The 57,671-nt window shown below is 61.0% G+C and carries 44 protein-coding genes (2 of these 44 running past the window's edge); 18 read left to right on the top strand and 26 right to left on the bottom strand.

Annotation, left to right across the window (positions count from 1 at the left end):
• Positions 1–695: the 3' portion of a DUF979 domain-containing protein gene (locus BLS41_RS24305; RefSeq protein WP_074771161.1), read on the top strand. It extends 256 nt beyond the left edge of the window; 695 of the gene's 951 nt are visible here — the last part of the coding sequence; its start codon lies off the left edge, out of view; its stop codon occupies positions 693–695.
• A gap of 16 nt (positions 696–711) precedes the next feature.
• Positions 712–1,722, top strand: coding sequence for a DUF2891 domain-containing protein (locus BLS41_RS24310; RefSeq protein ID WP_074769444.1), 1,011 nt, complete (start codon positions 712–714; stop codon positions 1,720–1,722).
• 89 nt (positions 1,723–1,811) lie between these two features.
• Here the strand turns inward: BLS41_RS24310 and BLS41_RS24315 are convergent, their stop codons facing one another.
• Positions 1,812–2,237 (bottom strand): PRC-barrel domain-containing protein, encoded by a 426-nt coding sequence (locus BLS41_RS24315; RefSeq protein WP_074769446.1) that lies wholly within the window; start codon positions 2,235–2,237, stop codon positions 1,812–1,814.
• A 224-nt stretch (positions 2,238–2,461) separates the two neighbouring features.
• Here BLS41_RS24315 and BLS41_RS24320 point away from each other — a divergent pair, with 224 nt between their 5' ends.
• Positions 2,462–4,828, top strand: coding sequence for a DNA polymerase II (locus BLS41_RS24320; RefSeq protein ID WP_074769448.1), 2,367 nt, complete (start codon positions 2,462–2,464; stop codon positions 4,826–4,828).
• Positions 4,829–4,862: 34 nt separating this feature from the next.
• Here BLS41_RS24320 and BLS41_RS24325 read toward each other — a convergent pair whose 3' ends face one another.
• The 5 genes from BLS41_RS24325 to BLS41_RS24345 all read right to left on the bottom strand — a co-directional run bounded on the left by BLS41_RS24325 (position 4,863) and on the right by BLS41_RS24345 (position 11,783).
• Positions 4,863–6,116, bottom strand: a complete 1,254-nt coding sequence (locus tag BLS41_RS24325; protein ID WP_074769450.1) for an MFS transporter — start codon at positions 6,114–6,116, stop codon at positions 4,863–4,865.
• A gap of 75 nt (positions 6,117–6,191) precedes the next feature.
• Complete coding sequence (locus BLS41_RS24330; RefSeq protein WP_074769452.1) at positions 6,192–7,976, bottom strand: gamma-glutamyltransferase family protein; 1,785 nt, start codon at positions 7,974–7,976, stop codon at positions 6,192–6,194.
• A gap of 76 nt (positions 7,977–8,052) precedes the next feature.
• Complete coding sequence (locus BLS41_RS24335; RefSeq protein ID WP_074769454.1) at positions 8,053–9,144, bottom strand: M14 family metallopeptidase; 1,092 nt, start codon at positions 9,142–9,144, stop codon at positions 8,053–8,055.
• 42 nt (positions 9,145–9,186) lie between these two features.
• Positions 9,187–10,380, bottom strand: a complete 1,194-nt coding sequence (locus tag BLS41_RS24340) for a M20 aminoacylase family protein (protein ID WP_074769456.1) — start codon at positions 10,378–10,380, stop codon at positions 9,187–9,189.
• Between the two features lie 80 nt (positions 10,381–10,460).
• Positions 10,461–11,783, bottom strand: coding sequence for an MFS transporter (locus tag BLS41_RS24345; protein WP_074769458.1), 1,323 nt, complete (start codon positions 11,781–11,783; stop codon positions 10,461–10,463).
• A gap of 250 nt (positions 11,784–12,033) precedes the next feature.
• On the opposite strand from BLS41_RS24345, the gene BLS41_RS24350 reads away from it, so the two are divergent.
• The gene (locus BLS41_RS24350; protein WP_074769460.1) at positions 12,034–12,906 is read left to right on the top strand and encodes a LysR family transcriptional regulator; all 873 of its coding nucleotides are present in this window, start codon (positions 12,034–12,036) and stop codon (positions 12,904–12,906) included.
• A gap of 75 nt (positions 12,907–12,981) precedes the next feature.
• On the opposite strand, the gene BLS41_RS24355 is transcribed toward BLS41_RS24350, so the two are convergent.
• The 7 genes from BLS41_RS24355 to catA all read right to left on the bottom strand — a co-directional run bounded on the left by BLS41_RS24355 (position 12,982) and on the right by catA (position 20,628).
• A complete protein-coding gene (locus tag BLS41_RS24355) occupies positions 12,982–14,562 on the bottom strand; it encodes a GTPase (protein WP_074769462.1) in 1,581 nt (526 codons plus the stop codon).
• Complete coding sequence (locus BLS41_RS24360) at positions 14,559–15,815, bottom strand: GTPase (protein ID WP_074769464.1); 1,257 nt, start codon at positions 15,813–15,815, stop codon at positions 14,559–14,561. The genes BLS41_RS24355 and BLS41_RS24360 overlap by 4 nt, the downstream gene beginning before the upstream one ends.
• Before the next feature lie 79 nt (positions 15,816–15,894).
• The gene (benD, locus tag BLS41_RS24365; RefSeq protein ID WP_074769466.1) at positions 15,895–16,671 is read right to left on the bottom strand and encodes a benzoate diol dehydrogenase BenD; all 777 of its coding nucleotides are present in this window, start codon (positions 16,669–16,671) and stop codon (positions 15,895–15,897) included.
• The gene (gene benC / locus BLS41_RS24370) at positions 16,668–17,690 is read right to left on the bottom strand and encodes a benzoate 1,2-dioxygenase electron transfer component BenC (RefSeq protein WP_074769468.1); all 1,023 of its coding nucleotides are present in this window, start codon (positions 17,688–17,690) and stop codon (positions 16,668–16,670) included. The genes benD and benC overlap by 4 nt, the downstream gene beginning before the upstream one ends.
• Positions 17,691–17,730: 40 nt before the next feature.
• Positions 17,731–18,219: a benzoate 1,2-dioxygenase small subunit gene (gene benB / locus BLS41_RS24375; RefSeq protein ID WP_074769470.1), complete on the bottom strand. Its 489-nt coding sequence runs from the start codon at positions 18,217–18,219 to the stop codon at positions 17,731–17,733.
• Positions 18,216–19,574 (bottom strand): Rieske 2Fe-2S domain-containing protein, encoded by a 1,359-nt coding sequence (locus tag BLS41_RS24380; RefSeq protein ID WP_074769472.1) that lies wholly within the window; start codon positions 19,572–19,574, stop codon positions 18,216–18,218. Before BLS41_RS24380 ends, benB begins: the two co-directional genes overlap by 4 nt.
• A gap of 118 nt (positions 19,575–19,692) precedes the next feature.
• The gene (gene catA / locus BLS41_RS24385; protein WP_074769474.1) at positions 19,693–20,628 is read right to left on the bottom strand and encodes a catechol 1,2-dioxygenase; all 936 of its coding nucleotides are present in this window, start codon (positions 20,626–20,628) and stop codon (positions 19,693–19,695) included.
• Between the two features lie 175 nt (positions 20,629–20,803).
• On the opposite strand from catA, the gene BLS41_RS24390 reads away from it, so the two are divergent.
• The 3 genes from BLS41_RS24390 (at position 20,804) to catC (ending at position 23,335) form a co-directional block, all read left to right on the top strand.
• Positions 20,804–21,727 (top strand): LysR family transcriptional regulator, encoded by a 924-nt coding sequence (locus BLS41_RS24390; RefSeq protein WP_074769476.1) that lies wholly within the window; start codon positions 20,804–20,806, stop codon positions 21,725–21,727.
• Between the two features lie 105 nt (positions 21,728–21,832).
• Complete coding sequence (locus tag BLS41_RS24395) at positions 21,833–22,960, top strand: muconate/chloromuconate family cycloisomerase (RefSeq protein ID WP_074769478.1); 1,128 nt, start codon at positions 21,833–21,835, stop codon at positions 22,958–22,960.
• A 96-nt stretch (positions 22,961–23,056) separates the two neighbouring features.
• Positions 23,057–23,335: a muconolactone Delta-isomerase gene (gene catC, locus BLS41_RS24400; RefSeq protein WP_074769480.1), complete on the top strand. Its 279-nt coding sequence runs from the start codon at positions 23,057–23,059 to the stop codon at positions 23,333–23,335.
• Between the two features lie 76 nt (positions 23,336–23,411).
• Here the strand turns inward: catC and BLS41_RS24405 are convergent, their stop codons facing one another.
• From BLS41_RS24405 to BLS41_RS24420, 4 genes are all read right to left on the bottom strand, one after another.
• Positions 23,412–24,881: an MFS transporter gene (locus tag BLS41_RS24405; protein ID WP_074769482.1), complete on the bottom strand. Its 1,470-nt coding sequence runs from the start codon at positions 24,879–24,881 to the stop codon at positions 23,412–23,414.
• 124 nt (positions 24,882–25,005) lie between these two features.
• The gene (locus BLS41_RS24410) at positions 25,006–26,946 is read right to left on the bottom strand and encodes an aconitase family protein (protein ID WP_074769484.1); all 1,941 of its coding nucleotides are present in this window, start codon (positions 26,944–26,946) and stop codon (positions 25,006–25,008) included.
• 127 nt (positions 26,947–27,073) lie between these two features.
• On the bottom strand, positions 27,074–27,976 hold the full coding sequence (locus tag BLS41_RS24415; protein WP_074769486.1) for a LysR family transcriptional regulator: 903 nt from the start codon (positions 27,974–27,976) through the stop codon (positions 27,074–27,076).
• A 175-nt stretch (positions 27,977–28,151) separates the two neighbouring features.
• A complete protein-coding gene (locus BLS41_RS24420) occupies positions 28,152–30,365 on the bottom strand; it encodes a beta-glucosidase (protein ID WP_074769488.1) in 2,214 nt (737 codons plus the stop codon).
• A gap of 566 nt (positions 30,366–30,931) precedes the next feature.
• On the opposite strand from BLS41_RS24420, the gene BLS41_RS24425 reads away from it, so the two are divergent.
• Positions 30,932–31,504, top strand: a complete 573-nt coding sequence (locus BLS41_RS24425) for a GNAT family N-acetyltransferase (protein WP_366486686.1) — start codon at positions 30,932–30,934, stop codon at positions 31,502–31,504.
• A 36-nt stretch (positions 31,505–31,540) separates the two neighbouring features.
• On the opposite strand, the gene BLS41_RS24430 is transcribed toward BLS41_RS24425, so the two are convergent.
• Positions 31,541–32,839 (bottom strand): TAXI family TRAP transporter solute-binding subunit, encoded by a 1,299-nt coding sequence (locus BLS41_RS24430; RefSeq protein WP_074769492.1) that lies wholly within the window; start codon positions 32,837–32,839, stop codon positions 31,541–31,543.
• Between the two features lie 233 nt (positions 32,840–33,072).
• Between BLS41_RS24430 and BLS41_RS24435 the strand changes: the two genes are divergently transcribed.
• Complete coding sequence (locus tag BLS41_RS24435) at positions 33,073–33,387, top strand: helicase (RefSeq protein ID WP_074769494.1); 315 nt, start codon at positions 33,073–33,075, stop codon at positions 33,385–33,387.
• A gap of 74 nt (positions 33,388–33,461) precedes the next feature.
• On the opposite strand, the gene BLS41_RS24440 is transcribed toward BLS41_RS24435, so the two are convergent.
• From BLS41_RS24440 to BLS41_RS24450, 3 genes are all read right to left on the bottom strand, one after another.
• A complete protein-coding gene (locus BLS41_RS24440; RefSeq protein WP_074769496.1) occupies positions 33,462–35,267 on the bottom strand; it encodes an NAD(P)/FAD-dependent oxidoreductase in 1,806 nt (601 codons plus the stop codon).
• An 83-nt stretch (positions 35,268–35,350) separates the two neighbouring features.
• Positions 35,351–36,514: a sigma-54-dependent Fis family transcriptional regulator gene (locus BLS41_RS24445; protein WP_074769498.1), complete on the bottom strand. Its 1,164-nt coding sequence runs from the start codon at positions 36,512–36,514 to the stop codon at positions 35,351–35,353.
• 216 nt (positions 36,515–36,730) lie between these two features.
• Complete coding sequence (locus tag BLS41_RS24450) at positions 36,731–37,528, bottom strand: AraC family transcriptional regulator (protein WP_074769500.1); 798 nt, start codon at positions 37,526–37,528, stop codon at positions 36,731–36,733.
• A 98-nt stretch (positions 37,529–37,626) separates the two neighbouring features.
• Here BLS41_RS24450 and BLS41_RS24455 point away from each other — a divergent pair, with 98 nt between their 5' ends.
• Entirely contained in the window at positions 37,627–37,878 is a 252-nt protein-coding gene (locus BLS41_RS24455; protein WP_074769502.1) for a hypothetical protein, read from the top strand.
• Between the two features lie 49 nt (positions 37,879–37,927).
• Entirely contained in the window at positions 37,928–38,881 is a 954-nt protein-coding gene (locus BLS41_RS24460) for a quinone oxidoreductase family protein (RefSeq protein WP_074769504.1), read from the top strand.
• 20 nt (positions 38,882–38,901) lie between these two features.
• Here BLS41_RS24460 and BLS41_RS24465 read toward each other — a convergent pair whose 3' ends face one another.
• Both BLS41_RS24465 and BLS41_RS24470 read right to left on the bottom strand, forming a co-directional pair.
• Entirely contained in the window at positions 38,902–39,708 is an 807-nt protein-coding gene (locus tag BLS41_RS24465) for a hypothetical protein (RefSeq protein WP_074769506.1), read from the bottom strand.
• 52 nt (positions 39,709–39,760) lie between these two features.
• Positions 39,761–42,031, bottom strand: a complete 2,271-nt coding sequence (locus tag BLS41_RS24470) for an alpha/beta hydrolase domain-containing protein (RefSeq protein WP_074769508.1) — start codon at positions 42,029–42,031, stop codon at positions 39,761–39,763.
• 243 nt (positions 42,032–42,274) lie between these two features.
• Here BLS41_RS24470 and BLS41_RS24475 point away from each other — a divergent pair, with 243 nt between their 5' ends.
• Both BLS41_RS24475 and BLS41_RS24480 read left to right on the top strand, forming a co-directional pair.
• On the top strand, positions 42,275–42,940 hold the full coding sequence (locus BLS41_RS24475; RefSeq protein ID WP_074769510.1) for a GntR family transcriptional regulator: 666 nt from the start codon (positions 42,275–42,277) through the stop codon (positions 42,938–42,940).
• Positions 42,941–43,263: 323 nt separating this feature from the next.
• A complete protein-coding gene (locus tag BLS41_RS24480) occupies positions 43,264–44,721 on the top strand; it encodes an amino acid permease (RefSeq protein WP_074769512.1) in 1,458 nt (485 codons plus the stop codon).
• A gap of 82 nt (positions 44,722–44,803) precedes the next feature.
• On the opposite strand, the gene BLS41_RS24485 is transcribed toward BLS41_RS24480, so the two are convergent.
• Positions 44,804–45,319, bottom strand: a complete 516-nt coding sequence (locus tag BLS41_RS24485) for a DUF1697 domain-containing protein (RefSeq protein ID WP_074769514.1) — start codon at positions 45,317–45,319, stop codon at positions 44,804–44,806.
• 750 nt (positions 45,320–46,069) lie between these two features.
• On the opposite strand from BLS41_RS24485, the gene BLS41_RS24490 reads away from it, so the two are divergent.
• The 4 genes from BLS41_RS24490 to BLS41_RS24505 are packed head-to-tail and all read left to right on the top strand — an operon-like array spanning position 46,070 to position 55,427.
• The gene (locus BLS41_RS24490; protein ID WP_074769516.1) at positions 46,070–47,332 is read left to right on the top strand and encodes an efflux RND transporter periplasmic adaptor subunit; all 1,263 of its coding nucleotides are present in this window, start codon (positions 46,070–46,072) and stop codon (positions 47,330–47,332) included.
• Positions 47,333–47,347: 15 nt separating this feature from the next.
• Positions 47,348–50,500: an efflux RND transporter permease subunit gene (locus BLS41_RS24495; protein WP_074769518.1), complete on the top strand. Its 3,153-nt coding sequence runs from the start codon at positions 47,348–47,350 to the stop codon at positions 50,498–50,500.
• Positions 50,497–53,820 (top strand): efflux RND transporter permease subunit, encoded by a 3,324-nt coding sequence (locus tag BLS41_RS24500; RefSeq protein ID WP_074769521.1) that lies wholly within the window; start codon positions 50,497–50,499, stop codon positions 53,818–53,820. Before BLS41_RS24495 ends, BLS41_RS24500 begins: the two co-directional genes overlap by 4 nt.
• Positions 53,817–55,427 carry an efflux transporter outer membrane subunit gene (locus BLS41_RS24505; protein ID WP_436972024.1) on the top strand — a complete coding sequence of 537 codons (1,611 nt, stop codon included), beginning with the start codon at positions 53,817–53,819 and terminating at the stop codon, positions 55,425–55,427. Before BLS41_RS24500 ends, BLS41_RS24505 begins: the two co-directional genes overlap by 4 nt.
• A 149-nt stretch (positions 55,428–55,576) precedes the next feature.
• On the opposite strand, the gene BLS41_RS39125 is transcribed toward BLS41_RS24505, so the two are convergent.
• Positions 55,577–55,747 carry a hypothetical protein gene (locus BLS41_RS39125; protein ID WP_171910300.1) on the bottom strand — a complete coding sequence of 57 codons (171 nt, stop codon included), beginning with the start codon at positions 55,745–55,747 and terminating at the stop codon, positions 55,577–55,579.
• A gap of 453 nt (positions 55,748–56,200) precedes the next feature.
• Between BLS41_RS39125 and BLS41_RS24510 the strand changes: the two genes are divergently transcribed.
• On the top strand, positions 56,201–56,992 hold the full coding sequence (locus BLS41_RS24510; RefSeq protein WP_074769523.1) for an MHYT domain-containing protein: 792 nt from the start codon (positions 56,201–56,203) through the stop codon (positions 56,990–56,992).
• Positions 56,993–57,080: 88 nt separating this feature from the next.
• Here BLS41_RS24510 and BLS41_RS24515 read toward each other — a convergent pair whose 3' ends face one another.
• A protein-coding gene (locus BLS41_RS24515; RefSeq protein ID WP_253189754.1) for a hypothetical protein crosses the window boundary here: on the bottom strand, positions 57,081–57,671 show its 3' portion. It continues 114 nt past the right edge of the window; 591 of the gene's 705 nt are visible here — the last part of the coding sequence; its start codon lies off the right edge, out of view; it ends in the stop codon at positions 57,081–57,083.

Consider the following 57,671-nt stretch of genomic DNA (forward strand, 5'->3'; position numbering starts at 1 on the left):
CGCGCCGCGAAGCAAAAGCTCAACGCTTCGGCAACAAGCTGTTCATTCCCGCGCTGCTGATTCCGGTCATCACGTTGCTCGGCACGTTGACGCTGAAATATGCGCCTTTTGTCGAAGCGAAGAACGTCACGCTGATTTCGCTGGTATTGGGCACACTGGTCGCGTTCGGCACCGCGCTGTTCATGTTGCGCGATTCGCCGGTGCACGCGTTGAAAGACGCACGACATACGATGGACACCGTCGGCTGGGCCGCGATTCTTCCGCAGATGCTGGCCGCGCTCGGCGCGTTATTCGCGGTGGCCGGCGTGGGCCATGTCGTTTCCGACCTCGTAAAAGCCTGGATTCCCGTCGACTCCGCCTTTGCCGTGGTCGCCGCCTACACGTTCGGCATGGCGATCTTCACGATGATCATGGGCAACGCGTTCGCCGCGTTTCCGGTCATGACTGCGGGCATCGGCCTGCCGCTGATCGTGCATCAGTTCAACGGCAACCCCGCCATTCTCGGCGCTATCGGCATGCTGTGCGGCTTCTGCGGCACTTTGATGACTCCAATGGCCGCGAACTTCAATATCGTGCCCGCAGCGCTGCTGGAACTGAAAGATCAGAATGGCGTGATCAAGGCGCAATGGCCGACCGCTTTGCTATTGCTGATCGTCAATACCATACTGTTGTACGCGCTTGTATTCCGCTTTTGATTCCGAGGAGCCGCCGATGACCCTTCAACTCACTCCCGAACTCGCGTCGCGATTCGCCAATCTCGCGCTCTCTCATCTGACGCGCGAATATCCGAACAAGCTGACGCATTCGCTCGCGGGGCCGCAAGACGTGCAGGGTCCGCGAGCGCTGCATCCGATTTTTTACGGCAGTTACGACTGGCATTCGTGCGTGCACGGCTACTGGCTGATCCTGCATCTGCTCGACCGTTTTCCGGATCTGCCCGAGGCGGCACGCATCGTCGCCGTGGTCGACGAGCATTTCACCGAGGCCAATGTTGCGGGCGAACTGGCGTATCTCGACCTGCCGCACAATCGCGGCTTCGAGCGGCCGTATGGCTGGGCCTGGCTGCTTGCACTCAGCGCGCAACTCAATTCGCTAAAACTCGCGGATGCCGCGCGCTGGTCGAAGATTTTTGCGCCGCTTACCGAAGCCTTTGTCGAACGCTTCGAGGAGTTCCTGCCGAAAGCGACCTACCCGTTGCGTGTCGGCACGCACTTCAATATGGCGTTTGCGTTGTCGCTCACGCTGGATTTCGCGCGTCAAACTTCGCGTGAATCGCTCGAAGCGTTGATCGTGAATACCGCCGAGCGCTGGTTTATCGACGACGTCGCGTGTCAGGCGTGGGAACCGGCCGGTGACGAATTCCTGTCGCCGTCGCTGATGGAAGCGGAGTTGATGCGCCGCGTGCTGCCGCCTGCGCAATTCATCGAATGGTTCGGACGCTTTCTGCCGGACCTCGGTGCGCAAAAGCCCGCAACCTTGTTCGAGCCGGTGACGGTCACGGACCGTACCGATGGCAAGATCGCGCATCTGGACGGGTTGAATCTGAGCCGTGCATGGTGCCAACGTTCGCTGGCGCGCGCGCTGCCCGCTGGCGATATCCGCAGGACGGTGCTATTCGATACCGCCGAACGTCATCTGCAAAGCGCTTTGGCGCATGTGGCCGGCGACTATATGGGCGAACACTGGCTGGGCACTTTTGCAACGCTGGCTCTCGAAGCGTGATCGAAACGTAATTCAGATGCTCAAAAAAACGAGGCCTCGCATGGAGGCCTCGCCATCGCTAATCGCCGTTCGGGCGATTACTTCGACTATTACTGGTCCGCGACCTTCTTCGGCTTCGGCGGCGCCTGAACCTTGTTGTACTGGAACTGCGGCGTGGCCTTCAGCGCGTCTTTGGTTGCGCCGGCCAGATAGAAATTGCCGCCGCGAATGTCCAGCGCGGCGATCGGCACCGCAACGTCATGCGACGCCACGCCGAGGAAGCCGCCCGCCGACACGATCGCTGCCGACAGCGAGCCGTCCGGTGCAACCACCAGATCGCGCACCGTACCGATCTTCTCGTTCTGGTCGTTGTACACGGTCTTGCCGAGGATGCTCTTCTTCACGCTCCAGCCGTTCAACAGCGCGGTGGACTGCTCGACCGTGACGCTCAGCGGCTGCGTGCCCGCGACTTGCGCGTGAGCACCCAGGCTGGTTGCTGCTACCGCGACGACAACAAATAATTTGCCCAACGTCATTTCGTTCACTCCGTTCCTGAGGGGTTTGACCGGCGCGCGTTCCGCGCCAAAGAAATCGTTGCAGCACGATCATACAGACTGCACGCTGCGGCTGCAGTAAGGGGGGCATACCAACGACCACGCCCCAGCGACACGGCCCGCCTGATGCCGCGAACACGCTCACCGCCCGGCACGCATGGCGGTAAAATCGCACCAGGCGATGATGCCTGTTTAGAGGTGGCGGTTTGACAGAGCTTGAGCAGGGTTTCATTCTGACCCGACACTGGCGGGACACACCCGCCGGCACCGAAGTGGATTTCTGGCTGGCAACGGACGGCGGGCCTCGTCACATCCGTCTGCGTCCTCAGCCTTCGGTGGCCTTCATTCCTGTCGAACATCGCGAGCGCGCCGAAACGATCCTGCGCCGCGAAGCGCCACTCGATCTGCGTCCGCTCGAACTGTGCGACTTCCAGCACCGGCCGGTCATGGGACTCTACTGCCCGCAGTACCGGCAACTGACAGGCTTCGACAAGCGCCTGAAAAGCGGCGGCGTCGATGTCTACGAAGCCGACGTCTTCCCGCCCGAACGCTACATGATGGAGCGATTCATCACCGCGCCCGTGTGGTTCAGCGGTGAATCGCAGAAGCACGGCCCGTTGCTCAACAGCGAACTGAAACCGGCCAGCGGTTACCGTCCGCCGTTGAAACTGGTGTCGCTCGACATCGAAACCAGCGCGCACGCCGAGCTTTATTCGATTGCACTCGAAGGGTGCGGGCAGCGTCAGGTGTACATGCTCGGGCCGCCGAACGGCGACGCAGGCGCAATCGACTTCGCGCTCGAATACTGCGAAACCCGTGCACAGTTGCTCGAAAAACTGAATACGTGGATGGAGCGGCACGACCCCGATGCGATCATCGGCTGGAATCTGGTGCAGTTCGATTTGCGCGTGCTGCAGCAGCATTCCGAACAATATCGCGTACCGTTGCGGCTCGGACGCGGCGGCGCGGTGATGGAATGGCGCGAGCATGGTCTGACGCAGAATCATTTTTTTGCGGGCGCAGCGGGACGTTTGATTATCGACGGCATTGAAGCGCTGCGTTCCGCGACGTGGAGTTTTCCTTCGTTCAGCCTCGAATATGTCTCGCGCTCGGTGCTCGGCGAAGGCAAGTCGATCGACAATCCGTATCAGCGCATGGATGAAATCCAGCGCCGTTTCGACGAAGACAAACCGGCGCTCGCGCAGTACAACCTGAAAGATTGCGAACTCGTCACGCGCATCTTCGCGAAGACGGAGTTGCTGTCGTTTCTTCTGGAACGCGCCAGCGTGACCGGTTTGCCCGCGGATCGCAGCGGCGGATCGGTTGCCGCATTCACGCACCTGTACATGCCGCGTATGCATCGGCTCGGTTACGTCGCGCCCAATCTCGGCGATGTAGCCGGTGCGGCGAGCCCCGGCGGTTTCGTGATGGATTCGCGGCCAGGTCTCTACGATTCGGTGCTGGTGCTCGACTACAAGAGCCTGTATCCGTCGATTATCCGCACGTTTCTGATCGATCCGGTCGGCCTCGTGCAAGGCATGTTGAAACCGGATGACGACCACTCGGTACCAGGATTTCTCGGCGCACGCTTTTCGCGTCTCAACCACTGTCTGCCATCGATCGTCGGACAGGTCTGGCAAGGCCGGGAAACGGCCAAACGCGAGAACAACAAGCCTTTATCGCAGGCGCTGAAGATCATCATGAACGCCTTCTATGGCGTATTGGGCTCTACCGGCTGCCGCTTTTTCGACCCGCGTCTCGCGTCGTCGATCACGATGCGCGGCCACGAGATCATGCACAAGACGCGCGAATTGATTACCGCTGCGGGTTATGAAGTGATCTATGGCGACACCGATTCGACTTTCGTCTGGCTGAAACACGCACATAACGACGAAGACGCAAGCCTTATCGGCCGCGCGCTGGTCGAACATATCAATGCATGGTGGAAGCAGAATCTGCGCGAAAGGTTCGGGCTCGACAGTGCGCTGGAATTGCAGTTCGAGCGGCATTATCAGCGCTTTTTCATGCCCACGATTCGCGGCGCGGAGGAAGGCAGCAAGAAGCGCTACGCGGGTCTCACCGTTTTGCCGGACGGCACGGAAGAGATCGTCTACAAAGGACTCGAAACGGTACGCACCGACTGGACGCCGCTCGCGCAGCAGTTTCAGCAGGAACTGTACAAGCGCATTTTCAAACAGCAGCCGTATCAGGACTATGTTCGCGACTATGTGCGCGACACGCTGGACGGCAAGCTCGATGATCAGTTGGTGTATCGCAAACGTCTACGCCGATCGCTAGGCGATTACGAGCGCAATGTTCCGCCTCATGTTCGCGCGGCCCGTGTCGCCGACGAATTCAACCAGCGGCAGGGGCGACCTTTGCAATACCAGAACGGCGGCTGGATCAGCTACGTGATGACAGTCGCGGGGCCGGAGCCATTGGAAACACTGCGCTCCGCAATCGACTACGAACACTATTTGACGCGGCAGTTGCAACCCGTCGCCGATGCAATCCTGCCACTACTGCGCGATGACTTCACGACGCTGATGTCGGGGCAACGGCAGTTGTTCTAGCCGCCTTCTCCCTTTTTGGAAGGCGCCGTTTGGACTACTGCTGCGTGTCATACAGCCGATCGGGAATAAAAATCGCGGTGACGCCGCTCAGAAAGAAAACCGCGCCGACCACCAGAAAGCCGATCCCAATTGAGAACTGCGTCGCAAGAAATCCGATCACGATAGGCGCGGCCCCCGAACAGAAACGCCCGAAGTTATACGAGCCGCCCACTGCTGTCCCGCGAATGGACGTGGCGAAGCTCTCGCTCATGAATGTGCCGACTGTACCCAGCGGCACGCCATACATAAAGCCGAATACGAGCATCAGATAAATGATGTTCTCGCGCGTATGGCAGAAGATGATCACCGGCAGAAACAGCGCCGCGCCCGCGCAGCCCAGCACGTAAACGCCGCGGCGGCTCCAGCGGTCGCCCAGCCATCCAGCGATGATCTTGCCGATAAAGGCCACCACGTAGGTGCCGATCATGTAACCGGCCATCGTGCTGAACTTCATATGCAGTTCTTTCTCCAGATAGGTCGGCAGCCAGTTGTTCAGGCCATAGAACCCGGAGAGAAAGAAAACCGATGCGACGGTCCACAGAATGAATAACGTGCGCGATTGCCGCTGACTGAATATCTGGAAGTAGCGCGTGCCCGCGAATCCGCGCACTCTCTCACGCGACGCGACAAGACTTGCCTGCCAGCTTGCCGGTTCGGGCACGGCGAATTTGATGACCAGCGCCAGCAGCACCGGCAGCGCAGAAAGGTAATACAGCGTGCGCCAGCCGTAATGCGGCAAGATCCAGTTGCTCAGCGCAATCACGACGATGTAGCCCGCCGAAATGCCGGTCTGCAATACGCCGAGAATCAGCGAGCGACGTTCGGTCGGCACATATTCGGCGACGAGCGTGGTCACCAGCACCATGCAGCCAATGCCCAGCGAACTGACAAAGCGCACCGCCGCGAATTCGACGAAGTTGTGCGTGAACCCCAGCATCCCCGCGCCGAGCGAAAAGAGCGCGAGCGCCCACGCGACCACCCGCACGCGACCCAGGCGATCGCTCGCCCAGCCGCCCGCTATCCCGCCGATCGCCATGCCGATCAACGTCAAACTGCCCAACGCACCGGATTCGACATTGGTCAGCCCGAATTCTTCCTTGATGCGCGTGAGCGTCAGCCCGTACAACATCACGTCCGCGCCATCGGCGATCAGCGCGAGATAGCCGAGTATGAAAACCAGCAACCAGCGGCTTTGCGATGCCGCTGTCTGGGTCGCCTGGGGTGTCGTGATCGTGTTAGTCGTGGTCATATCAGGCAAGCGTGGAGATCGGCGGAGAGTGCAGGGCTGCGTCCGTCGGCAATCGAAGAAAAAGCGCGGCGATGCTCACCGGCCCACCGCATAAGCCTGCATCTGACGAGGCGTCGCCGCGCCACGCATCAGCCCGTTTCTGATTCCGACCGCGCAGACGCGGCCCAGCGACCACGGCTCGGCGACGCTCAGGTCGTGGCCGCGCGCGCGCAGTTCCGCCAGCGTGCCCGCCGGAAAGCTGGCTTCGGCGGACATCTTGCCCAGTTGCATCGCACGCGGATAAAACGAGCCTGGAAAATGCGCGGTCTGGAACGAAGGCGATTCCGCTGCCGCCTGGAAATTCATGCCTGCATGCACGTGTCGCAGGAAAAGCTGCATCGACCACTGATCCTGCTGGTCGCCGCCGGGTGTGCCAAAAGCGGCGTAAGGCGTGCCGCCACGCGTGACGAGCGTCGGCGACAAAGTAGTGCGAGGCCGGCGGCCAGGCCCGAGCGACGACGGCAGGCCTTCCTCCATCCAGAACATCTGCGCGCGCGTGGTGATGTTAAAACCAAGACCCGGCACAGCGGGCGACGCCTGCAGCCAGCCGCCCGATGGCGTCGCCGACACCATATTGCCCCAGCGGTCGACAACGTCGAGATGAACCGTATCGCCGCGCAATTCCGGCAACGGCGCGTAAGTCGGCTCGCCTTGCCCGAAACCGCCCGATTGCTGTTTGCCCGCGTTGGCGATGATTTTCGCCGCACGCTGTTCACTGTCGCCAAGCATGCCCGCACGGAATTCGAACGACGCGCGCGCCGGGTCGATCAGGCGGCGGCGTTCGTCGTTGTACGCTTCGCTTAGCAGTGTCTGCATCGGCACGTCGGCAAACAGCGGATCGCCGTAAAACACCTCACGGTCGGCAAACGCAAGCTTCGAGCATTCGATGACCGTATGCACGAAGTCCGGCCCCGTGGGGTCCATCGCCGCGAGGTCGAAGCCCTTCAATAGCGCAAGCTGTTGCAGGAACATCGGTCCCTGCCCCCACGGTCCTGTCTTGTGGACCTGGAACCCTTCGTAGTCGTATGACACCGGTTCTTCATACGACGGCGCCCAGCGCGCCAGATCGTCCGCCGTGAGCAGACCGTGATTGCGCTGGCCCGAGGTATCGAGAACCGGCGTCGAACGAAAGTACTGGTCGATTGCATCGGCCACGAAGCCGCGATAAAAGCTTTCGCGGGCGCGTTCGCATTGCTCGGCGCGGTCGCTTCGCGTTTTCGCTTCTTGCAGAATGCGCTTATACGTCTGCGCGATGGCAGGATTGGCGAACAGCTGGTTGGGCATCGGCGCATCGCCGTTGCGCAGCCATTGTTCGGCGGACGTGGTCCATTCGGTCTTGAAGAAATCCTGGATGGCGAGGATCGACGACGTCATGCGCGGCAACACCGGATAGCCGTTTTCCGCGTAGCCGATTGCGTAGCTCAACACGTCTTCGAGCGGCAGTTGTCCATAGTCGCGCAGCATCGCCATCCAGCCACCGAATGCGCCGGGCACCACGGCAGGCAGCAAGCCGGTGCCGGGCACGACGTCGAGGCCCAGCTCGCGCATGCGCGCGATGGTCATCGCGGCGGGGGTGACACCTTGTCCGCACAGCACGCGCACGCGCTTTTCGCGCGCGCTGTAGAACACCACCGGCAACTCTCCGCCCGGACCGTTCAGATGCGGCTCCACAATCTGCAGAACAAAGCCCGCTGCGGCGGCTGCGTCGAATGCGTTGCCGCCTTTTTCCAGCACCGCCATAGCCGATGCACTCGCCAGCCAGTGCGTGGACGCGACCATGCCGAATGTGCCGATCAGTTCGGGACGGGTGGTGAATGACATGCACGACTCCTGTTACGACAACCGGTCTAAATTCATATGAAACATATTTAAGGCCTACAGTACGCCTCTTTCTACATCAGGCTTCGCGCGACAGTCCGATGATCGCCTGCAGAATCGCCACGCGTGCCTGTCCGAGAATCAGCCCTCGCCAGATGAAGTCATTGCAATAGAAAGCTGCGCGCACCGCCTCGTGAATCGCGTCGACATGCGATTTTTCGGCTTGCGGATGCTGACGCAGCCACGCATCCGCGCGCAGCATGTGCAGCATGTCGACGAGGGGAATCGTGCCGTATTCGATGGCGATTGCCGTGGTGTCGGCGTGCGTACAGGTCCGTCGCAAAGTATCGAGCACCGGACCCGCCACGTTCGCCGCCACCGACGTGCCGTCGAGCGGACTCGTCACATCAGCGCCCCACCACGCGCGGGCACGCTGCAGCTCACTCCCGCCCACCTGCCCGACGCAGATTTTTTCGCCGTGTCCGTACGGACCCAGTCCCGTATGAAAATCGATCCAGCCGATGCTGTCGCACGCCGCGCCATGCTGCTCGAACAGCATTTGCAATACCTGCGTACTCCACACGCGACGATGACCGCCGAAGAACATTCCATCGGCGTGACGATACTGGCCGACGGTCAACGCCTGCTGATAGGCGCGCTCGCCCTGCTGCGAAATGTAGTCCGCAATCGCGCTCGCATTTTCATCCGATGGCGGCCAGTTCGACGGCACCAGCAACGCATGCAGATCGTCATACGCGGGATTGACCGGCAGCGGCTGCGAGAAGTCGATGCTGTTGCGGTTCAGATCGACGTTATCTTCATTCGTGCGGCTCAGATGCGAGAAGCCGTACGGATTGATCGCATGAATCACGAGGATCGCGACATTCAGCCGATCGAGCACCGCGTGCAGCGACCGGTCGTGCAGCAACGCAATCTGCGCGGCAGATCCGCAAAAACCCTCCACGCCGTGCGTGCCCGAGGTCAAAACCAGCAGACGTTGCGCGCTGGCGGGGCCGAGCCGCACGACATCGGTAGAAAGCGCTTCGCCTTCCAGGCCACGATAACCAGGTATCACATGCCGTTCAACCGGCGCGTGAATCGCGGCGGCGGCCTGCCAGTACCGCTCGCGGGCATCCGCATAAGACGATGAGAAGAAGTGCGCTTCGTTCATGAGACATTCCCGTGAGACAGGTATCTGCAAATAGCCGGATGTTTATGCGGGTGTCAGGAACGATTCCGTCAGACGCACCCAGTAGGTCGAGCCGAGCGACAGCACGTCGTCGTTGAAGTCGTAGCTCGTGTTGTGCAGCATGCACGGACCGAGGCCATGGCCGTGGTCGCGGTGATCGCCGTGACCGTTGCCGATATACGCGTAACAGCCCGGTTTTTCGAGCAGCATGAACGAGAAATCTTCCGCGCCCATGGTCGGATCGATGTTCGTTTCGACATGATCGTTGCCGACAATGCCCTGCATCACGCCGAGAGCAAAATGGGTTTCTTTTTCCGTGTTGACGGTCGGCGGATAGTTGCGGCGGAACGAGAATTCGACACTGCATCCGTACGCGAGAGCCGTTGCTTCGGCAAGCTGCTTCATGCGGTTTTCGATCAGATCCAGCACCTCCACCGAGAAAGTACGCACCGTGCCGGCCAGCGTCGCCGTATCGGGAATCACGTTGACGGCCGCGCCCGCATTGATCTGCGTGATCGACAGTACAGCGGCGTCGATCGGACGCTTGTTGCGCGTCATGATGCTTTGCAGACCCGTGCCGATCTGCATCGCGGTGAAGACCGGATCGATACCGTTGTGCGGAATCGCCGCGTGCGCGCCGACGCCCTTCACCTCGATACGGAATTCGTTGCTCGACGCCTGCGTCGCACCGACTCGCGCACCGAATTCACCCGCGGGCATGCCGGGCCAGTTATGCAGCGCGAACACGGCGTCGACCGGAAAGCGCTCGAACAATCCGTCTTTGATCATTGCCTTCGCGCCACCGCCTCCCTCCTCGGCCGGCTGGAAAATAAACACGACCGTACCGTCGAAATTGCGATGCTGCGACAGATATTGCGCCGCGCCGAGCAGCATTGCCGTATGTCCGTCGTGGCCGCATGCGTGCATCTTGCCGTCATGTCGCGATGCATGTTCGAACGTGTTGAGTTCCTGAATCGGCAGTGCGTCCATGTCCGCGCGCAAACCGATCGACTTGCGGCTGGAGCCGTTGCGCAACACGCCGACCACGCCGGTCTTGCCGAGTCCGCGCGTGACTTCGATTCCCCAGGATTCGAGCTTCTGTGCAACGACGTCGGCGGTACGGTTCTCTTCGTAGCAAAGTTCGGGGTGCGCGTGAATATCGCGGCGAATCGCCTGAATTTCGGCTTTGGCTTGACTGATCTCGGGAATGATTTTCATGAATACTCCTTGTTTACCGGCGTTTTCTTAAAGACGCGCGATGCGCGACGCTACAGCGAATAGTGACGAAGTTCGTTCGATTACATGAGAGGCTGCTTCGACCGGTCCTTCAGCAGCGCAATCGTGACCAGTCCGATCACGCAGCCGAACAGACCGTAATAGACGACCGCGAGCTTGTCTTCGGTGACCTTGATCAACAGCGTCGCAATCGCGCCCGCGAAGCCGCCGAAGATCATCACCGCAAAGTTGTAGCCCATGGCCATGCCGGTCGAGCGCACATGCGACGGAAACAGTTCGCAGACGAAGGCGCAGTACGAGCCCTGAAAAAGACCCAGCGAGGCCATCAGGCAGCACTGAACCAGAATCAGCACCGGCAGCGTCGGATGACTGGTTAGCAGCGCGAAAAGCGGCCACGAGATCAGCAGGCTCACGATCGTGGAGACCATCATCGGCTTCTTGCGGCCGACCGCGTCGGAGATCAGTCCAGATGCGAACGTCGCGGCGATATACGCGAGCGCTGCGCAGCACGAAGCGATCACGCTGTCCGCGAACGGGATGGCCAGCGTCTTTGTCGCGTAACTCGGCATGTAGTAATAGAAGATGTACGTGCCGATCGTGCCGTACACCGTCAGACCGAAACCGGCAAGAATCGCGCGCCAGTGACGGATCGACTCGACAAACGGCGATTTCGCCGTCGGCAGGCGTTGCTTGTGGTTCCTGAAAACCGGCGATTCGTCGAGCTTCGAGCGCACGTAGAGTCCGACCGGCACGATCAGCAAGCCGAGCATGAAGGGAATGCGCCAGCCGAACTCGTCGAGTTGGTCAGCGCTCAGAAAGCGCGTCAGCGCGACGCCGGTCAGCGCACCGAGCAACATGCTGCACGCCTGGCTGATCATCTGGAAACTGCCGTAGACGCCGCGTCGTTCCACCGGTGCATGTTCGACCAGAAACGCGGTGGCGCTGCCCACTTCGCCGCCTGCGGAAAAGCCTTGCAGGAAGCGCCCGATCAACATCAGCACGGGCGCGTAGATACCGATCTGCGCGTAAGTCGGCGCAAATGCGATGATCCCGACACCGATTGCCATCAACGTAATCGTGACCATCAGCGCGGATTTGCGGCCGTGGCGGTCCGCGTAATTGCCGAGCACGATCCCGCCGAGGGGTCTCGTCAGAAAGCCCACACCGAAGGTAGTCCAGGCCGCGAGCAGCGACGCGGTGGCGTTGTCGCTCGGGAAAAACTGCTTCGCGATGATTGCGGCGAAAAACGAAAAGACCGTGAAATCGAACCACTCCAGCGCATTGCCGATCGTGGCCACCACGATTACGCGCGCGTTGAACGGTGCCGTGGTGGTGGTGTCGAGGGATAACGCATCGGCATTTCGTCGTCGAACGGATGCATCCATTTCTGTCTCCTTGAGCACGGCAAATCATTGTTTTTAGGGGAATTCAGGCTCGCCGCCGCCACCAGAAACCGGGTGGGCCGCCTCCATGCCTTCGTGCCTGATGTGGATTCGTCTTTTGTCTGTCCATTGTCCATAGCCGCAATCATCAAAGAAAGCTAAAATTTCTTGTGCTTCGCTTCAAATTTTTTGATGATTCAAGCGTGTCCGGGCCAGTACGGGCGCCTTCATTTCCGATGTTGTCGAGGTCGACTTGAGCACGATCCGTTTTCTCCGAACCTTCGTCGCGGTGGCGCGTCACGGCTCGTTCGCCTTGGCCGCCGAACAGATGGCGCTGACGCAATCGGCGGTCAGCATGCAGATGCGTGCACTCGAAACCGAGTTCAGACACGAACTTTTCGACCGTTGCGGGCGCTCTATCATGCTCAACGCAATGGGCAAAAGCCTGCTCCCGCACGCGCAACAATTGTTGTCGCTATACGAGGCGATGAAGCTGACCGCAGGCGGTCTCGAAGAGCATGTCGGGCCGGTTTCGATCGGCGCGATCGAGTCGGTAGTGGGTGCGCTCGCGGAGGCGGCGGCGCATCTGAAGATTGCACGGCCGAATCTCGACGTGCGAATCATGGCGGCAAAATCCGTCGATCTGGCCGCGCGTGTCGACGCTGGCGAGATCGACGCGGCGGTGATCATCGACACGCCGGGGCGCAGACCTGCGAGCGTGCAATGGACGCCTGTCTATTCGGAACCGGTCGTGCTGCTCGCCAACGCGAACATGGTCCCTGCGTCCGTTCCTGAGTTGCTGAAAACACAGCGATTCCTGCGATTCGACCGGACTCAGCGAACCGGCGTCGTGATAGATCGCGCGATTCGCAAGCAGCGTTTCAAGGTCAACGAATTTCTCGAACTCAACTCGCTCGAAGGGATTGCCGAACTGGTGCGCCAGGGCATTGGCGTCGCGGTCGTGCCGCTGCTAAGGCGTTCTTCGTGGACGCGTGACGACGCGTTGCGTGTGCTACCGCTGCCCCAGTCCGATGTGAGGCGCGAAGTGGGCATGCTGGAGCGCGCGCAGCACGGCAAGATGGCCGTGACAGCGGCAATCGTGCGGCATTTGACCGAGGCAATCTGAGCGGATTGAGCCAGGTTGAAAATTGGCCGCTTGACGATGAGCAGAATCGATCGTACTGCGGCAATTTGCTTCGGCTCAGGCAAAGTCGGACCGGAGTGTCGCCTTCAGGCTGAGCAAATCTCTTTCGTGCATTTGCAGGGAATCTTGCAGAGAGCTCGCGCGTTGCATCAATTGTTTGATCGACGCATTACACTGCCCCACAGCATGACTGGACAGTTGCACGATGTGCTGTTGAATCGCTTTGCCGAGCGCAGCATGAAGGCGCTGATAGTCGACACCGACCACTTTGCGTATCGGGCCCGACGTCGTATCGGATTCGATCACGATATCCTCGAATTGCGCATCTTCACCTAGCTCGATTCCGGCCGCGCTGGCCTCCGGCTCAATGACATAATCGCCCAACCGCTGATTCACTTCGCGCGAAAACGAAGCAGTGACGGTTTGCGACAGGCTATTGCAGATTGCCTTGACATCGCGCGTCGCCGAATGTTGTTCCAGCAAATCGGGCAGCGTCGGTACCACACTGCGCCACACCGATCGAATGATGTGTTCCTGCTGTCGTTCGAGATCATCTAGCGCCGCCGCCGACAACGACTGCAATTGCGCAAGCATCGACATTGCGTCGACACATAACGTCCCCAACACGTTCTCTTCCAGATGATGCAGAAACATCTCGGCCAGCTTGCGCCGCTTATACGCGAGCGTCGCCTCGGCGACATCGAGAAGCGCGTCGTAAAGCCTTTCGAATCCCGACTCGATCATTGCTGCCGGTGTTTGATTTTGCGCACGCGCGAGGTATGCAGAGATCGACACAGGGGGTTTCAGTAGACTGGTCGACACGCCCATTGCTACGAGTTTTTCCTCCGCGCGGGCCTTGACGTCGTTCTCCTGGTCGGCGCGATTCTGCGCGCTCTTACCGCGCAGACACTTTCGAATTTCACCGTCGATCTCGTCCTCTTCGTACACGTCGCTTCGCGTGACGACCGGCAAAAGCGGCTTGTTCCGATGCAGTTCACGGCCGAGTTCGTCCAGTTCCTGCACCTGCCCCGGTGACGTGGAACTGGTCAGCCACAACACACCGTCGGCGCTGTCTGTGAAGCGTTGAGTCAAAGCCGCGTTGTCGGGTGTCGCGGAATGCAGACCCGGTGTATCCACGAGCACGAGTTTTCCGCCGAGACACACGCCTTGCATTCGTGCCGTGGTTTCCGTGACGCCTTCACTGAAACGCTCCGGGGTCGCGACGATACGACCGCCATCCAGATAGAAATATTCGACCGTCTTACTGTATGCCGCAAAGCGATCGGCGAGAAAATTGCAGAATGAACTCTTCCCCGCGTTGAACTTGCCGAAGACCAGCAGCAGTGCTTTGTCGTCGAAAGATTCGGCCAGCGCCTGGGCCGGTTTCAGATTGGCCCATTGCTGCGCCCACGCAGGCACACTGTTTCGCAGCAACGTGTTGGTGGCTTCGGCCAGCGTCGCCAATGAGTTGTGCTGCGCCAATCCGGCACTCGTGAGGTGCTGCAATTGCAGAGTGGTAGTGAGTCGCGCGAGCCAGTCTTCGAGCAGATGCAGGATGGTTTCGAGTTCGCTGTCGATGAACTCGAATGCATCGACATCGGCGATGAAGCGTTGCTCGCTGGTCACGTCCGCCTTCATGCGAATGCCTCCAGCGAGTGCAATGCGGACAACGCATTACCGCAAGCGACGACCGTCGATTCGACATCCGCGATTTGCGCCGCCAGCGCTTTTCTATCAGCAGACAACTCGTAGTAGCGAGTGAAATCACGCTGTATCCGCTCCCTGCCAGCAGGCTCGCAGAACATCCTGCGCAGGTCTTTGCGAAACTTGACCGACACGCCCATCACCGCAACCATCACGGAGTTGAGTGCGCGCGCGACGGTTTCCTGCTCGACGGGCAATCCAATGACGCCGTGCCCGGCCAGAAAGCTGTCGATTGCGATGCACGCGCGCGAGTAAGCGATCTGGATGTGCGCGCGTTCCAGCTTCCCGGCGGTGATCGCGTACGCATCATTCGCGGAGTCCGGGATGATCGCGTGGTCAGTTCCGAGCGCATCCAGCATGGCCTCGATATCGACGCTCACTTTGCCGATCACGCCTTTCAGCCCTTCCGAGAATTCCAGTTGCTGGCGACTCTGTAACTCGCTCAACGCATCGCGCGTCTGGTTCTGCACGGCGAGAAGCGCTTCGAGTTCTGCACGGATTTCGCCGAACAGCAGCGCGGCTTCATGCACTCGCGCTTGCGGCACACAAGCAAGTGCCGCGTCGAGCAGGATGCGCAGAGACGGCATGCCGCTTTTCTCCAGCATCAGCTTTTTGCCCTCGTGCGCCCCTTTACGATGGCGCACCGCCGACACGGCGTGCAGCGTCATGCCCGGCAATTGCGCGGCAATCGTGTTGCCGACTTTCTGCAACTCTGCGTCGTCGGCCAACTGGTCGATCTGCGAAAGCACGAACAGGGTCGCCCGTTGCGTCCGGTCACCGTCGGCGTGCAGTTCGTCGAGCAATGCCAATTCGCGGGCGTCGAGTTCGCCCTCTTTGGCAGCATGCACGAACAGGCGAATATCCGCCTTCAACCACGCGGCGTGAAAAGCGTGGCGGTCGTCTTCGGTGCCGACGTCCGCATCGAGACCCGGAGCGTCGAGCCAGCGCACGCTGTTATGAACGTTGTCGGCGAGTCTCACCGTTTCCCGCCTGTCCGCCACCGCAAAAATGTCGCGGCCGATCAGTTCGTTCAGCAGGCGGCTCTTACCGTGGTTGTACTTTCCGATGACGGTGACGATGGGTTCACCGTTCTCGATCAACGTGACGAGACGCGTGATGTCGTCAGCCCGGCCGGGCAAAACAGATATCACATCGCGAGTTGCCTGCTTGCGAATTTCGTCAGACAAAGCGCACTCCTTCGCTTATCGCCACCTGCCGTCTCCGGCTTATTGTTCAATCTCGACGCTTCACTTATGTCAGCCTGGTTCAGCCCGTATCGCCACCGGCCACCGGCAATACCGTACCCGTGATATACCCCGCTTCGTCCGACGCGAGAAACAGAATCGGCGCGACCTGTTCGTCGATACTGCCATAGCGCTTCAAAAAGGTGGAATCGGTCACCTGTTTTACCGCTTCGCCCATCCACCTTTTTTCCTGCTGACTATCGCCGGCGCTGTTGCGCGGCACGCGTCGCGGCGGCGCATCGGTCCCGCCTGGCGCCGTGGCGACCACGCGAATATTGCGCTCCGCGTATTCCATCGCGAGCGACTGGGTCATCGCATTGACCCCGCCCTTGGCTGCCGAATACGGAACGCGTCGAATACCGCGCGTCGCATTCGACGACACATTGACAATCGTTCCACCACCCCGCTTCAGCAGATGCGGCAACACCGCATGGCACGCATACAGCGTCGGCATCAACGAGCGGCGAATTTCCGCGTCGATCTGCGCGGGCTCGAATTCGGCAAACGGGCGCATGCGAATCGCGCCGCCCACGCCGTTGATCAGAATATCGATTCCGCCAAACCGGCTCGCCGCAAACGCCATCGCCGATGCCGCGCCTTCGTAGGTTTCCAGGTCGGCGACGATACCCGCCGTGTCGGCCGTATTTGCTTCAGCAGCCACTTCGCCGACGAAATCCGCGCGATCGACGAACAGCACCTTCGCGCCCTCGGCAGCCGCACGCAACGCCACACCGCGGCCGATGCCCTGCGCCGCCCCGGTCACGACCATCACCTTGCCCGCGAATCGTTGCGCGCTCATACGGCCGCCGTCGCTGCATTGGGGGTGAACTTCTCGTAGTGGAAGCTGTTCGGCTTCACGCCGGTGTCGTCGAAATGCTTGCGCACGGCATCGACCATCGGCGGCGGCCCGCACAGATAAACATCGACGTCACCGTCGTTCAACGCTTCGGCCGGCATGTGCTGCGTGACCCAACCTTTGCGCGGGTGTGACGATTGCGCATCGGCGACGACCGTGCTGAAACTGAAATTCGGCAGCCTCTCTGCGTAAGCTTCAATGGCGTCGACCTGCACCAGATCGAGATCGCGCGTCACGCCGTAAATGAGATGAACCTTCTGCTGTGCATGAGTGCGTGCGAGTACTTCCAGCATCGACAGAAACGGTGCAAGGCCCGTGCCGCCCGCAAGAAACAGCAATGGCCGCTCCACCGTACGCAAATAGAAACTGCCGAGCGGCCCGGTCAACTCGACCTGGCTGCCCGGCTGCGCCGATTCGAGCCAGGTGCTCATCACGCCGCCACTGATTCGCTTGATCAGAAAGCTGATTTTCGACTCGCCCGGCGCCGACGAAAACGAATACGAGCGATGCTGCCCGCTGCCGGGCACGTCGATATTCACGTACTGCCCCGGCAGGAATACTGGCGCTGCTGTGTCCACGTCAAGTTCGAGTACGACCGCCGCGTCGTTGTGCTGCTCCACCTTCGAAACTGTCGCGGCGAATTTGCTCTGCGCGGTTTTGCAAGCCGTTGAAGATGCCGGCACCGCGATCACACAATCGCTTTGCGGCACCATCTGACACGTGAGGACGAGCCCGCTGTCTTTCTCGTCTTCGCTCAGCGCGTCTTCGATATAGTCATCGCCGAGATCGTAGCGCCCGCTTTCGGCGCGGCATTTGCAGGTGCCGCACACGCCGTCGGAGCAATCCATCGGCAGGTTGATCTTCGCGCGAAAGGCGGCGTCGAGTACTTTTTCACCCACTTTGCAGGTGACGAAGCGGGTCACGCCATCTTCGAAATTCAGTGCAATGTTGTAGCTGGACATCTTGCCTCCTGTACTTCCTGTTTCCTTCAGATACCCGTTATCAAACGTGATAAACGTCGAGCACCTGGCGGATATAGTCGTTCTTCAATACGATTCGCTTGTACGAAATCAGCAGGGCATCGTCGACCTTTCGCAGCGTGACGAACATCGTGCCGAAGAACTGATCGGTGCTTTTGTAGCGATGGCTGAGCGTGTTGAAGTTGTAGCGCACGTCCACTTCGTTATCGCGCGCAGCCAGCACCTCCACATTGGTGACGTTGTGGCTGGTGCGCGGCTCGGGCATCGAAGCACCGCTTCGTTCGGTCTTGATGCGAAACACGCGGTCTTCCAGGCCGCCGCGATCCGGGTAGTACATCAGCGAAATCTGGCTCTCGTGGTCGTCGGTGAGCCGATCGTCGTCGTCCCACGCCGGCATCCAGTAGGTGACGTCTTCGGTGTAGCAGGCGAGCCAGTCGTCCCATTGACGGTCGTCGAGCAGACGCGCTTCGCGATAAAGCATCGCGCAGATTTTCTGGTAGTCGAAGCTCATGCCGGCACCTCCGCGTGTTCTTTTTTCAGCGCGTCGCGCATGACATGTACCCAGTATTCGTGCTGGCAGACGAACAAGCCTTCGTCTTCGCTGCGCTCGCCGGAAATGCGCGGCTTCAGACCCATCGTCTTCGCATTCGCGTCCGCGCCTTCGACCCACAACGGCGCGCCGCGCGACAGATCGTTCCACAGCGCAGTAGTGCCCGCGTAACCGGCCTGGCAGGCGCGAAATTCTTCGAGATCGTCGGCGGTGCCCATACCCGAGACGTTGAAGAAATCTTCGTATTGACGGATGCGGGTCGCCCGGTCGGCTGCGCTCTCGCCCTTCGGCGCAAAGCAGAAAATACTGACTTCCGTCTTGTCGACGCTGATGGGACGCACCACGCGAATCTGCGTGCTGAACTGGTCCATCAAAAACACATTCGGATACAGACACAGGTTGCGCGTCTGGTTGACGATGAAATCCGCCTGCACCTCGCCCACGCGCGCCTTGATCTCGTCGCGGTATTGATAGACCGGCCGCACTTCCGGGTTCATCGTTTTTGTCCACAGCAGAATGTGGCCGTGGTCGAAGCCGTACACACCGGCCACCGATTTGCTCCAGCTATTCGCATCCACGGCCTTCGTGCCGTCGACCTTGCGACGGTCCATCGTCGCGGCATAGTTCCAGTGCACGGTGCTGACGTGGTAGCCGTCGCAGCCGTTTTCCATCTGCATTTTCCAGTTGCCGTCGTAGATATACGACGAATTGCCGCGCAATACTTCGAGTCCGTTGGCGGCCTGATCGACGATCTGATCGATGATCACTTTAGTCTCGCCGAGGTAGTCCTCCAGCGGCATCGCGTCTGCATTCAGGCTGCCGAACAGGAAGCCGCGATAGCTCTGGAAGCGCGCGACTTTCTTCAGATCGTGTGAACCGTTGGTATTGAATTGCACCGGATATTCGGTGGTTTTCACATCTTTCACTTTCAGCAGCTTGCCGGTATTGGCAAAACTCCAGCCGTGAAACGGACACGTGAAAGTGCCTTTATTGCCGTGCTTCTTGCGGCACAGCATCGCGCCCTTATGCGCGCATGCGTTGATCACCGCGTGCAGTTCGCCGGTCTTGTCACGCGTGACGACGATTGGCTGGCGGCCGATCCATGTCGTGTAGTAATCGTTGTTCTCGGGAATCTGGCTCTCATGCGCGAGATAAACCCAATTGCTCTCGAAGATATGTTTCATCTCGAGTTCGAACAGATCGGCGTTGGTAAAGATGTCGCGGCGGCAACGGAATACGCCGTTTTCCCTGTCATCCTGAACGGCGGTATTCAGCAGTTCATCCAGCTGCTGGGCTTTGTCGATAGTGGCAGACATAAGTGTTCTCCCTACGCGTACTCCTCACGGAGCACGCGCATCGGTGTAGAAAAAAATGGGCGGAGAATTGAGCGGCAGCAGGGGTACGACGGTGCAGCCGCGTGAGCGCGTCGGACGCTCAGGCTGTCGCGGACGCGCGCAGACGATTGACGAGCTGGTTGTCCTTGCCCTGCACCAGCGGCGTCAACCCGATGTTGAACTCGATTTCCTTATACGCGTCGGCCTTCATGCCGAGCGCCAGGCCGCCGGTCTTTTCAACGACGTGCGGAATCAGATCTTCACGGGTGGCGTACGCGAAGTCGTCCCAGATCAGCGGATCGCCTTCGATGTTGATCTGCGTGGTCAGCTTGCGGTATTTGTCGCTCGTGGCGAAGAAGTGAACGTGCGCGGGACGGTTGCCATGACGCGCGAGCACGTTCAGCAACTGCTGCGTCGCGCCGTGCGGCGGGCAGCCGTAGCCGACCGGCATCAGCGTGCGGAATTCGTACTTGCCGTCGGCACCCGTGCTCACCGCGCCACGCAGATTGAACTCGCTCTGCGCGCCCGTCGGGTCGAAATGCGAATAGAAGCCCTTCGAGTTGGCGTGCCAGCATTCGACTACCGCGCCCGCGACGGGCTTGCCGTCAGGACCCGTCACCGTGCCGCGAATGACCAGCGGTCCTGCATCCTCGTCCGGGTTGACGTCGAGCTTCGCGACGCCGTCACGCACCGGTGCGCCAGCGACGTACAACGGACCTTCAATCGTGCGGGCCGTGCCGCCAGTGATGTCGGCGGCCTTGTCTTCGGCGTCCATCCGGATGTCGAGGAATTTTTCCAGACCGAGACCGGCGGCGAGCAACGCGGCTTCGCCGTCCTGGCCCAGCTTGTTGAAGTAGTGGACACCCGCCCAGATTTCATCGGGCGTCATGTCGAGGTCGTCGATGGCCTTGAACAGGTCGCCCAGCAGGCGATTGACGATCTGCTTCGCGCGAGCATTGCCGTCCTGGCTTCCGAGGTTGGCAGCGGCCTTCAACAGGTCCTGCACTTCCTTCGTATCGAACACTTTGACGCTCATGTCTGCTCCTGAATCTCTATTTATGGTGGGGGTTAACCCTTGATCCGGCACACGCTTAGATATGTCTGAAAGGTATAATTGGGTGCTGAAACAGAGTGTGAATGCAGAATAATGGACAGTACAAAGCCGCGTCCAACACTGATTTGGTATCGGGCTATATCCAGGAGGTATTGAAATGGAACTGCGGCATCTTCGTTATTTCGTCGCGGTGGCCGAGGAACGCAATTTCACGCGCGCGGCGCAGCGGCTCAACATTGCGCAGCCGCCTTTAAGCCGTCAGATCCAGCAACTCGAAGAGACGCTCGGCGTCCAGTTACTGGAGCGCAATTCACGTCCGCTAAAGCTGACGGAGACCGGCAAGTTCTTTTATTCGCATGCCGCCCAGTTGCTCGCGCAGACTGCCGATCTCGAATCCATGACCCGGCGTGTGGGCAATATCGAGCGGAGTCTGTCGGTTGGGTTCGTCGGGTCGACCCTGTATGGCATGCTGCCGAAAATCATCCGGCGCTTTCGCGACCAGAATGCGACAGTCGAGTTGAGCCTGCACGAAATGTCGACGATGGATCAGATCCGGGCGCTGAAGGACGGGCGGATCGACGTCGGTTTCGGCCGTATCCGGCTGGAGGACCCGAACATCCGCCGGGTGATTCTCCGCGAAGAGAAGATGATCGTGGCGTTGCCGGAGGGCCATCCGCTTTCCACGGCGAAACCCGTTGTGGCCCTGCGCGACCTGACTAACGAAACGCTGATCATTTTCCCGAAGTCGCCCCGCCCCAGTTACGCGGACCAGGTGCTCGCGGCCTTTCACGACCGCGCGCTGGAACCGCGCAAGATTTACGAAGTGCGCGAATTGCAGATCGCGCTGGGACTGGTTGCGGCGGGCGAAGGCATTTCCATTGTTCCGAGCAGCGTGAACGGCCTCAAGCGCGACGACGTGAGCTACAAGGAACTGGACGACCCGACGCTGGTGTCGCCGATCATCATGAGCATGCGCGCGCTCGACGAATCGCGCGACATCCGCGAAATGCTCGAACTCGTGTACCGACTGTACGAGGAAGAGGATATCCCCTACACAGCTCGCGTCGAGCGGGCTCCGTGACTGCCGCCATACCTCTGCGGTATCGCACTAGACGTTAATGGTGTTGGACAGCCGATTATTGCGCGGGCAATACTGCAGCAACTCATCCACTCCGTCACCCAAGGTATGAACCCGCAAATCACCTCCGTCGAAGCGATTCTGGTCGATCTCCCGACCATTCGCGCGCATCAGCTAGCCATGGCGACGATGCAGCAGCAAACCCTCGTCATCGTCCGGCTGCGTTCCAGCGACGGCATCGAAGGCCTTGGCGAAGCCACCACGATCGGCGGGCTGTCGTACGGTGACGAGAGTCCCGAAGGCATCAAGCTGACTATCGACACCTACCTTGCACCGGCGGTCATCGGCCAGGACGCGACCAATATCAACAGCGCGATGCTCAAGCTGAACAAGGTCGCGAAAGGCAACCGCTTCGCCAAATGCGCGATCGAAACCGCTTTACTCGATGCGCAGGGCAAACGCCTCGGCGTGCCCGTATCGACGTTGCTGGGCGGCGCTGTGCGCAAGACGCTCCCCGTTCTCTGGACGCTCGCGAGCGGAGACACGCAACGGGATATCGAGGAAGCGGAGACGCTCCTCGCCGAACGCCGCCATAACACGTTCAAACTGAAGATCGGCCGCCGCAGCGTGCGTGACGACGTCGCTCACGTATCGAAGATCAAGGCGGCGCTCGGCGATCGCGCGAAGGTCACGGTCGACGTGAATCAGGCCTGGAGTGAAGTTGACGCGACGCTCGGCATCGCAGCGCTCGAAGCCGCCGGCATCGACCTGATCGAGCAGCCGACACCTCGCGAGCAGCGCGGCGCGCTCGCCAGGCTGGCCGCGCGTTTCATCGTGCCGATCATGGCCGACGAAGCCGTGACCGGCCCGGAAGACGCGCTCGAACTCGCACGCGACGCATGTGCCGACGTGTTCGCGTTGAAGATCGCGAAGTCTGGCGGTATCTACGGAATGATGCGCGCAGCGGCTATCGCGGATGCGGCAGGTATCTCGCTGTATGGCGGCACGATGCTCGAAGGCAGCATTGGATCGATTGCGTCGGCGCATGGATTCTGCGCGCTGCCGCAACTTGCCTGGGGTACCGAACTATTCGGGCCGCTGCTCGTGAAGGACGATATCGTCACGGCGCGGCCGCAATATCGGGACTTCGACCTTCATTTGCCGGAAGGTCCGGGCCTGGGTCTTCATATCGACGAAGACAAGCTCGCCTTCTATCGTCGCGACAAGAAAAGCTGAGCGCCACTAGCGCGACGCAAAACCGCTCACGCCGACTTCTCCCGCTTGGCTGGCCTGCGGGAGCGTCTCATTTGCCTTATTTCGCAGAGGAAGACAATGCTTTATCTCGTAAGAATGGACGTACATCTGCCGCACGATATGCCCGCCGCTCAGGCCGACGAAATCAAGGCGCGCGAAAAGGCTTACTCGCAGGAATTGCAACGGCAAGGGAAGTGGCAGCAGTTGCATCGTGTTGTCGGCGAGTACGCTAATTACAGCGTGTTCGATGTTGAATCGAACGATGAGCTTCACACGATTCTTTCCGGCCTGCCGCTGTTTCCGTATATGACGATGAAGGTGACGGCGCTCGCGCGTCATCCTTCTTCGATACGCTGATAAGGCAACGTTGTTGCTACAGCGGCGGACTTTTTCGCCGCTGTAGCAACAACTTTCATTACTGGCTTCAGGCGAACTACCGGGAAATCTTCTCCAGTTCAAGCCCTTTGGTACGCGGCCCCATCAACCCAATCGCCAGCATCACAATCAGCATCGCCCCCGCGATAAACACGAACACGCCCGCCGTGCCGAACTGCTTCAACACCTCGGCAATCAGAAACGCCGTGAAGATCGCGGAAAACCGGCTCCACGAATACACGAAGCCCACTGCACGCGCGCGGATGCTGGTCGGAAAAAGCTCCGACTGATACGCGTGAAAGCTGTAGGAAATGATATTGCCCGCGAGCGTCAGACACACGCCCAGGCTCACCAGCAACACCGCGCCCGACGCCTGGCTGAACCACAGCCCGCAGACGATATTCACGCCCGCCATCACCACGATCACGGTCTTACGCTCGAAGCGGTCGCCGATAAAAAGCCCGATCACCGGACCCAGCGGCGCGGCCAGCGCGATCACGCTCGAATACATCAGACTCGTGGTAATCGTAATGCCCTGCTTGATCAGCAACGTCGGCACCCAGTTCGCGAAGCCGTAAAAACCCACCGTCTGGAAGATGTTGAAGATCGTCATCATCAGCGTGCGGCTGCGGTATGGGGGCACCCACATATCGCGGAAACTCCCGCGCGGCGCGACCGGCACCGGCGGAGCAGGCGGCGGCAACTCGCGGCCGTATTCGCGGCGCACCTTCGCTTCGAGTTCGGTCATCACGCGGTCGGCTTCGGCAACGCGGCCTTGCTGCGCGAGCCAGCGCGGGCTTTCCGGCAGCGCCCGGCGGATCCACCAGACAAACAGCGCGCCGTGTGCGCCGATCAGCACGACCCAACGCCAGCCGTCGAGACCGAACAGCGTGCGCGGCACCAGCAGAAACGACAGAAACGCCACGACAGGGACAGCGGTAAAACCCACCGCCTGCTCGCACGCGAACGCGCGACCGCGAATCTGTTTGGGCACCAGTTCGGAGATGTAAGTGCCGATCGTCACCAGTTCGACGCCGATGCCGATGCCCGCGACAAAGCGCCAGAAGTTCAGCCCCGTGGCCGTTTCCTGAAAAGCCATGATCACGTTCGCCGCCGTGTACCACAGCAGCGAATACGTGAAGACGGCGCGGCGTCCGAAGCGATCGGCGAGAAAACCGCATGCAATCGTGCCGATAAACAGCCCGCTGAATAGCGCGGCAATAAAACTCGCGACGCCGGTCGTGCCGAACAGCCCGTGAGTGGTCGCCGTCAGCAGCCCGCTCTTGACGAGGCCCGGCGCGATATAGCCGGAATACAGCAGATCGTAGAGTTCGAAGAAGAAGCCGAGGCTCAGCAGCACCACCAGTTTCCAGATGGAACGGGTGGCGGGCAGCCGGTCGAGGCGTGCCGAAATGCTGCCTGCGTCGAGCGACGCCGCGCTGGCCGCGCCCCCTTCCAGAGCGCCGGCCGATGCCGCCGCATGAGCGCCGTTGCGGGTGACGGCCCCGGTGTGATCGGGTGATGCCATGTTGTTTGTCTCCTGGTGATGCAGGCGAAAATATGAGGCTCGCCGGGGCCGGTCTGGTGCCGGCCTGTCGACCTTTTGCGCCTTGCACGCACCACGCTGCCGGACCCTGGGTCCGGCGAGCATTCTAGCCGCGTGCGCGCTTCAATTGTTCGAAGGTGGTGATTTTTCCGGCCAGGGCGCTGGCTGCCACCGTGTACGGGCTGGCCAGCCAGACGTCGCCCGGCCCCGAGCGGCCCGGAAAATTACGGTTGATCGCGCTGATCGTGACCTCGTTCGCGGCGGCCGATTGACCGGGGCCGCAATTCGCGCACGATCCGCAGCCGGGCATCACGAGCGTCACGCCCGCGCGCTCGAAAACCGGCAGATAGCCCTGTTCCTCGCAATACGCGCGCACCGCCATGGTGCCGAATTGCAGGTACAGGCGCGTACCGTCGGGCACGCGAATGCCCCGCTCGACGCCCCAGCGCAGCACCTCGTGATAGAAGTCGAAGTCCTCGCGCTTGCCGGCGGTGCAGGAGCCGCCGTATGCGATATCGACCGCGACGTCCTGTTCGAGTTGCGGTGCGGGCACGCCGTTGCCGGGGTCGCCGGGTCGCGCGAGCATCGGCTCGATCGCGTTTGCGTCGATATGAATCGTGTCGCGGTACGTCGCGCCCGCGTCGCTTTTCATCCACGATTCGACGGTGAAATCGACGCCGCGCCGCTCCTTCAGAAACGCCTCCGTGCGCTCGTCAGGCTCGACGATGCCGGTGAACCCGCCCAATTCCGCGACCATGTTCGTCAACGTTGCGCGCTCGTCGATCGACATCGCGCGCACCGCCGCGCCGCCGTATTCGAACACGAGGCCGATCGCGCTGCCCGAGCGGATCGCGTCCATCCGCAGCAGATGCAGCACTACGTCCTTCGCGGTCACGCCGTCACGCAATGCGCCGTCGATCTCGATCCGCAACGTCTCCGGCACCTTGCAGCGCACGTAGCCGGTCACCCAGCTATTGGCGATTTCCGTGGCGCCCGCGCCGAACGCGAGGCAGCCGAGCGCGCCCGAGTGCGGCGTATGCGAATCGGTGCCGCACGCCACCTGTCCCGGCAACGCGTATTGCTCGGCCATCAACGCATGGCAGATGCCTTCGGAGCCGGGTAAGTTATCGAGCGCGCCGTGCGAGCGCACCGGATAGTCGCGCGAAAACGACGTGTGGCCTTCCATCAGATTCGCGACGCCGGACAACAGTCCGTCGCGCACATGTGGAATGCTCTGCGGCGCCAGCACCAGATGATCCTGAAACGCGATGATGTGATCCGGCGCATGCAGCGGCGCGGGCTTGCCGAACGCGCGATGCATCAGGTGGGCGCACATGCCCGTGAAATAGTCGTGGCTGAAGCGCCAGTCGGCGGCGATGAACACGCCGTCGCCACGCTGCGCGCCGGCGATACCCGGGTGCAGATGACGGTCGATGATCTTTTCGACCAGCGTCTTTGGGGTGGCGCTCGTTGCGTTGTCTCTCACGCGCGGCGCGGGCCAGTCCGCGAAACGGCTATACGCGAGCAGGCCACCGCTGCGCACGATCTGCTGCGTGAGCGCGTCGCGGCCTTTGAGAAACTCTTCGATGGAGATCGCTTCGCCCGCGATCAGACGGTCGAGCACCGTGAAATCGGTGGTGGTCAGAATGCCGATGTTGTCGCAATTCTGCTGATAGATCCGCTCGAAACTTTCCGCGACGATCAGCCTGATGCCCGCCGACAACTCCGCCAGCGGACTCGATTCGCGCGACGATCCTTTGCCATAGCGCTTGCCTGCCACGGTCACCTGGAAGCCGCCGTCGCGAATCGCGTTGCGGCCAATCGGCATGCGCTCCCCGGCCTTGAAGCCGACATACGGAAACTGGCCGAGGCGTTCGTCGTACGTGAGCATCACGGTGACGGGCGTGATTTCGTCGGTGGACACGTTGTCGCGCAGCGCACCTGCTGTCTCACGCGTGAAGTTGTCGCCCGCGAGTTGCGCGTCGATCACAGCGGGGTCCTGGGACAGGTACAGCACGCGGCCGTCCAGTCGAATCGTATCGGTCATGGCAAGGTTCTCCTTGCAAACACTATACGGCGCGATGTTGCATCGCCGAAGTGCTGGTGCGGCAACGCAGACTTCTCGTCTGGAGATGCATCCATACCCGACGACGCATTCGGCCCGCGCAACCGCGCTATTTGCCCGTGCCGAGAAACCCGACCAGCGCCGCTGCGCTTGCGCTCAACTGATCGCGCGCCTTGAAAATCATCACCAGGCGGCGCACGGCCCAGGCGTCGCTCAACGACGGCACGCGCACGTCGAGCGCATTGACGTAAAGCAGCCCGACCTGCTCCGGCACCACGGCGATGCCGAGCCCCGCATGCACCATCCGGCACAACGCGTCGAGACTGCTGACGCGAATCTTCACGTCGAGTTGACGGCCGGCGACAGCCGCCTGTTGCGTCAGCAGACGCGTGAGCGCGCTCTCGCTGCGCAGACCGACAAAGCTGTCGTCCAGCAGATCGTCGAACGCCACGCGCTGCGCAGCCGCAAGCCGATGACCGCCCGGCACCAGTACCGCGAGACGGTCCTGCCGGTACGGCACCTGCTCCAACGCTTCGCTGCCGGCGACCGGATTGCAGATGCCGAAGTCCGCGCCGTGTTCGTCGACAATACGCACTACGTCGGCACTATTCTCCTCTTCCAGTTCGATCGATACCTCCGGAAACGCGCGCCCGAACGCGGCGACATCCTCGGGTAAAAACTGCACGATCGACGACAGATTCGCGACCACCCGCACGCGCCCTTTCGCGCCCGACGAAAAGCGCGACAACTCCGCGCTCATCTGTTCGATATTGCCGATGATCGCCAACGCGTAGCGCAGCACAGTCTCGCCGACCGGCGTCACGGTAATGCCGCGCGACTGCCGCTGGATTACCGGCAAGCCGATCACGGCCTCGATCTCCGCGATACGCCGGCTCACCGCGGACGATGCGATGAACTCGCGCTCGGCCGCGCGCGCGATGTTCTGCTCCTGGCAGACGGCGACGAACAGACGCAGCGAAGTCAGGTCGAGTTTCTTGAGGAGGTTTTCCATGATGTCGTCAGGCGCTCGATCTTCGGGGAAGAAGGATTGTGACGCGGATTGCGTCATTCGCCAAAACGATGGGGACATACGGGGCTAAAACCAGCGCTGCCAGTACCAGGATTCAGCCCGCATCCGGGACACGCAACATCGCGCGCCCCGGATGCGGTCACACAAACCTCAACGCCTAATGCGCCTGCAACCGGATATCACGCGACGAAGCACCCACATACACCGCGCTGCCCGACACATAGCGCCAGTTGTTGCGCGACGTGTCCCACACGCTTTGCATACGCGGCGTGACCGCAATGTGCACGCGACGCGATTCGCCCGGGTTCATGCCGACCTTGTCCCAGCCGACCAGACGCCGCGGCGGCTCGCCGCTGTACGGCACGCCGAGATACACCTGCGGTACTTCCGCGCCCGCCACGCGGCCATCGTTGCGCACGTTGAACGACACATCGAGAAAACCGCCAGGAAGATGCGCCACCGAAAGACCCGAGTACGAGAAATGCGTGTACGACAGGCCATATCCGAATTCGAACATCGGCGTGATGTTGTTCGCGTCATACCAGCGATACCCCATGTCGAGCTTTTCCGCGTAGACCGGGTCGTTCTCGTAGGTGCCGTTCTGCCCCCACGTCGGCGTGTCCTGATCGCGTACCGGGAACGTGACCGGCAGCTTGCCCGAAGGATTGACCTTGCCGAACAGCAGGTTGGCAATCGCCTTGCCGCCGCCCTCGCCCGGATACCAGGCTTCGACGATGGCCGAGACGTTGTCCTTCCACGGCATCAGCACCGGGTTGCCGCTTTCCACGACGACGATCGTGCGCGGATTGACCGCCGCCACCGCTTCGACGAGCGCGTCCTGGTTCGACGGATTCGCGAGGCTCAGGCTTTGCAGATCGCCGAAATCCTCACCCGCCGGTTGCGCGACGACGACGATCGCCACGTCCGATTGACGCGCAAGCGCCACCGCCTGGTCGATCTGAGCCTGCGTGTACGCGGCGAACGGCGACTGCTGATCGCTATTGCCCGCAAAGCTCACCTGGGCCGACGGCGCGAGTGCGTGGATGGCTGAAACGATCGGCGTGGCCAGCTTCATCCACGGGTTGGTCCACCAGCTGCATCCCGACGACGTACCGAACGTCAACCCGCCGCAACCCGCGAAATTCCCCGTGACCGGGTCGCGCGTGTTGCCCGAACCGCCGCCTGTCAGCACGGCTGCATCCGCGTGTCCGCCGATCACGGCAATGTGCGACAGCGAGCCTGCCGACAGCGGCAACTGGTTGTTGTCGTTCTTCAGCAGCACCATCGACTGCTCCGCCACCGACTGCGCGAACTGATTGGCCGCCGCAAAATTGATCGTGCCGCCTGCCTTTGCCGGGTCGTCCATCACGCCGGTGCGGATCATCACGTACAGCTTGCGACGCACCATATCGTCCAGACGTGCCGTGGATACCGAACCGTTCGCAATCGCCTGCTTGACCAGATCGGGCGTCAGATAGACCGTCGAACCGACGTCTTCTTCTTCGTCGAGACCCGCGTTGATCGCGGCGGCCGTGCTGTGCGTCGCGCCCCAGTCGGACTGGACCTGTCCTTCGAAATGCCAGTCGTTCTTCAGCACGTCGTTCAGGATATGCGAGTCTTCGCACGCGTAAACGCTGTTGACCCGGTTGTAGCTGCACATCACGCTGCCGGGTTGAGCGCGTTTTGCGGCGATTTCAAACGGCAACAGATAGATTTCGCGCAGCGTGCGTTCGTCGATCTGGCTATTGCCGCCGCTGCGGCCATGTTCCTGTTCGTTGCCCACGTAGTGCTTGATCGTCGCGATGACTTTCTGGCTCTGCGTGCCGTCCGTTCGCTCGGCGAGCATCTCCCCGGCCAGCAGCGGATCTTCGCCGAGAAACTCGAATAGCCGGCCGCCGCGCGGTTCGCGCGCGAGATTGACGCCGCCGCCGAGTCCCATGCCGAAGCCCTGCGCGCGCAGTTCGATCGCGACCTGCTTGCCGTAGTTGGACGACAGCGTGCGGTCCCAGCTTGCCGCGACGCCGATCGTCGCCGGGAATGTCGTGCTTGGTTGCGAGGTGCTGCCGGAACCGGTCGACGAGTCGACCATGTTCAGATCGGGAATGCCCAGGCGCGGCACGCCTTGAATGTAGCCTCCGCCGCCACCCGGCACGTTGGCCATCGCGTATTGCGAGTGGATGAACTGCAGCTTTTCGTCGATCGTCATTTTGGCGACCAGCGAGTCGGCACGCCGGTGCGCGACTGCCGAGTCGAAGGCATTCATGACCGCCGAGGTCGGTGCGAAATCCGGAAGGAAATTAGTAACGTCCGCATGCGCGGCAGCACATGCAAACGCTGCGAATGCGAGCGCTGGCCATAGTTTCTTCTGCATCAGTGTCTCTCCGAGATTGTGCTTTTTAGGGGAATGCGAAGCTGGCGCGCGTCGATTGGGTTTGATGCGGACGCGAATGGAGGCAATGCAGGGTGTCTGCGCAAACGTTTGCTTTCCAGGGAGCAATCGGATCAGCCGGATTAGCTGTAATGATTCTCCGTGGAAGACAATGTAAGAATGTAGTCTGACTACAGCATCGGTAGTTTTACTAATTCCCTTTGACTTTATGCGGAATGGCAGGGCAATTGAAGGCTAACAGTAATTAAGCGGATTTGCTCGATGGGTATTGAATGCGATTTGCATTTTTATGATTGAATTTGATTCAAAAGGCTTTCCGATCCAGGAATTCATTTTTTGGATTAACTGGCTACCTCGCAGGCGTATTGAGTGATTTTTTTGGAGCACTTCCGAAAATTTAGCCGAAAGATGGCTGCATTTTTTCAAAAATATTCCGATTATTTATCACATGGAAATCCACCCCAACAAAATCAATTCAGCAACATTGAACACCGATTTTTTATCTGATCTAATTCAATTCGATCCGCATTTAAAAAAACAGAGCCATGATGCCCGCAACAAATTATCCTGCCGAAGGCGTTGCCACCGAACGCACCATTTTGCGTGCCGCTCACGAAGATCATGCAACTGAGTTGCTGAAGTACTACAAGGGCAACCGGCAACATCTTCAACTGTGGGAACCTTCGCGGCCAGAGCGCTTTTTCGAACTCGACGCGATCTCTGAGCGGCTGCGTGTCATGGCCCGTCAAACGTCAACCGGCCATGCGCTTCATCTGCTGATGTTCGAACACGAAGGGAACCGGTTGATCGGCGAGTGCAACTTCACGAATATCGTCCGGGGTCCCTTTCAGGCGTGTCATCTCGGCTTCTCTATCGCGAGCGAGTTCGAAGGACGAGGACTCATGCGTGAAGGTCTCGCGGCAGCAATCGACCATACGTTCACGACGTTGAGACTGCATCGCATCATGGCGAACTATCGGCCTGAAAATATTCGCAGCGAACGCCTGCTCGTGCAACTCGGCTTCGAGAAGGAAGGGCTGGCTCGCTCGTACCTGCAGATCGACGGTGCGTGGGCAGATCACGTGCTGACGTCGAAAATCAATCCAGCCGATTTCAATTGAACCGTGTGGGTCGCCCTCACCCCTCCTTCCCCCTCCTCACCCCTTCGCCTTTTCAGCCACATGGGCAATCCGGTCGCGCACAATACCGATTGCCTGCTTCAAAGCATAAACATCCTGAAAGTAGCGATGGGGAATCCGTATCTGACTGGCGTTGGCATCGATATCCTCGATCTCGTCACGCCACTTCGCAATCTGCCCTGCCGTGGGTTTCTCATTGCGCCATATCTCGTCTTCCAGCGCCTTGATCTCCCGATACCAGACCACCAGCCGCCTTTTGATGCGCGCCTCGATCAGACGCGGCAACGCCTGCAGTAAGCCGATCAACAGCGCCATGAAAGGCAGCAGGATCAGGAACCGTCTCTCGATCAGACTCGCCAGCCAGAACGGCAGGTAGCGCTGCAGGAACGGGCGGCCCGATTTGAAGTAACGCGTGCTCTCGTCGGAGATCGGAAATTCGCCGCTGTTCAGATTCGGAAACGTGCCCAGCGGCGTGAAGTAATCTTCGCCGCCATGCACGGTTTTGGCGGCATCCAGCAGTAGATACGCCAGTGCAGGATGCAACGTGTCCTTCGACACCAGCAGCGCCGTAGCGGCCAGCAACGTGACATCGGCGCGCGGAAGATCATCGACGATACTGGTCGACGCGCGTGGGAAAACGATCTTTGAAAGCGACGGAAACTTTTGAATCAGCGCTTCGGCCTGCGCGAAGCTCATCAATTTGAGGTTACTGGTCAACAACGCTTTCTGAATCGGTGCGTCGGGTCTGCCGATAAAGAAAGCCGCGTCCAGCTGACCGTTTTCGAGCGCCTGGTACGCATTGGGTGCGTCCATCTGCAACAGCGTAGTGTTGTGGCCGGTAATACCGCTATAGCCGAGCAACACCATCGAGACATTGAGCAGACCACTACCCGGAATGCCGACCGCAATCCGCTTGCCGCGCAGTTGCGCCAGCTGGTTGACGATCGTGTCGCCCCGGTAGAACACCCAGATCGGCTCATAAGAGACCGCGGCGATAGTTTGCAGATTGTCGGTGTCTTTCGGGCTGATGGTGCCCGACTGAATGAAGCCGACTTCGTATTCGCTATCCGGGTTTGTCAGCCGTTGATAATTCTCGACCGAACCGGAAGAACTGCGGATATCGAGCGTGATGCCGTCGCGCTTCAGAATGGGCGCGTAGCGATCCGCAAAGCCTCGATAAATGCCGTTGTCCGCGCCAGTCGTAATGACGATCTTGCGCTGAAACGCGGGCTTGAGGACGACCACGAGCGTCCACCCCAACAGCACCAGCAGCACGATTGAACCGATGATCAGAAGCCGCCGGCGCCCTCGTGTCATCGGGGGTTTCTGACTACGATGGAGCGCTGGATTTTGTCTGGGCATCGTTAGCCGTCTCTGTCAGGCCGCCCCTGAGCGGAGTGGCATGGGCGGATCACCGGTCAGTTCTCCCTGCTTCGGCTTTACGATACCAGATTATCTTTTTTGCAAAAGTCGTCGGGCAATGCTTCGCATCGGGCGATAATCTCCGGCACCCACTGCTAGAATAGCGGCCCTTTTCTCAGGAGACGCACATGTCCTGGTTCATTTATGAAGTGCCCGAATACAACGAAGACGGGGCGCGCATCGAACCGTTTAGCGACCTGCGTAGCCGCGTCCTGAAGGTTAGTGGGCAGGCTATGGCAGACGAGCTGGAAAGCGTCCGCGAAAACGCCGCCAAGACGGCGGAAACCCCCGCACGCCCGTTGCGTTCCGCGGATAATCCGCATGTGTTCCCGATCCCTTACGCCGACTCGATGATCCTCGTCGGATTCATCTTCGAGTTGAAGCGGGAACTGCGGCAGCTGGTGGTGTCGCCGGTTGAAATGCCCTGGTTGAAAGACGCGTAAGACAGACAGCGTCACCATCGCAGGAACGCCGCCAGTAACCCGGCGTTCCTGCTCGACGGCATCGCTTCCCACTGCTATGACACGTGATGGACCTCCTGCAAGCCGAACACAGGGGTTGCAATTCCTTCCATCCGCGCCTTCAACTGCAACGACAGGTACTGCGAATAGTGGCGCGACTGATGCAGATTGCCGCCGTGAAACCAGAGCGCCGTCTGCTGCGTCGGCTTCCACATATTGCGTTGCTCGCCTTCCCATGGCCCCGGGTCTTTCGTCGTATTCGACCCGAGCCCCCAAACCTTGCCCACCTTGTCGGCGACCTCGCGTGAAATGAGATCGGCGGCCCAGCCGTTCATCGAGCCATATCCCGTGGCATAGACGACCACGTCCGCATCGAGTTCGGTGCCGTCGCTCAGCAACACCGAGTGCTCTTTCAATTCCACGACATCCACACCGCTTTTCAGCTTGATCTTGCCGCTCGCGACCAGTTCGGATGCACCCACATCGATGTAATAGCCCGAACCGCGCCGCAGATACTTCATGAAGAGACCGGAATCGTCATCGCCGAAATCGAGCATGAAGCCGCTTTTTTCGAGCCGGTCGTAGAAATCGGCGTCACGTTCCCTGATCGCGTTGAAAACCGGAATCTGGAACTGATGAAGTATCGCGTACGGAATCGATGCAAAAGTCAGATCGGCTTTCGACGTCGTCATGCCGGACGCCACTGCGCGCTCGGAATAGAGATCGCCTAACGCGAGTTCCATCAGCGAATCCGACTTGACGATATGGGTGGACGAGCGCTGCACCATCGTCACGTCGACACCGGCTTCCCACAGCGCGGCACAAATGTCATGCGACGAATTGTTCGCGCCGATCACGACCACTTTCTTGCCGCGATACGAGTCCGGCCCAGGATGCTTCGACGAGTGATGCTGCTCGCCCTTGAACACGTCCATTCCCTTGAAGCTGGGCACATTCGGTTTGCCCGACATGCCGGTGGCAAGCACCAGCTGTTTGGGCCGCAACGTAATGTCGCGCCCTTCGCGCTCGACCTGCACGACCCATTCGCCCTTTGCTTCGTCATAGCGCGCGGACTTGCAGGTCGTCGCGCCCCAGTAGTTCAACTCCATCACTTTCGTGTACATCTCCAGCCAGTCGCCGATCTTGTCCTTCGGCGTGAACACCGGCCAGTTGTCCGGAAACGGCAGATAAGGCATATGGTCGTACCAGACCGGATCATGCAGACACAGCGTCTTGTAGCGCTTGCGCCACGCGTCGCCGGGCCGTTCGTTCTTATCGATGATCACTGTCGGCACGCCAAGCTGCCGAAGCCGCGCACCTAGCCCGATACCGCCCTGCCCGCCGCCGACGATCAGGCAATACGGTTGCGTCGAACTTCCTAGAGCTTCAAGTTCGGCTTCGCGATTCTCTTTCCAACTCGTGCGATCGGGGCGGGCGCCGTGCTCGGCCCCCATCGGCCGCTTCGGGCCTTTCGGCTCTTCGTGGCCCTTGAGTTCGGCCATGGTCGTGAGCAGCGTCCAGATCAGGCCGTCCTTCAGGCGAATGAATCCGCTACCGCGTGCGGCTTCGGTTTCGAAAGTGATCCAGCCTTGCGTCACGCCATTCGCATCGGCCTGCGGCTCGCTCTCTTCCGCGAGTTTCAGCTTCGACGGTTTGATCGCGCCGAGCTGCGCATCCAGCATCGCGGCAATCTGTTCGCGGCCTTCCATGGTCTTGATGTTCCAGGTGAATGCGACCAGATCGCGCCAATAGCATTCGGGCTGGAATAACTCGATAGCGGCGGCGGTATCGCCCCGTCGCAAAGCGCCTTCAAGGGATTCCAGAACACTGGAGATTGATCGGTTGACGTTGTTATCAGGCATGGTTGCTCCTCCATACAGAACGGATAAATGAATCGCCAGGAAACACGGGTTCTATGCCCGCTAGAGAAATCGATGAAACGCGTCTAACACTTATGCGGCGGCACAATGCCCAATCTGGCAATACGCCGGTACAACGTCGCGCGCGAAATGCCGAGTGCCGTTGCAGCCTGGTCTGTGCGCCATTTCGCTTCGCCCAACGCGGCTACGATGCGATTGCGTTCGAGTACATCGCTGTCCGACAGCGCCGACCTGGCGGATGTCGCCTGCGTTGTCGCAGCGTTTTCGCGAGGCGTTTGTGCGGTTGTGGTACGAACCTGCATGCGCGCAACCGGCGGACGTATGCGTGCATAGAGAGGCGAACCCGTGTCGTTCAGCCTGAGCGAAACAATTCCACGGCTTGCCCTTGTGTCGAATAAACGCTCCGACGGAACATCGAAAAGCGCCGCCACCTGACAGGGCAACTGGTTCAGTGCCGGCACGCATTCACGCGCGCGACGGTTCGCCGCCACTACGTTGCCGCAGGCATCGACGGCAATGAGAATTTCTGGCTGAGCCTCGACATAGTGCCGGTTGCGATGCGCGAGGAGTACCCAGCAATCGGTTGCGGCACTCAGAAAGAAAGCGTCCTCGATCAGCAATGCGCTTTGCCGCACGATATGGTTGACGAGCCGTTGGCTCTCGCGCTCGTCGGGCGAGCGCACCGCAGACGCATCCAGTACGCCGAGCAGTTCGCCATGCAGGCCCAGGATCGGCGACGCGCTGCAAGTGAGCGTAGTGAATGCCGCGCGAAAGTGATCGGTCCGGTGAACAGTGATCGGCTCGGCGTCGAGCAGCACCGTTGCAACGCCACAGGTGCCCTCTTCGCTTTCCGACCAGCACGACCCGAGATAAAGACCCGCGCGCTTGAATTCCTGGCGACGGTCGCGGTCGACGCGGTAGTCGATGGTCACGCCTTGCGCGTCGGTCAGCATCACGCAGTAATCGGCTTCTCGCACCATTTCATGCAAGCGCGACAGACACTGCCCGGACGCGCGCAAAAACGTTTCTTCGCGATGCTGCACATCGCGCAATTCAGGGACGGTGAGAATGCGTGGACCAATGGTCGCGCCAGGGTCGAGGTGGTATTGCTCGAGCGAGCGCCGGTACGACGACGCCAGCCGTTTGCCATCCGCGCCGGGACGCACCGTCCGCCCTTCGATGACGTTGCATACGCGGTCGATATGTCGGGTGGACGGAACATACGGCATCACGAGTCTCCGGGCGAATTCAGCGCGCTGGTCAGGTGCTGGACGCATTGTGCGCCACTTGCGGCGCGTCATGTCTTCAGAGCCAGAACCCACAGTGCGTTTTTAGCATGATGGTTCTGCGAGATCACACTGCAGTGCACCATGATGGCGTGTGAGAATTTTTTCTCAACGCTGCGTGACGTGACGCGACACGTTCACGCGCCGTTGCTGCGCGGCTCAGCCGCGCCCTTCAGCTTGCGATTCCTGCGCCAGATAGCGGCCCGGCGTCGTACCCATCGCGCGGCGAAACATGTCGATAAACGCGCTGACGTTGTCATACCCCAGTTCCAGCGCAATGGTCGTGACCGGTATGCCATCCGCCACTCTTTCCAAAGCGCGAAGCAGTCGCGCCTGCTGCCGCCATTGCGCAAAGCTCAAGCCAGTCTCCGCGACAAAGCGGCGGCTCAGCGTACGCGGCGCGAGTCCCGCCCACGCGGCCCATTCTTCGAGCCGGCGGTTATCGGAGAGATCGCTGGCAAGTGCGTCGGTGATACGGACCAGCCGCGGATCTTCAGGACTCGGCAGGTCCAACGATTCAGCGCGCGACGCCGCGAGTTCATCGACGATGACTTCGGCGATACGCGTCTGCGATGAATCGAGTTCGATGCCCGGCCATGTCGCGACGCGCCGGACCGCTTCGCGCAGCAGCGGCGTCGCTCTGATCGCGCGAGGCTCTCGCGGCAACTGCTCGCACCGATGCTCGGCGATGAACACGCTCCACCCCGAAAAAGGCCCATAAGAGCGCACCGAATGGACGAAATGCGGAGGAATCCAGATCGCGTGGATGGCGGGGACAACCCAGTGCTGCCTGTCGAGTCCGACCGATACGAGGCCGCTCAACGCGCCCATCAACTGGCCGCGCGGATGGCTATGCGACAACGTCGCGCGGGCCTCGCTCTGCGTCAGTTCAGCCGCAGCGAGAAAGGGACCTTCCGAAGAGGTCACGAGGTCGGGGCGAATCAAAGGATTGGACATGGCCGGAAAACAGTATTGAATGGCATTTATACCGGAGTCTGGCCGCGCCTGCACGTCTACACTTGACTGCATCCCTCAAGCAATTGGAGTTGAACGCGATGCGAGCTGAACAGCTTCTCCCCGATAACGTCGACCACGTCGAATTGCGCGGCGTAACGATCCGCAAAGGTACGGTCGCCGCATTTCTTGCTAACGCGCGCGTGTGGAGCGATCCGCAAGCCAGCGAAGGCGCGCGTGCCGCAGCCGCAACCGACATGGCCGACGCGTTGCCGGTGCTGCGTGCTCTCGGATTATTCGACGTGTTCGAGATTCGCGATGTGTCGCTGCGCGAGTGGGTATTCGCGCATTGAACAGTATTGATCGCGCCGGTTTAACGACCTCATAGTCAAGGAAGAAATCATGAAAGCAGCTGTTGTCGAAAGCATGGGCGAGCGCCCGATTTATGGCGAGTTCGATGAGCCAGCCGTCATCGAAGGGCATTGTCTGATCAATGTCAGCGCGTCCGCGCTCAGTCACGTCACGCGCGCAAGAGCATCGGGTGCGCATTATTCGTCGGCGCAGAGCTATCCGTTCGTCGCCGGTGTCGACGGTACGGGGCGCCTGGAAAACGGCCAGCGTGTGTACTTCTTCAAGCCACGAGCGCCATTCGGCGCGATGGCCGAACGAACTCTCGTGCCGCAAGCGCAGTGCATCGCGCTTCCCGATTCACTGGAAGACGTTACCGCAGCCGCGCTCGCCATTCCTGGCATGTCGTCGTGGGCTGCGCTCGTCGAGCGGGCCGGGTTCGTCGCGGGTGAAACCGTGTTGATTAACGGTGCAACCGGCACTTCGGGGCGACTCGCGGTTCAGATCGCAAAACACCTGGGCGCAGCGCACATTATCGTGACGGGCCGCAATGCAGCCGCGCTCGAATCGCTGACACTCGCCGGTGCCGACATCACGATTTCGCTGGAGCAGAGCAAGGACAAGCTGATCGAAGCCTTCGAAGCGCAATTTCACCGAGGCGTCGACGTGGTACTGGATTATCTATGGGGAACGAGCGCCGAGTCGCTGCTATTCGCCGCCGCTCGCGCAGCGGCGGATGACTACCATGTCCGCTTCGTGCAGATCGGCGCCATCAGCGGACCGGACATCAAGCTGCCCGCCGCCATACTTCGTTCGAAAGCCATTACGCTGCTGGGCAGCGGCATCGGCAGCATTCCGTTGATGCGCCTCTTCGACACGATGAAAAAAGTATTCGATGCAGCCGTCCCTGCAGGATTGCAGGTGGCGACGCAAGCCTTCCCGCTCGCGGAACTGAGTGCGCATTGGGAGAACGCCGATAGTCTTTATCGGACCGTTTTCATTCCGTAAGTAGCGTGAACATGATTCGCTCAACGCGGAAAATAAATTGCGATGAACCCAGGTGTCTGGTTCGTCGCGCCGCTCACCGGAATGCCCTGCTCGACCAGCACCGTTTGACGCGCGGCGTTGTGATAGAGCCGCAGACGGATTATTTGCGGAGTGGCCGGCTGGCTCATGTCGAGATAGCCGTCGTTCGACAATAGCGATGCGGCCTGCGTCGCGTTGAAACTCTGACCGACGATCGTGACCGTGGTCGATGGATTGCCGTCGAATACGTTGTCGGAGAAACTGCCGTCTGCATTGACGATCAACGTCGATGACGGCGATGGCGCACCTTCCGCTTTCGCGCCGCAATTCTCCCAGCCGTCGAAGATGGCCGCGCTGGCGCCGAGCATCGCCCAGTCCGCAGATGGCGAAGCCGACACGCTCCATGTGTTGTCCAGCAGCGCGGCTACGCTTCTGATGTTGACGCCTGCATTGACACCCGTCACGGTGCCGATGCTATTCGTTGCCGCCGACACGCATGCAATGCCGCTACCCGATGTCGTCGTCGACAGATGCATCGATACCAGCGAGTTATTTCCAGCCATCAGCAGCGGCGCGACGACCGGACTGACCAGGATCGCGTTGGCTGTAGTCGTCGCAGGAATGATCGACAGCGAGACCGTGCTGGTACTGCCGAGCGTGACGCTGTTCTGATAAACCGACATGGGTGGCGTCGCGGGCGGCGTGTCAGCAGCGCCCGACGAATCGCCACCGCCGCCCCCGCCGCACGCCGCCAGCAACAGCGCAGCGGCGTACACGGCGGAGGTCCATCCGACGACGATTCGCGTCATGGCGTCAGCTCTATCGATCGCGATATAGGGCAAATAATCATCATTTCACTGCTTAAGGCTGCGGCAACAAAGTCGCGGAAACACTCGCTGCGTTCGCAATGAACACATTGGTGGCGTCGTCCTGCAACAGATAACCTTGACTCACCAGCGTGTTCGCCGCCGACGCCACCGCCGCCTGATACTTCGCACGGCTGCCGCCGTAAAGCGTCTGCAACGTCGCGCGCGAATCGGTGCCGCCCGCTTGCGCAGCGGCACTCACCGCCAACGGAATCGCCGCGCCGTTCGAAATGCAGCCGTCACCGATCGCATGCCCTGCACCGCGATAATTCCATCCGGTGTAAGTGGCGAGCGGCACGCTGACATCGGGCACCAGCACCCCGGTCGTCTCGTTACCGTTGGCATCCACCTTCGGCACCAGAATGGTGTATGCCTGGGCCGTGTTCACAACCGGAACCGCGTTGCTGTAGTCCGTCACGAAGAGCTGGTTGTATTCGCCGTTGAAGGTCAGTTGCAATTGCGTGGGCGTGGCCGCCGTGCCGCTCGGCACCATCACGTTGGTCAGTGACGGAAAGCCCACCGTCGCTTGCGTCGGCGCGACCAGATTGCCCGACGCCACCGTCGGATACTGCGACGCGGGCGGCTGTGCGCCGGTGCCGACCCACTTGACCAGCGCCGGAATCAACGCGCGCTCCACCGGCGTTTCTTCAACCGGCGAGCCTGGCAACTGGCACTGACTGCCCGTTGCGGGCACCGTCAACGTACCGGTCGTTACGCCGTTGCCGCCGCCGTGCTGCGTGCCCGGCACGAGGTAGTAACGCACGTTCGATGGCAACGGTATGTCGTTACCGCGTCCGTCCGTCACCACCAGAGAAGCCGCGCCGCCCCACCATTCGAACGCGCCGTCGAGCTGCATGATCTTGGGACACGTGTTAGTCGCGGTGCACTGCTTCAGCAGACCGTCGGTTGCACCGCTGACCGGATCGGTCATCGTCGCGTACGTGAACGGGAACTGGAAGCCGGGCATGAAGTGATCTTCGTGCTGCTTCGACCAGCGGCCGGGCTGTGCAAACGCGGCATTCGTCCACGTACGGCGCGCGGCCGAGATAATCGGGAACATGCCGTCGAACACGATCTTGCCGTTCGTATCGACGTTGAAGCCCTGATACAGGAAGTCCTTCATAAAGCGGCCCGACTGCGAAATGCCCTCGCCGATTGCAATGTCGAAGTTGGTGCTCGTCGAGCACGTGGTCGCCACGCATCCCGCCTGCTTCAGATCGTTCAGCGGATTGGCCGCGCCCGACGCATCGGCCGAATCGTAGCGAAGGAACGACACCAGATCGCGCAATGCCGCAAAGCCGATACCGTCGACGGTCGGCGCGGCTGCCTGATAAACGAAGCTGTAGATAGTCCCGGCATCGGGTGGAACCTGCGTGCCGTTTGGTCCGGGCACGGTCGCCGGCGGCGTGAACGTCACCGAGTAATTGCCTTCATAGACGTTGTTCGGCGTGCTGGTGTAACTCCACGTCGCAACCGGCACCGAAGGCGCCGTATAGGTTTCGACGCCGCCGGGAATGCTGCCGTACGAGGTCAGCCACGACTGCCGCGCGGTGAAGGTGACCGAGCTCTTGTCATTCAGATTGGCCGGTGCGTAGGTCAACGGAATGGTGGTCGCAGGGCCGCCCGCATAGTCGGGGATGAATTCTTCGCGGCTCAATGCGGTCATCGGCGTGCCGTCTTTATTGGTCGCGACCGGGAAGCTCACGCCGAGCAATCCGGCTCCGGCGAGCGTGCTATTGCCGGTGAGCGGAACGTCGCCTTGCCAGCCGCTCCACAACACCGTATAGCCGTTGCGCAGCAATGACGGAAAGCTCGACGACGGCGCCGCGCCGGTGTCGAGCGCGCCGCCGCCGACAAACGACGCCGCGCCGATCTTGCTGCCGCGATTCACGACGTCATAGAACAGCACGCGTTTCGCAGCGGATGCACTCTGCGGCCGCAGGATCACGACATCGGTCGAATAGGCGACGTAACCGTCGCTGCCCACCGGCGCATTCTTGAGGTTGACGATGCCCGCGTTGAGCGGATTGTTCGGGTCCAGCTCGCCGTGCACGACGGCGGTAATCACCTGATACGGACCCGCCGCGCCTGCCGGTGTCGCACCGCCAAATGCGGGTGCGCTCGAAATGATCTGAAAGCTCTTGACGAAGCCTGCGCCGTGGGACACCGGCGTCGGTGGCGGCGTAATGCTGTCATTGCCGCAGCCGCCGATCAACGCAATCCCCACACCGACTCCCACCGATATCGCTACCGACTGCACCTTCATGATCAGGTCCTCCGACAGGGTCAAGAAACAGGAATGCCCGCGTATGGAATGGACGACAGTCACTGAAGGCGTTCGCTGCAAATATGCCCGGAAGCCCTGTCAGTATTTTGTAAATCGCCTATTTTTATATTTATGGCCTGCGTACGTATTTATAATTCGCCGGACACCGTTCTCAACTATCGTTTACGCGTACGGTGACGGCGCGCTCGTTGTGGTCAACTCGATTCCGTGGGGAGTCCAAACATGACAAACAGGCTTACGCTTGCAGATCAGCTAAGAGAGTCCATCGAAGAAGCCATTGCAACCGGCGATCTTCCGCCCGGTGCGCGGCTCGACGAAGCAGAGTTGATCGCGCGTTTCGACGTCTCCCGCACGCCTGTGCGGGAAGCGCTTCTGCAACTCGCGGCGGCGGGCATGGTGGAAATGCGGCCGCGGCATGGCGCGGTGGTCGCCAAGATCAGTCTGCCGAGACTGATCGAAATGTTCGAAGTGATGGCCGAACTGGAGGCGATGTCGAGCCGTCTGGCCGCGCGTCGCATGGACGCGCAGGAACTCGAAGAGTTGCGCATCGCGCATGTCGAATGTCAGAAAGCGCGCGACGCCGGCAATCCCGACGAATACTTCCATCTGAATGAGCGCTTTCACTGCCTGATCTATCAGGGCAGTCACAACAGCTTTCTGCACGACCAGGCGAGAGCGCTGCATAAGCTGCTGCGTCCTTACCGGCGTCTGCAATTGCGCGTCAAAGGACGGGTTTCCGCATCGTTCGACGAACACCAGGCTGTCGTCGATGCACTTGCAGCAGGCGACGGCGACGCGGCAGCCGCCGCGCTGAGAGGACATATTCTGGTTCAGGGAGAACGTTTCGGCGACCTGATTGCGGCACTCGCACAAGTCGGCGCGCAGTGACGGTTGCACCGTCGCATTCACTTCCGGTAAGAACGAAAGCGCGTGGATTTAACAATCAAAAAAAGGACGTTTGAAACCTTCACGTTCAGAACGCAACGCGCCTGTCGCATAGCCCGACAAAAAAATATCCGCCATCGCAAAAGATGCGCGCGATTCTCCCGCGCGCTTTCACTTTGCTTTTATTTCGGCCTACACTGAATTCCAGAGTTCTCTCCATTTCACCCGCTGCATATCTTCGGCAACAGATGCTTTTGTCGTGCTCCGCGAGCCGAAGCAGCCGGGTCGGCTCGTGTCCAAACACCATTTGAACGGGACGACTCATCATGGCTGATACGAGCTACATGGCACGGAAATCCGTCGCCGATATCGTGGGAAGCGCCGACGCGGAGGGACACTCTTTATCGAAAACGCTCGGTGCCACCAGTATCACCGCAATGGGAATCGGCGCGATTATCGGCGCGGGTATCTTCGTGCTGACCGGCACGGCCGCCGCGCAATTCGCCGGGCCCAGCATCATGCTGTCGTTCGTACTGGGCGGCATTGCGTGCGCATTCGTCGGCCTGTGCTATTCGGAACTCGCGGCGATGCTGCCGGTATGCGGCAGCAGTTACACCTATACGTATGCGACGTTAGGCGAGATATTCGCGTGGATCATCGGCTGGGATCTGATTCTCGAATACGCAATGGGCGCGGCGACTGTCGCGGTCGGATGGTCCGGTTATATCGTGAGTCTGTTGCGTAATATCGGCATAGATATACCGCCGGTGATGGCTGCCGCGCCAGGCACCGTCATCAAACTGGCGGACGGCACGACCACCACCGGCATCGTCAATCTGCCCGCCATCGTGATCATCGCGATTCTGACCACCTTGCTCGTGCTCGGCACGAAAGAATCCGCGCGACTCAATAACGTGATGGTGGCCGTCAAGCTGGTCGTGGTAGTGGCCTTCATCGCGCTCGGCGCATTTTTTATCAAGCCGGCAAACTGGCATCCGTTCATTCCGGCCAATACCGGCGAGTTCGGTAACTTCGGCATGAGCGGAATTCTGCGTGGATCTGCCGTGGTGTTCTTCGCGTTCATCGGTTTCGACGCGGTCTCCACCGCTGCGCAGGAGGCGAAACGACCGCAGCGGGATATGCCGATCGGCATCCTGGGATCGCTGGTCATCTGCACGGTGCTGTACATCCTCGTCGCAGGCGTGCTCACCGGACTCGTGCCTTATGCCGAATTGAATGTCCCCGATCCGATCGCCAAGGGCGTCGACGCAATCGGCCTCAACTGGTTCTCGATTCTGATCAAGATCGGTGCGCTGACCGGATTGACCACGGTGATTCTCGTGCTGCTCTACGGACAAAGCCGCATCTTCTTCACGATGTCGCAGGATGGCTTGTTGCCGCCGCTTTTCGCGCGGGTTCATCCACGGCTGCAGACGCCTCACCGGAGCCAGATCCTGATCGGCACGATTGTCGCGGTTGTGGCAGCGCTCACACCGATTGGCGTGCTCGGGGAAATGGTCAGCATCGGCACGCTGTTCGCGTTCATTCTCGTGTGCGGCGCGGTGATTTATTTGCGGCGTAGCGACTCGAATGCCATGCGGCCGTTCCGTGTGCCTGGCGTGCCGATCGTGCCAGTGCTCGGCATTCTGTTCTGTCTGCTGCTGATGGTCGGCTTGCCGCTCGTCACATGGTTGCGGCTTGTCGTGTGGCTCGTGATCGGCATGGTCATTTATATGTCGTACGGGAGAAAGCATTCAAGGCTTCGTTTTCCGGAACGCCGTTAAACGCCGCCTTGAAATCCGCAAGCGACCAGACGATGGGTGCCGACGCTCTTTGTGCATCCATCGTCTTCGCGGTAGAAGCGCATTAATCTGAACTTGCCGCCCACTCGACGAGAGTCGCCACCGTGTTCATGTTGCGCGCGGTGCCGTTTTTCGCAGCCGGGATTTTCAGTTTCGAATGCGCGATCCCATTGCTGTAGTGCACGTAGATCTCACGCTTGCCCAGCGCAAGCTCTTCGCCCTGCAATCCGCTGACATCGCTTGCCGCATCGGCAGGTGGATTTGCATCGAGAAAGATCGCAACCGTTCGATTCGGCGCAGCGGATTTGAAAGGATTGCCGGCGAGAACCGCCGCCAACTCCGCGCCGCTTCGCACGAGAACGCCGACCGGTTTGCCCGCGTAGTTCATCAGGCAGTCTTCAAGCCGTTTCTTCAACGATGCTTCCCCTAGTCGACTATCCAGCACCACATTGCCGCTTGCAATGTAGGTTCGCACATTGGAACAGCCAATCGACTCGCACATGGCGCGCAGTTCGGCCATGGGAAGTTTTCCAGTACCTCCGACATTCACAGCGCGTAAAAAAGCGACGTATCGAGTCATCGGGTAAAGCCGTCAAGAGTGAAGGGTTGCGGGATCGCTGCGTGCGGAGATCGCGGAACAGTAATTGCTCCTGCCCATGACGCCGTTCACGGGGGCGGCTCATCAGATTACTCATCATTCATGGACACATACTCCTCTCTGCTATCGTGGCTGTCGAAAAAGATCGCAAGCTCAAGTCAATTAGAAAGCTATTCGTCAGGTTCGAGTCCATCTGTCATGACTCGAAGCGTCGCCAATCAGAATGATTAAAGAGCGCTCTCCCATTGGTCGATATGAACGACAGATCGGTCGACATGTAACGGAGTCTTTCTGACAGCGACAATGTTGCAAAGGTGTAACTCAAGGCTCGACCGAGCCAGGTACATTGATGCCATAACCCGTTTCATTCTTCAACCACGCGCTGCTACTCAGGTAACCATGAACAACACACGGCGTTTTACAGCGGCCCTCGCGCCAGCCGTGCGGCAATCTGCGCCTCTTTCTGCGCGCCATGCGCGGGAGCGGCTTTGTTGATCGTTTACGGCTCGTTACGAAGCGCGGCCGTCGTCGCGCGCCACCATTCACAAGACGTAATGCCGGGCAAGACGCGACATCGCTGTCACGTCCATGCAGATTACGTTTTCATAACACGCATCCAGGGGTTCGCTCGATGGTGACAACGCATAAGAACCATGGCATTTTCCGGCAGTCGCGCGAGCGGACCCTGCCCCAATTACACATTAACGACAGTACAAGTTTCCGGAGAGTTCTATGAGTGACACCGTGTCCAAGCAGCCAAAGCGCTCCCGACGCGGGCTCATCGTGGTCGTGGTGATCTTGCTGGTCCTGATCGCCGTGGTCGCGGTTCACCTGTTGACCCGCAAGAAGCCCACGCGCGACGCCGCGCCTATCGTCGTCACGGTATCGAGCGCGACGCTCGGTTCGATGCCGGTAACGCTGAGCGAACTCGGTACGGTCACGCCCACCGCGACGGTCACCGTGCTGCCGCAATTGAGCGGCTACCTCACCGAGGTCGGGTATCACGAAGGCCAGGAAGTGAAGAAAGGCCAGTTCCTCGCGCAGATCGATCCGCGTCAATATCAGATCAGCAAGCAGCAGGCCGAAGCGACGCTCGCCAAAGATCGCGCGACGCTGGCCCAGGCGCGTGCCGATCTCGAACGCTACACGCTGTTGAACGAGCGCAAGTCGATCGCGCAGCAAACTTTCGCGGATCAACAATTCCTCGTGCAGCAGGACGAGGCCGCCGTCAAATCCGATCTCGCCAGCATCGCCCAATACGATCTCGACCTCGCTTATTGCCGCATCACCGCGCCGGTCGCGGGCAAGGTCGGCTTGCGTCTGGTCGATCCGGGCAATTACGTGACGGCTTCGTCGAGCACGGGCATCGTGGTCATCACCACCGTCAAGCCGACCACCGTGCAGTTCACGGTGCCGCAAGACGCGCTCGCCTCGATCGTGCAACGCCTGAATGGCGGCGCGACGCTGCCGGTCACCGCCTATAGCAGCGACAACGCGCGCGCCATCGCAACCGGCACGCTGTACGCGGTCAGCAACCAGATGGCGACCGCCACGGGCACCGTCACGTTGCGGGCCACGTTCGCCAACGACGACGAAGCGCTGTTCCCCAACGAGTTCGTCAACGTGAAGCTGCTGGTCGACACGATGCAGAACGCGGTGCTGGTGCCGACCGCCGCCGTGCAAAGCGGCGCGCCCGGCGACTTCGTCTACCTCGTCAACGCGGATCACACGGTCTCGGTGCACAAGGTCAAACTCGGTCCGAGCGACGGCAAGAACACCGTGATCGTGTCCGGTCTGTCGCAGGGTAATGAAGTCGTGACGGACGGCACCGACCGTCTGAACGACGGCGCGAAGATCCAGCCTGCCGCGCCGAAACCCGCCGCAGCCGCGAGCGGCGCTGCCGCCGCAAGCGCCGCTTCGGACGCGGTGTCCGAACCCGCCTCCGGCGCGGCGGCGGCTTCCGCAGCCTCGTCCGCCGATGCGGCTTCGTCGTAGCAGGCCCGCTCGCCGATGAATATTTCCCGACTGTTCATTCTCCGGCCGGTAGCGACGCTGCTGCTGATGATCGCCCTCGTGCTGGTGGGCCTCATCGCGATGCGCGTGCTGCCGGTTTCGTCGCTGCCCAACGTCGACTATCCGACGATCCAGGTGCAGACTTTCTATCCGGGCGCGAGTCCCGACGTGATGGCGACCACCGTCACCGCGCCGCTCGAAGTGCAACTGGGCGAGATTCCCGGCTTGCAGCAGATGACGTCGTATAGCTCGGACGGCGCATCGGTCATCACGTTGCAGTTCGACCTGTCGCTGAACCTGGACATTGCCGAACAGAACGTCCAGCAGGCCATCAACGCGTCGAACAGCTATCTGCCGACCGGCCTGCCCGCGCCGCCGACCTACGCCAAGGTCAATCCGGCGGACCAGCCGATTCTTACGCTCGCAGTCACATCGAAGTCGATGTCGCTGACGCAACTCGAAGACGTCGCCAACAACCGCCTCGGCACCAAGATTTCCGAAGTGTCGGGCGTGGGCGTGGTGACGACGAGCGGCGGCAACGTCCCCGCCATCCGCGTCGAAGCGGACCCGCACAAGCTCGCCGCCTACGGCCTGAATATCGACGATCTGCGCACGCTGCTCAGCTACGTGAACGTCAGTCAGCCGAAGGGCAATTTCGACGGCCCCGATCTCGACTACACGATCAACGGCAACGACCAGATCACCGATCCGAAAGACTATCTGAACACGGTGATCGCGTATCAGAACGGCGCGCCGGTGTTCATGCGCGATGTTGCTCGCGTGAGCCAGGCGGCCCAGGATGTGGAGCGCGGCGCGTGGTACAACGGCTCGCCCGCGATCGTGCTGAACGTGCAGCGTCAGCCGGGCGCGAACGTGATCGCGACGGTCAACCAGATCATGAAGCAGTTGCCGCAACTCGAATCGACGCTGCCGGCCGGCATGAAAGTCACGGTCGTGTCGGACAGCACGGGCGTGATCCGCTCGTCGGTGCGCGACGCGGCGTTCGAACTGATTCTGGCGATCGTGCTGGTGGTCGCGGTGATCTTCGTGTTCCTGCGCAACGTGCCCGCCACGCTGATTCCGAGCGTGTCGGTGCCGGTCTCGCTGATCGGCACGCTGGCCGTGATGTACCAGCTCAACTATTCGATCGACAACCTCTCGCTGATGGCATTGATCATCGCGACCGGCTTCGTGGTCGACGACTCGATCGTGATGATCGAGAACATCGTCCGCTATCTGGAGGAAGGCAAGACGCCGCTCGAAGCCGCGCTCGAGGGCGCGGGGCAGATCGGCTTCACGATTCTGTCGCTGACCATTTCGCTGATCGCCGTGCTGATTCCGCTGCTGTTCATGGGCGGCGTGATCGGCCGTCTGTTCAGCGAATTCGCGGTGACGCTGGCGGTCACCATCGTGATCTCCGCCGTGGTGTCGCTCACGGTCGTGCCGATGCTCTGCGCGCGCATGTTGCGCGCGCAGGCCGAGCGTCATCCGAGCCGTTTCGAGCGGATCAGCGAGGGCCTGTTCGACAAGACGCTCAATGCGTATGAACGCGGTTTGCGCTGGGTGCTCGACCACCAGGTGTTGACGCTGATGGTGGCGGTCGGCACCGTCGTGCTGACCGGCGTTCTCTATGTCGTGATTCCAAAGGGACTGTTCCCGGTGCAGGACGTCGGCGTGATCCAGGGGATCAGCGTGGCCGACAACTCGGTGTCGTACACGGCGATGGTGAGGCGTCAGACCGCACTCGCCGACGCGATCCTGAAAGACCCGGACGTGGTGTCGCTGACCTCTTACGTGGGGATCGACGGCACCAATTCGACGCTGAACAACGGCCGCTTCCTGATCAACCTGCGTGACCGCGACAAACGCTCCGACACCGCGCAGGAAATCGCGCGGCGCCTGCAGGACGAGGTCTCGCACGTGCCCGGCGTGAAGCTCTTCATGCAGCCCGAGCAGGATCTGACGCTCGACACCACCGTGTCGCCGAACCAGTACAGCTTCGTGTTGCGCGGACCGAGCCAGCAGGCGTTCCAGACGTACGTGCCGGAACTGCTGAAGCGGATGAAACAGATTCCGTCGCTCTCCGACGTGCAGAGCGACATGAATACCGACGGCCTCAGCGTGAACGTCGAAGTCAACCGGCAACTGGCCGCGCGCTTCGGCATCACGCCCGCGACCATCGACAACGCGCTGTACGACGCGCTCGGCCAGCGCATCGTGTCGACCATCTTCGAGCAGTCGAACCAGTATCGCGTGATTCTCGTCGCGAAGCCTGAATCGCTGCCGACGGTGCAGTCGATCGGCAACCTGTATCTGCCGAGTCAGACCAGCAGCACGGGCCAGGTGCCGCTGTCGGGCATCGCGAAGATCAACATCACGAAGTCGCCGCTGGTGATCAGCCATCTCGCGCAGTTCCCGTCGGTCACGATCTCGTTCAACCTCGCGAAGGGCGCGTCGCTGAGCACGGCCGTCAAGGACATTCACGCGGCCGAGCAGGCGGTGAATCTGCCGCCGTCGATCACGTCGTCGCTGCAAGGCGCGGCGCAGGCGTTCGAAGATTCGCTCTCCAGCGAGGTGTATCTGCTGATCGCGGCGCTGGTGGCCGTATATATCGTGCTCGGCGTGTTGTACGAGAGCTTCATCCATCCGGTGACGATTCTTTCCACGCTGCCGTCGGCGGGTATCGGCGCACTGCTCGCGCTGATGATCGCCGGCAGTGACCTGGATGTGATCGGCATTATCGGCATCGTGCTGCTGATCGGTATCGTCAAGAAGAACGCGATCATGATGGTGGACTTCGCGCTCGACGCCGAACGCAATCACGGCAAGGCGCCGCGCGAAGCGATCTTCGAGGCTTCGCTGCTGCGTTTCCGGCCGATCCTGATGACCACCCTCGCGGCCATGCTCGGCGCACTGCCGATGCTGCTCGGCACCGGCACGGGTTCGGAATTGCGCCGCCCGCTGGGCATCGCGATTATCGGCGGCCTGACGCTGAGCCAGATGCTGACGCTGTTCACCACGCCGGTGATCTATCTGTTCTTCGACCGGATGGCGGAACGCGTGAAGCGCTGGCGCAACCGCAACGGCACGGATGACGACACCGGCCACACCCCGGATCTGCCAGGCAACGGCGCGGAGGACCCGCGTTGAACATCTCGGCCCTCTTCATCCGGCGACCGGTCGCGACGGCGCTTCTTGCCATCGCGATCCTGATCTCCGGCGCGCTCGCGTACTTCCGCTTGCCGGTCGCGCCGCTGCCGAACATCGCGTTTCCGGTGATCGTCGTGCAGGCGAACATGGCGGGCGCGAGCCCGGACATCATGGCGTCCACGGTGGCGGAGCCGCTCGAGAGGCGGCTCGGCACGATTGCCGACGTCGAGGAACTGACGTCGATCAGCTACGTCGGTTCGTCGATGGTAATCGTCGAGTTCGGCCTGAACCGCGACATCAACGGCGCCGCGCGCGACGTCGAAGCCGCCATTCAGGCGGCCCGTGCCGACCTGCCCACCACGCTGCGCAGCAATCCGACCTACCGGCAGTACAACCCGGCGGACGCACCGATCATGGTGCTGTCGCTCACCTCCGACACACTCACCAAAGCGCAGCTCTACGACTCCGCCGACTCGGTGATCCAGCAGCAGCTCTCGCAGGTCAAGGGCGTGGGTCAGATCACGCTGGGCGGCGGCGCACTGCCGTCCGTGCGGGTGGAGTTGCAGCCAGGCAAGCTGAACAGCTACGGCATCGGTCTCGAAGACGTGCGTGCGGCGATCAGCGCGGCCAACGCGAACAGCGCGAAGGGTCACCTCGACGTGGGCGATCAGCGCTACGTGGTCAAGTCCAATGACCAGATCACGCACGCCGCGCCCTATCGCGACCTGGTGGTCGCGTACCGGAACGGCGCGCCAGTGCAGTTACGCGATGTCGCCGACGTCAAGGACTCGAACGAAAACATCCGCAATGCGGGGCTGTTCAACGGCAAGTCCGCGATTCTGGTGGTCGTGTATCCGATGCCCGGCAGCAATGTCGTGAGCACCGTCGCGCAGATCCGCAAGGTGCTGCCGGCGATCGAAGCCACGCTGCCGAGCAGCGTCCACGTCGGCGTCGCGATCGACCGCTCGGAATCGGTGCGCTCGTCCGTCGGCGACACCGAACGCACGCTGTTCATCGCCGTGCTGCTGGTGGTCGGCGTGGTGTTCATCTTCCTGCAGTCGCCACGCGCGACGCTGGTGCCGGCTGTCGCGCTGCCCTTGTCGATTGTCGGCACGTTCGGGCCGATGTATCTGCTCGGCTATAGCATCGACAACCTCTCGCTGATGGCGCTGACCATCGGCACCGGCTTCGTCGTCGACGATGCGGTGGTGGTGCTGGAAAACATCGTGCGTCACATGGAGCTCGGCCTCAGTCCGAAGGAAGCGGCGCTCAAAGGCAGCGGCGAAGTCGGCTTCACGGTGATCTCGATGAGCCTTTCGCTGATCGCCGTGTTCCTGCCGATCATGCTGATGCCGGGCATCGTCGGGCTGCTGTTCCACGAGTTCGCGGTCACGCTGTCCATCGCGATCCTGATCTCGCTGCTGATTTCGCTGACCGTCACACCCGCGATGTGCGCATATGTGCTGAGCCGCAAGAACGCGGGGCATTCGAAAGCGCGCTGGGCGCTGTGGGTCGAAAAGCAGTTCGACCGTTTCAAGGACATGTACGCACGCTCGCTCACCGCCGTGCTGGATCATGCGTTCCTCGTGATCCTGCTGCTCGGCGCGCTGCTGGTGGGCAACGTGTTCCTGTTCAAGCTGGTGCCCGCCACCTTCTTCCCCGAGCAGGACACGGGCATTCTGATCGGCCAGATCATCGCCGACCAGAGCATCTCGTTCCCGGCGATGCAGAAGAAGCTCGCGCAATTGCAGGAGATCGTGCAGAAAGACCCGGCGGTCGAATCGGTCGCGGGCTTCACCGGTGGACGCGCGCTGAATACCGCGAACGTGTTCATCGAGCTGAAGCCGCTCGCGCAGCGGCACGTCACCGCCACCGAGGTCGTGAACCGGCTGCGGCCCAAGCTCAACCAGGTGTCGGGCGCGCGGCTGTTCGTGCAGGCGCAGCAGGATCTGCGGATCGGTGGACGGCAGTCGGCCGCCGAATATCAGTACACGCTGACCAGCGACGACTCCGCCGCGCTCTTCAAGTGGACGCCGCTGCTCGTGGCCGCGCTCGCCAAGGAACACGCGACGGTGCTCGACGTGAACTCGGACCTGCAGCAGAACGGCTTGCAGACCTACGTCACGATCAATCGCGCGACGGCGGCACGTTACGGCTTCGCGCCGAATCAGGTGGACAGCGTGCTGTACGACGCGTTCGGCCAGCGCACGGTGTCGACCATCTACAACCCGCTCAACCAGTATTTCGTGGTGATGGAAGTCGCGCCCGACTACTGGCAGTATCCGCAGATGCTCAACCAGATTTACATGAGCACCGCGGCGGGTAACGCCACCGGCACGGCGGGCACGCAGATGCCGAGCGGCACGGTGTCGGGCGTGACGGCGACCACTGAGAGCAGCACCAGCACGTCGTCGGCCACCAACTCGCTGAACTCGGACGCGCAGGCCAACGCGACCACCAACAGCATTTCCAACAGCAAGGGCAGCAGTTCGACCGGCAGCGCAGACAGTACGTCGGCGGAAACCATGGTGCCGCTGGCAGCGTTGGCCTCGTTCGCGAACAGCCATACGGCCACCCAGGTGAACCATCAGAGCGGCCTCGTCGCCGCGACGGTTTCGTTCAACCTGCCGGCCGGCGGTTCGCTCAGCAAGGCCGCCGAGGCGATCAACAACACGGCTCGCGAAATCGGCATGCCGGCGAGCATTCACGGCTCGTTTGCCGGCGCGGCGGCGGCGTTCTCGCAGTCGATGGGGACGATCCCGCTGCTGATTCTCGCCGCGCTCGGCGTCGTGTATATCGTGCTCGGCGTGCTGTACGAAAGCTCGATCCATCCGCTGACCATTCTCTCGACGCTACCGTCCGCGGGCATCGGCGCGACCCTCGCGTTGCTGATCTTCGGCACGCCGTTCTCGGTGATTGCGCTGATCGGCATCATCCTGCTGATCGGCATCGTCAAGAAGAACGGCATCATGATGGTCGACGTGGCGATCCAGTTGCAGCGCAGCGAAAACATGCCCGCGCGCGACGCGATTCATGCGGCCGCTGTGGTGCGTCTGCGGCCGATCATGATGACCACGTTCGCCGCCGTGCTCGGCGCGGTGCCGCTCGCAATCGGTATCGGCCAGGGCGCCTCGCTGCGTCAGCCGCTCGGTATCACCGTGATGGGCGGGCTGATCCTGAGCCAGGTCTTTACGCTGTACACGACACCGGTGATCTACCTCTATCTCGACCGCTTGCGCGGCAAGCTGGTCAAGTGGTCCGCGAACCTGCCCTGGAACCGGAACGAGGACCAACCCGGACAACCGGATACGAAGGCATGACGATGAAGATTTCCCTCAAACGGTTTGGCGGCACAGATGTCGTCGATGGCTCGGGTAGTGCGCTCAATTGCACTGATGCGACGCGGCGCCCTGCTGCGCCGCTGCTTGCTCCGCTCCGGCCACTGGCCGCCGCCGCGCTGGCGCTGCTGGTCAGCGGCTGCATGGTCGGCCCCGACTATCACCGCCCGCAGGTCAACGTGCCCGCCACGTTCTCGGAACTGCCCGGCTGGACTCAGGCTGTGCCGTCGGCGTCCGGTCCCAAGGGCGACTGGTGGACTGCGTTTCACGATCCGCTGATCGATCAGCTCGAACCGCTGGTGTCGGTATCGAACCAGACGGTGCGCGAGGACTACGCAAACTATCAGGAAGCACTCGCCGAAGTGCGGGTCGCGCACGCCAGTCTGTTCCCGACGATCGGCGCAACCGGCTCGGCCACCAAGGAGCGCGCCGCCAGCGGCAACGCGGCGAAGGTGGTCAACGCGGGTTCGCTCGAAGGCAACGTGAGTTGGGCGCCGGACCTGTGGGGCTCGGTGCGCCGCACGATCGAAGAAAGCGCCGCGACTGCGCAGGCGAGCGAAGCGACACTCGCGAATGCGACGCTGTCGGAACAGGTGGCGCTCGCCACCGCGATCATCGAACTGCGTACCAGCGACGCCAATATCGACCTGCTGCAAAAAACGGTCGACGCATATCAGCACTCGCTGGAGGTGGTGGCCAACCAGGACCAGGCGGGCACGGTCGCCCCCAGCGACGTGATCACGGCGCGCACCCAGCTCGCCAACGCGCAGTCCAGCCTGATCGCGCTCGGCGTCGCGCGGGCACAGTACGCGCATGCAATTGCCGTGCTGGTCGGCAAGAACCCCGAGGAACTGTCGATCACGCACAGCACCACCATGCCGACGCTGCCCGACGTGCCGATCGGCGTGCCGTCGACGCTGCTCGAACGCCGCCCCGACATCGCCACGGCGGAGCGTCAGATGGCCTCGCAGAATGCGGCGATTGGCGTGGCGGTGGCCGCGTATTACCCGGACATCTCGCTGTCGGCGCTCGCGGGCTTTACGCAGTCGCCGCTGGCCGGCCTGCTGAACGTCGGCAACTACGTGTGGTCGCTCGGCGGCAGTGCGACCGAAACCCTGTTCGACGGCGGCCTGCGCAGCGCGGATGTCGATGCAGCGAAGGCGGCTTACGACTCGGCTGTCGCCAACTATCGCAACACGGTGCTGACGGCCTTCCGCAACGTCGAAGACGATCTGTCCGGCTTGCGGATTCTGGCGCAGCAGACGGTCGTGCTCGACTCGGCTGTTGCCGACGCGAATCGCGGTGCCCAGATCGCGCTCGACGAGTACCAGGCCGGCACCGTCGACTACACCACCGTGGCGACCGCGCAGGCTACGCAGTTGAGTACCCAGCAGACCGCGCTGAATGTGCAGGAAACGCGTCTGCTGGATTCGGCTTCGCTGTTCGGCGACCTGGGCGGCGGCTGGTCGGCGGATAGTCTTCACGATCCGCGGCATCGTGGTGCGCCGGGTTCGGCGCCGGCACCGACTCCGGCACCGGTGCAAACGGGTGATGCGTCCACACAGAAAACCGGCGCGCAGCCGCAGTGATTTTGCGGCATTAAAAAGCGGTCGCTCAAGCGCGTCGTCCACCGGACGACGCGCGTCAAAACCGACGCCGCGTCCTTACCTCGATTTGCCAAACCCACTCGTTCAATTCCCTTCCCGGCGCACATTCTTCGCGCCGATTTCTCACCTAGTCACGCCATTCCAATGCGCGATGCATCGGCGGAAAAAATCTCCTGCTTGATGCTCCAGAACCCGCTCTTCGTGCCGTCAACCCGCAGACGGCGATGAGAGTCACCCCACTGCCATGAACGGATGGCTTTCGACGCAGCAATAGCGCCGCCATAGCCGCTCGAACAATTCACTCCTGAATCTTTCAGATAGCCCCAGCAACCGGCGGCAATCTGAAACGACTACATAGAAAAGCGCACCCTTTTTCCATTGTCATTTCCTTATTCGACAATGACTTATGCCCATTCGATCACCGAATTAACCGGCAATGCATTTCGCATCGAATTAACTGAAACAAGGCCTGATTCGGCTTCAATTTTTCGATTAGCTTCCGATGAACTTGCACTAGAATCAACTTTGCTCAACCGGATATCCGCATGACGTCCCCAACCCACAATCCCGGGACATCGTACGGATAGCTTCGTGATTCCGCACGGAGTGCGATCCGGTTGTAGCGGGAGAGACACAGCGTCACGTCACAATCGCACGGGCCGGTGCGATGGGCGGAGCCGAGGTTCTTCGTCACAGGAGAATCCCTGCCATGCTGTCAATAACATTAATCGAGCTCTTTTAAAAAGCCGCCGACTATGCAAAGTAGCTACAACCTGGGGTTAGTCGCGTTTTCCCTCATCATCGCGACACTCGCGTCCTACACGGCGCTCGACCTTGCCGACCGGATTTCCCTGCTCGCCTACGCACGCTCGCGACAGATATGGCTCGCAGGCGGGGCGCTGGCGATGGGCATCGGTATCTGGTCGATGCACTTCATCGGCATGCTGTCGTTCTCGCTGACCATACCGCTCGGCTACGACTTCGCGGTGACCTGCTACTCGCTGATCATCGCCATACTCGTTTCGTGGTTCGCGCTGTTTATCGTCACGCGCAAACGGCTCGGTCTGGGCCGGCTGCTCGCCGGCGGCATTCTGATGGGACTCGGTATCGCCAGCATGCATTACGTCGGCATGGCCGCGATGCTGATGCATCCCGCTATCCACTACGACCCCGTCGTGTTCGCGCTGTCGATCCTGATCGCGATCGCCGCATCGACGGCGGCGCTCTGGGGTGCGCACTCGCTGCGGGGCACGGATCATCAGCACGTCATGCGCAAGCGGATCGGCACGGCCTGCATCATGGGCGTGGCGATTGCGGGCATGCATTACACCGGCATGGCGGCGGCGAATTTCGCGCCCGACGCGATTTGCGGCGCAACCGGCGGCATCCGGCCGGAATGGCTGGCGGCCGCCGTGATTCCTTCGGCGCTCATCATTCTGGTCGCGACGCTGCTGGTGTTTCATCTCGACGCGCGCGCCAAGTTTCTCGCCAATTCGGTGACGCAACTCAACGATCAGGTGGACCGCATTCGCGGCTCGACCCGCTGACGGGGTCTGTCGATCGTCTTGCCGCAGTAGTGCGATGAACCGGCGGCACGTGACTGGCTTCGGTCGGTCCGCGCCGGTTGGCACATCTTCAGCGCGTGGCCGGGATACGCTCGCGGCGCAGCATTTCGCTCAATCCCAGCGAATGACCCGGGTCGTAATAATGAATGAGCAGCGTGCGGCGCTGCCCTACTTCGACATCCAGATTGCCATGCTGGATCGCGAATCCATTGAATGCGTAGACGCTGCCCACCTGCACGGGTATGCGCGAACAATTGCCGACACGCAGATCGCGCAACGTCAGCCATCTGCGGCACGTTAGCGGCAGGCTGCGCAGAAAGCCATGACGCATCTTGCAGATCATATTGCCCGGCGTTGTCACCGATAGACGCGGACGCCGATACATCACCAGATCGCCATTGGAAATACCGTCCGGCGCGAGTTGCAGCGGAATAAGAAAGGTCAGTAAATGGGAATCGTAGTGACGGTTGTTACTTTCGGCTCCACTCGCCTTGCTTGCACAACGGAGTACATGAAAAGGCTTTAACGGCAAATCGATCTGTCCGGTTCTTGCGGCCTTTTCGCGCGCATCGGCGCAAACTGTCTCCTCCAGTTTTTTAAATGCATCGCCACGGCGTATCAACTCGGCCGCGGTCTCTCCTGACTGCGTCCGTTGCGGCGT

Origin of the sequence: Paraburkholderia fungorum (genome assembly GCF_900099835.1) — a bacterium.
Lineage (GTDB): Bacteria > Pseudomonadota > Gammaproteobacteria > Burkholderiales > Burkholderiaceae > Paraburkholderia > Paraburkholderia fungorum_A.

What these genes read in the sequence shown, in the direction of transcription:
- BLS41_RS24380 (WP_074769472.1), bottom strand. Translation starts at nt 19,574, where the DNA reads ATGTCTGCCACTATCGACAAAGCCCAGCAGCTGGATGAACTGCTGAAT.
- BLS41_RS24480 (WP_074769512.1), top strand. Translation starts at nt 43,264, where the DNA reads ATGGCTGATACGAGCTACATGGCACGGAAATCCGTCGCCGATATCGTG.
- BLS41_RS24315 (WP_074769446.1), bottom strand. Translation starts at nt 2,237, where the DNA reads ATGACGTTGGGCAAATTATTTGTTGTCGTCGCGGTAGCAGCAACCAGC.
- BLS41_RS24470 (WP_074769508.1), bottom strand. Translation starts at nt 42,031, where the DNA reads ATGAAGGTGCAGTCGGTAGCGATATCGGTGGGAGTCGGTGTGGGGATT.
- BLS41_RS24435 (WP_074769494.1), top strand. Translation starts at nt 33,073, where the DNA reads ATGTCCTGGTTCATTTATGAAGTGCCCGAATACAACGAAGACGGGGCG.
- BLS41_RS24310 (WP_074769444.1), top strand. Translation starts at nt 712, where the DNA reads ATGACCCTTCAACTCACTCCCGAACTCGCGTCGCGATTCGCCAATCTC.
- BLS41_RS24430 (WP_074769492.1), bottom strand. Translation starts at nt 32,839, where the DNA reads ATGACACGAGGGCGCCGGCGGCTTCTGATCATCGGTTCAATCGTGCTG.
- benB (WP_074769470.1), bottom strand. Translation starts at nt 18,219, where the DNA reads ATGAGCTTCGACTACCAGAAAATCTGCGCGATGCTTTATCGCGAAGCG.
- BLS41_RS24475 (WP_074769510.1), top strand. Translation starts at nt 42,275, where the DNA reads ATGACAAACAGGCTTACGCTTGCAGATCAGCTAAGAGAGTCCATCGAA.
- BLS41_RS24450 (WP_074769500.1), bottom strand. Translation starts at nt 37,528, where the DNA reads ATGTCCAATCCTTTGATTCGCCCCGACCTCGTGACCTCTTCGGAAGGT.
- BLS41_RS24395 (WP_074769478.1), top strand. Translation starts at nt 21,833, where the DNA reads ATGAACCCGCAAATCACCTCCGTCGAAGCGATTCTGGTCGATCTCCCG.
- BLS41_RS24445 (WP_074769498.1), bottom strand. Translation starts at nt 36,514, where the DNA reads ATGCCGTATGTTCCGTCCACCCGACATATCGACCGCGTATGCAACGTC.
- BLS41_RS24415 (WP_074769486.1), bottom strand. Translation starts at nt 27,976, where the DNA reads ATGGAAAACCTCCTCAAGAAACTCGACCTGACTTCGCTGCGTCTGTTC.
- BLS41_RS24325 (WP_074769450.1), bottom strand. Translation starts at nt 6,116, where the DNA reads ATGACCACGACTAACACGATCACGACACCCCAGGCGACCCAGACAGCG.
- BLS41_RS24440 (WP_074769496.1), bottom strand. Translation starts at nt 35,267, where the DNA reads ATGCCTGATAACAACGTCAACCGATCAATCTCCAGTGTTCTGGAATCC.
- BLS41_RS24485 (WP_074769514.1), bottom strand. Translation starts at nt 45,319, where the DNA reads ATGACTCGATACGTCGCTTTTTTACGCGCTGTGAATGTCGGAGGTACT.
- BLS41_RS24405 (WP_074769482.1), bottom strand. Translation starts at nt 24,881, where the DNA reads ATGGCATCACCCGATCACACCGGGGCCGTCACCCGCAACGGCGCTCAT.
- BLS41_RS24330 (WP_074769452.1), bottom strand. Translation starts at nt 7,976, where the DNA reads ATGTCATTCACCACCCGTCCCGAACTGATCGGCACATTCGGCATGGTC.
- BLS41_RS24505 (WP_436972024.1), top strand. Translation starts at nt 53,817, where the DNA reads ATGACGATGAAGATTTCCCTCAAACGGTTTGGCGGCACAGATGTCGTC.
- catA (WP_074769474.1), bottom strand. Translation starts at nt 20,628, where the DNA reads ATGAGCGTCAAAGTGTTCGATACGAAGGAAGTGCAGGACCTGTTGAAG.
- BLS41_RS24510 (WP_074769523.1), top strand. Translation starts at nt 56,201, where the DNA reads ATGCAAAGTAGCTACAACCTGGGGTTAGTCGCGTTTTCCCTCATCATC.
- BLS41_RS24335 (WP_074769454.1), bottom strand. Translation starts at nt 9,144, where the DNA reads ATGAACGAAGCGCACTTCTTCTCATCGTCTTATGCGGATGCCCGCGAG.
- BLS41_RS24425 (WP_366486686.1), top strand. Translation starts at nt 30,932, where the DNA reads ATGCCCGCAACAAATTATCCTGCCGAAGGCGTTGCCACCGAACGCACC.
- BLS41_RS24340 (WP_074769456.1), bottom strand. Translation starts at nt 10,380, where the DNA reads ATGAAAATCATTCCCGAGATCAGTCAAGCCAAAGCCGAAATTCAGGCG.
- BLS41_RS24355 (WP_074769462.1), bottom strand. Translation starts at nt 14,562, where the DNA reads ATGAAGGCGGACGTGACCAGCGAGCAACGCTTCATCGCCGATGTCGAT.
- BLS41_RS24410 (WP_074769484.1), bottom strand. Translation starts at nt 26,946, where the DNA reads ATGACCGATACGATTCGACTGGACGGCCGCGTGCTGTACCTGTCCCAG.
- benC (WP_074769468.1), bottom strand. Translation starts at nt 17,690, where the DNA reads ATGTCCAGCTACAACATTGCACTGAATTTCGAAGATGGCGTGACCCGC.
- BLS41_RS24420 (WP_074769488.1), bottom strand. Translation starts at nt 30,365, where the DNA reads ATGCAGAAGAAACTATGGCCAGCGCTCGCATTCGCAGCGTTTGCATGT.
- benD (WP_074769466.1), bottom strand. Translation starts at nt 16,671, where the DNA reads ATGAGCGCGCAACGATTCGCGGGCAAGGTGATGGTCGTGACCGGGGCG.
- BLS41_RS24490 (WP_074769516.1), top strand. Translation starts at nt 46,070, where the DNA reads ATGAGTGACACCGTGTCCAAGCAGCCAAAGCGCTCCCGACGCGGGCTC.
- BLS41_RS24495 (WP_074769518.1), top strand. Translation starts at nt 47,348, where the DNA reads ATGAATATTTCCCGACTGTTCATTCTCCGGCCGGTAGCGACGCTGCTG.
- BLS41_RS24455 (WP_074769502.1), top strand. Translation starts at nt 37,627, where the DNA reads ATGCGAGCTGAACAGCTTCTCCCCGATAACGTCGACCACGTCGAATTG.
- catC (WP_074769480.1), top strand. Translation starts at nt 23,057, where the DNA reads ATGCTTTATCTCGTAAGAATGGACGTACATCTGCCGCACGATATGCCC.
- BLS41_RS24465 (WP_074769506.1), bottom strand. Translation starts at nt 39,708, where the DNA reads ATGACGCGAATCGTCGTCGGATGGACCTCCGCCGTGTACGCCGCTGCG.
- BLS41_RS24390 (WP_074769476.1), top strand. Translation starts at nt 20,804, where the DNA reads ATGGAACTGCGGCATCTTCGTTATTTCGTCGCGGTGGCCGAGGAACGC.
- BLS41_RS24345 (WP_074769458.1), bottom strand. Translation starts at nt 11,783, where the DNA reads ATGGATGCATCCGTTCGACGACGAAATGCCGATGCGTTATCCCTCGAC.
- BLS41_RS24460 (WP_074769504.1), top strand. Translation starts at nt 37,928, where the DNA reads ATGAAAGCAGCTGTTGTCGAAAGCATGGGCGAGCGCCCGATTTATGGC.